The following is a 40,917-nucleotide window of genomic DNA, read 5'->3' on the forward strand; positions in this document are numbered from 1 at the left end:
GGACTTCCTGGTGGGGCGCGGCTGCGGGCGCGGTCATGTCGAGCAGGAGCAGGGCGTCGTGGTCGGGGGTGCCGGGTTCGGCGGTGTAGACGCCGATGCGCTGTCCGGGAGTGCCTTCCAGCTGCATGGACTGGGAAGTGAGGGTGAGGGTGCCGACGAGGGGGTGGTGGAAGGTCTTCTGTGCGGGTTTGCGGCCGGTGACCTCGTAGCGTTCCCACAGCCGGGCGAAGTCGGGGCTTTTGAGGAGGAGCTCGCCAACGAGGTTGGTCAGGTCCGGGGCGTCGGGGGCGGTGCCGGCGGTGGCGCGGAGGCGGGCGGCGCAGGCGGTGATCTGGCGGTCCCAGTCGGTGAACAGGGTGCGCGAGGCCGGGTGGAGGAAGAGGTAGCGGGCGAGGTTGCGGTGTTTGGCCGGCCAGTCGTCCAGGCCCGCGTACAGGGCGAGGCCGCCGGGGTTCCAGGCCAGCATGTCCATGCTGCGGCTGATGACGTAGGCGGGGTTCGGGCGTAGTGATTCCAGCAGCAGTTTCAGGTGGGGGCGCACGGTGCGGCTGGGGGCCGGGGGCGGTTCGGGGGCGTAGCGGGCGGCGCGGGCGGCGAGCTCGCGCAGGTGCTGGTGTTCCTGGTCGTCCATGTGCAGGGCGCGGGCGAGGGAGTCGAGGACGGCGGGGCTGGGGCGGGTCTCCTTGCCGCGTTCCAGGCGTACGTAGTAGTCGATGCTGATGCCGGCGAGCGTGGCCAGTTCCTCTCGGCGCAGGCCGGGGGTGCGGCGGATGCCGGCGCCGACGGTGAGGCCGACGTGTTCGGGGCTGGTCTGGGTGCGGCGGGCGCGCAGGAAGCGGCCCAGCTCGGCGCCCTCGCTGTTCGCGCTCTGGGATGCCATGAATCCAGTTTCACCCGGCGGGCGGCCGCGCTGCCGACGGGAGGGGGGCCCTGTCGTTACCCCTGAAGAGCCCGCCCTGCCACACGCGCGTGATCCGGGCGAAGGTGAATGAGGAAGGCGCCGGCTTCTTCGCTCCCGCCCTGACTTCGACGGGCACGGTCTGCCGGGCCGGGCAAGAGTCAAGGAAGACCGGGCGACACCTTGATCGGAAGAGGGCGAGATGCGGTACATCAACCTGCGTGACCTGGAGGTCTCCCGGATCGGGCTGGGGGCGATGGGCATGTCCCACGGCTACACCGGCTCGGGCACCGATGACGCGGAGTCGATCCGGGCCGTGCACCGGGCCCTGGAGCTGGGCGTCACGCTGATCGACACCGCCGAGATCTACGGCCCCTACACCAACGAGGAGCTGCTCGGGCGGGCGCTGAAGGGCCGGCGGGACAAGGTGGTGCTGGCCACCAAGTTCGGCCTGGTCTCGCACGCCGGCGACGGCGCGTGGAACCTGGACTCCGGCCCGGCGAACATCCGCACCGCGGTCGAGGGGTCCCTGAAGCGGCTGGGCACCGACCACATCGACCTGTACTACCAGCACCGCGTCGACCCGAACACGCCGATCGAGGAGACCGCCGGCGCCGTGGGCGAACTGATCGCCGAGGGCAAGGTCCGCGCCTTCGGGCTCTCCGAGGCCGGCCCCGACACCATCCGCCGGGCCCACGCCGTCCAGCCCGTCACCGCGGTTCAGTCCGAGTACTCCCTGTTCACCCGGGGAGTCGAGGACCGCGTCCTGCCCGCCCTGCGGGAGCTGAACATCGGCCTCGTGCCGTTCTCCCCGCTGGGCCGCGGCTTCCTGACCGGCACTGTGCGCTCCACGGACCAGTTCGACGAGAACGATTTCCGCCGCGACAACCCGCGCTTCACGGGCGAGAACTTCCAGCACAACCTGGCGCTGGCCGACCAGGTGAAGGCCCTGGCCGACGAAGCCGGTGCCACGCCCGGGCAGGTGGCCCTGGCCTGGTTGCTCGCCCAGGGCGACGACATCGCCCCCATCCCCGGCACCAAGCGCGTCAGCCGGGTCGAGGAGAACACCGCCGCCGACCGGGTCACGCTCACCGCCGAGCAGCTCGACCGGCTCTCCGGCCTGCCGCCCGCCGCCGGCGACACCCACACCGAAGCCCAGGCCCGGATGCTCGAACGCTGACCCCCGGCCCCCGGCACGACCCCCGTTTGGAGCAGTACCTCCGATGCGTGCAGCAGTGATGTACGGAGCCGGTGACGTCCGCGTCGAGCACCGGCCCGACCCGAAGATCGTCCAGCCCACCGACACCGTGGTGCGCGTCCTCGCCTCCTGCGTCTGCGGCAGCGACCTGTGGCCCTACGCCTCGATGCCCGCCACCGACACCGGCCGCCCCATGGGGCACGAGTTCCTCGGCGTCGTCGAGGACACCGGCGCGGCCGTGACCGGACTGAAGACCGGTGACCTGGTCGTCGCCCCGTTCACCTACAGCGACAACACCTGCGACTACTGCGCCAAGGGCCTGCACATCTCCTGCCGCAACGGCGGCCGGTACGGCTTCGACGGAGTCGACGGCGGCCAGGGCGAAGCCGTTCGCGTTCCGCATGCCGAGGGCACCCTGGTGAAGCTGCCGGTGGCGGTCGACTCCGCGTTGCTGCCCTCGCTGCTCGCGCTCTCCGACGTGATGACCACCGGCCACCACGGCGCCGTCACCGCCGGTGTCGGCCGCGGAGATGTGGTGCTGGTGGTCGGGGACGGAGCGGTCGGCCTATGCGCGGTGATCGCTGCCAAGCGGCTCGGCGCCGAGCGGATCGTGCTCGCCGGCCGCCACGAAGCCCGCACCGGCCTGGGCCGTGAGTTCGGTGCCACCGACGTGGTCGCCGAGCGCGGCGAGGAGGGTGTTGCCCGGATCCGCGAGCTGACCGGCGGCGTGGACAAGGTCATCGAAGCCGTCGGCACCCGCGAGGCCCTCGACACCGCGCTCGGCGCGGTCCTGGACGGCGGCACCATCAGCCGCCTGGGCGTCCCCCAGTACGAGCGGGGCCCGATCGGCCCGCCCGAGTTCATGCGCAACATCACCCTGACCGGCGGCGCCAGCCCCGCCCGCGCTTACGTCGAGCAGCTGCTGGCCGACGTCCTGGACGGCACCATCACCCCCGGCCTCGTCTTCGACCGGACCTTCCCCCTCGACCGGGCACCGGACGCCTACCGGGCCATGGCTGACCGCCGGGTCCTCAAGGCCCTCCTCCGCCCCTGACCACCCTCCCCCACACCGTGAAGGACACCCCGCACATGCAGACCGTCACCCTCAACAACGGCATCGAGATGCCGCTCCTCGGCTTCGGCGTCTACCAGATCCCCGCCGAGGACACCGAGCGCGCCGTCTCCGAGGCCCTGGCCACCGGCTACCGCCTGCTGGACACGGCCGCCGCCTACGGCAACGAAGAAGCCGTAGGCCGCGCCATCGCCTCCAGCGGCATCCCGCGCGAGGAACTCTTCGTCACCACCAAGCTGTGGGTCCAGAACGCCCCCGCCCAGGACAACACCCGCCGCGCGTTCGAGACGTCCCTGACCAAGCTGGGCCTGGACCACCTCGACCTGTACCTGATGCACCAGCCCTTCGGCGACGTCTACGGCCAATGGCGCGCCATGGAAGCCCTCAACCGGGAAGGCGCGGCGAAGGCGATCGGCGTCGCCAACTTCTACCCCGACCGGCTGATCGACCTGATCATCAACAACGAGATCACCCCGCAGGTCAACCAGATCGAGACCCATCCCTTCTTCCAGCGCGCCGACTACCAGGACCTCATGCGCGAACACGGCGTGCAGATCCAGTCCTGGGGCGGCTTCGCCGAAGGCAAGAACGACCTGTTCCACAACCCGCTCCTCACCGAGATCGGCAAGGCGTACGACAAGTCCGTCGCCCAGGTCGTCCTGCGCTGGCTCACCCAGCGCGGCGTCATCGCCATCCCCAAGTCCGTCCGCGCCGAGCGCATGGCCGAGAACATCGACGTCTTCGACTTCGAGCTCACCGACGAGCAGATGGCCCAGATCGCCACACTCGACACCGGCAGCTCCCTGTTCTTCGACCACCACGACCCTGAGATGGTCACCTGGCTCGCCGGACGCCGCGTGGACAGCTGAACCCCCTGCCCCTCGCCGGGGCGGACGGCCGGTTCGTTCGCCCCGGGTGAGGTCGGCTGGCCTTCGGGCCGCGGAACAATTTCACGCATCTGCTGGCGACGCAGGTCGGCGTCGGGCGGTTTCGTGAGATCGGCGGATCCTGCCCTGTCCGTGGCCGGGGACCACATCTCGCGGGATCGGCGGCACCATGCTCTGGGGCCTCACGCCGGCCGACCGGGAAGGAGTGGCCGGCGTGGACCGCTCCGGCATCGATCGTCGGGTTCAGAACGGGGCGACGGCCCGGCAGGACGGTTCCGACGCGGTCGGGGGCCTACGCCCGGGCCTCGGCGCGGCGGTTCTGCCATACCGGCGCGGCTCTCGTCGGCCGGGGCGTCCGGGGCGGACGTGCGCGGTGTGCGCCGGAACGTCCGCTGCGCGGCCTCCGGTGGGCATCGTCGCAGGTGACGTCGGTGGCGTGGGCGAGCTTCAGCAGGGCCACGCTCGCGTCAGGGCGTCGCGAAGCTCCGCCACGGTCGCGGGCCCCAGTCGGCCGGCGAGTTCCTCTTCCAGACCACGAAGAATGCCCAGGGCGACGTCACGGCGCCGACATCCGGCGTCGGTCAACCGGATGAGGGTGCTACGAGGAAATCCGGGCCCCGGCGTGCTGGTCAGGAGACCTTCGTCGATGAGCTGCGTGACCGCGCGGTGCATCGTCTGGCGGGTGACACCAGCGCGGCGGGCCAGTTCGGCGATGCTCAGGGACCCGTCGTGTCGGAGGTGCGCGAGCACGGTCGTGTGCGCCGGTGTCACAGGGGCCACTTCCGCAGCCTCCAAGCGCGACACGAGCTCATCGGAGAACCAGCGGGCACCTCGCTGCAGGAGTACGGGCAGCGGCAGGTATGTGTCAGGGCAATCCTCGGCCGTCATGGTTCGCGGGCCTCCTTGGTCGTGCGATAAAATCCCTGTGTCAGCTAAGCTTACACAGGGAGCGTCGCATGACAGACCATGACGTCGATGTCCTCGTGGCAGGGGCTGGTCCAGTCGGACTGATGGCGGCATCACGGCTGGCACGGTCGGGGGTGTCGGTCCGCCTGGTGGATGCCGCAACGGGTCCGGCGACGACCAGCCGTGCGCTGGGTTCCCACGCCCGGAGCCTGGAGATCTACGACCAGCTTGGGATTCTCGGCGAGGTAGCGCCGCACGGAACGAGGGTCAACGCGTTCATCCGCCATCAGGGCGGCCGTCCGAACCGGCTCGATTTCGATTTCGCCGGTCTGCCGACGCGCTTCCCGTACATGTTCAACGTCGACCAGGTGATCATCGAGCGCGTCCTGCGCGCGCATGCCGCGTCGGCAGGCGTCGCGGTGGAGTGGAACACGAAGCTGGAGTCGTTCCAGCAGGACGGGGCCGCCGTCACGGCCGTGCTGCGCTTCGGCGCCGGCGCCGAAGCGGCCGTGGAGACCGTGCGCGCACGGTACTTGTGGGGCTGTGACGGCGGGCACTCGGCCGTCCGCAAGACCCTCCAGCTCCCGTTGGAGGGCGAATCCGCCCACACGTGGCTGATCGCAGATGCGATCGTGCACACCGATATGGACATCGACGGCGTGCACTGGCTGTTCCCGCAGGGCGGCGCGCTGATGCTGTTCCCCTTCCCGGAACCGGGAAAGTGGCGGCTGCTGGACACGACCGGCGAAGGAGATGCCGAGCAACCCGAGCAGATCGCCCGCCAGTTCAGCGCCAAGCTGTCGCAGGCTCTGGGGCGCGCCACCGTCGTGGACACTCCCACCTGGACGTCGAAGTTCACCATCCAGCAGCGCGCGGTCCCCGCAATGCACGTCGGGCGGTGCTTCGTCTCGGGCGACGCTGCTCACGTCCACTCCCCGGCGTCCGGACAGGGCCTCAACACCGGCATCCAGGACGCGTACAACCTGGCATGGAAGCTGGCCATGGTCCTTCACGGCCACGCCGACGCCACGCTGCTCGACACCTACGACGCCGAGCGCGTCCCCATCGGCCAGGCCCTGCTCGCCTCCACCGGCGAGGTCATGAACACGGCCATGGTCGACGGCACCACCGAGCACACCGGGGACCCCCGGGAGACCGATCGCGGCTTCATGCGCCGGCTCATCCGCAACATGTCGGGGCTGGCCATCGCCTACCCCGACAGCCCGCTGACGGTACCCGGCAACGAGCCGGGTGAAGGCCCACGACCCGGCGAGCGGCTCACGCAGCTCTCGGCGGCCGACGCCCAGTCCCCCGGCTGGACGGCCCTGCGTGCGGAACTCAGGACGCCCGACTGGCACCTGCTCGTTTTCCCGGGCAGCAAGGACACCACCGGAAAGGATCACGTCACCACCGCGACCGGGTCGCTGCCGGCCTGGATGGACATCGTGACGGTCAGCCAGGAACGCCCGGACGACGACCACGGTGTGTGGGACCCCGACGGCCGGGTCCGGGACACACTGGCCGCGAACGACGGGGACTGGATCCTCGTCCGTCCCGACGGCTACCTCAGCGCCCGTGGCACCGGAGGCCTCAGTCTCCACGCTGCCCTGAACCGGCTGACGAGCCTCCACACGTCGAAGCCGGCACGCGCGTGATCGACGGACACCGCCCTCCGTGTAGCAGGGAGCACGCAGGACGGGCGGGTGCGGTAGGGCTTCGCCGCAGCAAGATGCTGCGGCGACGACAGAGCCAAGGAAGGAGACTCGGATGACCGAGAACGATCTGCCCCTCAACTGGGGACGCTGGGGTGACGCCGACGAGATCGGTGCGCTCAACCTGATCGACGACGCGGCACGGTCACGCGCCGCCGCCGAGGTGCACGACGCGACCTCCGTGAGCCTCGCACGTCCGACCACCCCCGTACCGCTCACCACCGGCCTCGCACCCGTCGGAAGTCCCGCCACGATGCCTGCGCCCGTCATGCGGGTCGTGAACTTCAATGGAGCCCGGCCCGTGGCCCTCACGGACTCCTTGCTCATCAACACGCACAACGCCGGACTCACGCACTTCGACGCGCTCTCTCACATCCCCGTTGCCGACAAGGTCTATCCAGGCGTCCCGGTTCAGGACGCCATCACGCCGACCGGGGTACGTCATGCTTCCGCCGACCACGCCGCCGGGGGCATCGTCACACGGGGCATTCTCCTGGACCTGGCCCCCGATCACGGGAGTCTCGAGGCGGACCACCGTGTCAGCGGAACAGATCTCAATGCGGCGCTCGACCGAGCAGGGACGTCGGTGCACCCAGGCGACGCGATCGTCGTCCGCGGTGGCTGGGACGTGAACCAGCCCATGACGCAGCCCGTGCCAGGGCTGGACCTCAGCGCCGTCGAGTGGCTGGACGAACACGGTGCAGCTCTCTATATCGGTGACATCAGCGACGCCCGCCCACCAAGCTTCCCGATGCCGATGCACCAGGTCGCACTGGCACGGCTCGGTCTGCCTCTGGTGGACGCCGCCAACCTCGACGACCTCGCCGACCTGTGTGCCTCCCTGCAGCGGTGGAGCTTCATGCTCGTCCTCGCGCCGCCTCGCATCACGGGCACCACGGGGCTCGCGGTCAATCCGATCGCGATCTTCTGATCGCGAACCGGGCTCAGGTCCACTGTGGATCCTCTGAGGGCTTTCGCCCCGCTGGCCGCCTGCGGCCAGTGAAAGGGAGGAGTGCCTGACCTCGGGCGCGGCAGCGACAGTCGTTTGTGTCGGCGTGATTCGTGATGTCCTGGCCTGTGACGTCGGAAGTGAGGGTTGGGTGCCGCAGGCTCGGACAGGGGCTCCGCGGCGCCCCGGTAGGTGGTAGCGAACGGGAATTCATCGCACTGTTCGAGGACGGGGCGGCGGTGGTGGGGGAGGTCGCCGCGGGCGATCCGTTCGAGTGCTTCCCGAAGGAATTCGGTGCGGTTTCCGGAGCGGTCGAGCCACGGCGACGGTCCTCCGCCCGAACCCACACCAGTTCCGCTCCGCCCGCAGAGCCGGACGTTACCCTTCTGGCTTCCGGCCAGTAGCTCCCATGGGGGAAACCGCATGCAACAGGCAAGACTTTTCCGCGCCATAGTGGGGCTCATGGCCTTGCTGGGCATGAGCCTCCTGCTGGCAGCTCCTCCAGCCCAGGCGGACACGGTGAGCCCGTCCTCGGCGCCACCGGTCAGGACCCTGACCTACAACATGTGCGGGAGCGGCGGTACCGGCGGATGCGATGTCAGCGTCGCCGGCAACGAGGACCGCTACGCGGCCCTCCTCGACGAGACGACGGGCAGCGGCTGGAACCCCGACTTCGTCTTCCTCGTCGAGGTGTGCAAGTACCAGTACACGGATCTCGAATCCTCGCTCAAGCCCAAGGGATACACGGGCAACTGGGTCCCGACGAAGAACGCGGCCGACCTCGGCCCGAACTGCAAGGACCCGGTCACCGGCGTCGTGTCGGACTACGGAATGGCGGTCTTCGTCAGGGGCCTGATCGTCGACGCCAACCACGACTTCGAGCTGCATTCGTACGCAGATATCAAGTCGCTCATGCCGAACAGCTACGTGGAGAACATCAGGACCCCTTGTATCAAGGCGTGGGTACAGAACCGGCTCACCTGGTCGTGCTCGGTGCACCTCTACTGGGGTAACCCCAACGCCGGGACCGCAGGCAACGGGTGGACGGTCATGCAACAGGAGGCCGTCAAACTCTCCAACCAGGTCAAGGCATGGGAGGCGGAAGGAATCCCCGTCATCCTCGGCGGAGACTTCAACTCGTCCCCCCAGAACGACGTCATGGACTACTTCTACGACATCGCGTCGGACGAGTCCGGATCCTCCGGAACCATGACCGAGGGCGACACACGCGAGAAGTGCGCCTCACCCTGCCGCCAGGGCGAGTACACCAAGTACAACAACCCCGCATTCGACGAGACCCCCTCCAACGACGGCACCCCGCGCGTACTCGAGAAGAAGATCGACTACACCTTCTTCAGCTCCGCCCACTTCAAGGGCGAGGTGTCCGACGTGACGGCCGAACCGCACAGGAGCCCGACCAACACGAGGTTCGTCTCGGACCACCTGCCCGTACGCGCCGCGGCGTACTGGACGGACTGCGGTACGCCCAGCAGCAACCCGGGGGCGGTCTTCCGCCGTGACGTGAACGGCAACCTCTACCGCTACGCCGGCATCCCGACCGCGAAGAGCGCCGTCCTGGCCAAACCGTGCAAGGTCGGCTCCGGCTGGCAGACGATGAAGCACGTGGCCCGCCAGGGAACGACCCTGGTGGCCATCGACAGCGCGGGCCGGCTCTGGCACTACCGGGAAGGCGCGGACGGCTCGTACTCCGGCGGGGCCGGCCGCACCCTGGCCGGATCCGGCTTCGAGAACGACGACCTGCTCGTCGCCGCGGGCGACTGGGACGCAGACGGCACCGCCGACCTGATCACCCGCAGGGCAGACAAACTGTGGCTCCACAAGGGGCTCGGCGCGGACTCCTACAAGCCGCGTGAGCTCCTCGCCGACCTGACCACCTGGGAGACCGTCAGGTCCATTGTCGCGGGCGACTTCGTCGGGACCGACTCCCCGGGCCCCGAACTGATCACGGTCGCCGAGACGGGGCGCCTCCTGCTCCGTACGCGTGACAAGGTCACCGGCGGCCTCTCGGCCCCGAAGGAGATCGGAACCGGCTGGGGGGTCTACGGCACCGCCCTCATCGGCCCTGGTTCCCTGAACAACGACGACCATCCCGACCTCGTCGGCCGCGACGACGCCGGCAAGCTCTACTACTACAAGTGCGACGGAGCGGGGGGCTACGCCGCCCGCGACGAGATCGGCACCAGTTTCCCCGCCGGCGAGATGCTCTTCTGAGCCGTCTCACCGACGCACGAACGCCCGGCGGGGAATCCCCCGCCGGGCGTTTTCGGGCGGCACGGGCAGTCGGCCGTCAGGTCGGCGACTCGGTCCTGCCGGAGGGGTGGCGGTGCGGGCGGCCCCGTACCGCCCCGGCCAGCCGGGGCACCAGCAGCTCCGTGCCCAGCACCCACACCATGCCGCCCGGCACCGGCGCCTCGAACCCGCCGCCGGCCACCGGGGAGCCGTGGACCACGCCCCGGAAGCGGGCTATCTTCCCGCCATGGAGCCGCTGACGTTCGACTACGAGAACCTGCATCTGCGCCTGGACCGGGGGGTGTTCGAACTGTTCACCATGGGCAGATCCGAGCTCCGGGTGCCGCTGCAGTGGCTCGGGGCACTGGTGCACTACAAGAAACCCGACAAGCCCGGCCAGTTGTTCATCGGCACCGTACGCGATCCGAGCGCCGTGCTCTACGGCACCGACCCGGCCGCCTTCTGGTACAGCACCTCGCCCGCGTTCCGGGTACCGCCCGGCGACGAGCCGTTGTTCCGCGCGTACTTCACCGAGGTGGCCGCACTCGCCGGCCGGAGGGTGGTCTGAGTCGGAAGCGGCCAAGCTGAAGGTCTTCCAGCCCGACCGTCTGTACATCCAGGTCGACCGGGGGTTCGTCGAGGTCTTCCGGCGCACCAACGTCATCGGGCCGTACCGCTGTTCTGTCCGGGAAGGTTGTGGACAGGCGAGCCAGGTCTCGGCTGGGGGATCTTGAATGGGTGAGGGCCTTCCGGTTCGGTGTGGATTGCGACGTCCACACCAACAGAAAGGCCCTCGTGCCCCACCGTAATGCACCCCTGGCCGAGACCGGCCGCCTGCGTCTGGCCCGCTGCGTGGTCGAGGACGGCTGGACTCTTCGCCGGGCCCCGGAACGTTTCCAGGTCTCGCCGACAACGGCCCAGCGGTGGGCCGACGGCTACCGGGCACTCGGCGAGGCGGGCATGACCGACCGCTCCAGCCGCCCGCATCACAGTCCACGGCGGACGCCGACCCGCACCGAGCGACGGACCATCAAAGTCCGCGTCCTGCGTCGCTGGGGACCGGCTCGCATCGCGGGTCTGCTTCGGCTCGTCCCCTCCACCGTGCACCGTGTACTGACCCGTTGCCGTCTGGCCCGGCTTGTCCACCTGGACCGCGCGACCGGCCAGCCGATACGCCACTATGAACGCGACAGGCCGGGCGAACTCGTCCACGTGGACATCAAGAAGCTCGGCAACATCCCCGACGGCGGCGGCCACAAGGCTCTGGGCCGTCAAGCGGGCCGCAAGACCCGCTCCGGCGTCGGCTACAGCTACCTCCACACCGACGAGAAGAAGCAGACCGCAACCGGCTTCTGGCAGCGGGCCCACACCTTCTTCGCCCAGGCCGGAATCACCGTTGAGCGGGTACTGACCGACAACGGCTCCTGCTACCGCTCACGCGACTGGCGCGACCTGCTCACCGCCGCCGGGATCAGCCACAAGCGCACCCGGCCCTACCGGCCGCAGACCAACGGCAAGGTCGAACGCTTCAACCGCACCCTGCTCGACGAATGAGCCTACGCCCGCCCCTACCGCAGCGAGCAGGAACGACGCGACGCCTTCCCCCACTGGCTACACACCGACAATCACCACCGCGGACACACCGCGCTCAAAGGCAAACCACCCGCCAGCCGCGTCCCCGACCTGCCCGAACAACACACCTAGGGCGTGTTTCGAAAGTCCCGTCTGCCCGGGGGCGCCCGGCACGCACACTCGCCGCGTTGTCGGGATCACCCCGATACATCCAGTATCGGGGCGACCCTCCGCCTTGCGATCGCACGCACCGGACACCCCCGGACCTGCCCTCCGGGCAGACCACGCCACTTTCGAAACACGCCCTAGTGGCTCGGCTCGCATCGTCGACCCGGTAATGGACCTGCGGTCCGGCGTCCGTCTTCCGAATGTCGGCCAACGTCTCGGTGAAAGCTGAAGCCCTTCTCTGGCTCCGCACACGGTTCTCTGACTAGAGTCAGAGAATGGATGCTGTGCAGATCGACTGGGTGCGGCGGTTCAACCGCACCGTCGCCGAACGCGTGGGCGTGCTCCACGACCACTACCTGGGCCGCGACCGGCCCATCGGTGAAGCCCGGCTGCTCTGGGAGATCGGCGAGGAGGGCCAGGACGTACGGCAGCTGCGCGAGCGCCTCGCGCTCGACTCCGGGTACGTCAGCCGACTGCTGCGATCCCTGGAGACCGACGGCCTGGTGACGGTGGAGCCGCAGCCCCGGGACAGACGGGTGCGCACCGTCCGGCTCACCGATGCTGGTCGCGCTGAGCGCGCCGTGCTCGACGGCCGCAGTGACGAGCTGGCCAGCTCTCTCCTGGAGCCGCTCAACTCTGCCCAGCGCGCCCGGCTGGTCGCCGCCATGACCGAGGTCGACCGGTTGCTGACCGCCGCGACGGTCACGCTGGACACGGTTGCCCCGGACCACCCCGATGCCCAGTACTGCCTGCGGTCCTACTTCACCGAGCTGCAAGAATGCTTCGAGACCGGCTTCGACCCCGCACGGAGCCTGCTGCCGGACGCGGGCGAACTCCGGCCACCGCACGGCCTGTTCCTGGTAGCCCGGCTGCACGGCGAACCCGTTGGCTGCGTCGGCCTGAAGCTGCCCCCCGGCGACCCGGCCGAGATCAAACGCATGTGGGTCGCGCCCCGCACCCGGGGCCTCGGGCTCGGCCGCCGGTTCCTGGCAGAGCTGGAGAATCGAGCTGCCCAGCAGGGCTGCGACGTACTGCACCTGGACACCAACAAGGCGCTCACCGCGGCGATCGGTCTCTACCACTCCTGTGGCTTCCAGGAGGTCGCCGCCTTCAACGACGAGCCCTATGCCCACCACTGGTTCGCAAAGCGGATCACCACACCGGCGTCGGAGTGACGGCCTCCGGCCTACTGGCGGCTCGTCAGGCGGCCTTGGCCGGGCAATCGACCCACTGCTCGTCGATCAGCGGACTGTCTCCAAGACCTGGTCTTGGAGGTGGCCGTGGGACGTAGACCGAGTGTGTTCGTCCGGCCCGTCACGGTGGACGAGGGCCGGAAGTTGCATCGGATCACCCGGACCGCGAAGAACCCAGCGAAACTCCGCCGGGCGTTCGTGGTGCTGATGTCCGCCCAAGGCCAGACGGTCAAGGACATCACCACGCTCATGCGGGTCGGCGAAGACCACGTCCGTGATGTCATCCACGCCTTCAACGAGCGGGGGTTCGACGCGCTGGACCCAAAATGGAGCGGGGGACACCCCAAGACGATCAGCGACCAGGTGCGCGAGCACATCTGTCTGATCGCCCGGACGTCCCCTGCCGGCTGGAGGATCACCGCGTTCTCCGCCTGGAGCCTGAGCAAGCTCGCCGACCACCTCATCAAGCAGAGGACGACCGCGGCCATCAGCCGGGAGACCCTGCGCCGGATCCTGCGCGAGGGCAAGGTCTCCTGGAAGACCACCACTACCTGGAAGGCGTCCACCGACCCGGAGTTCATCGCCAAGATGCACCGCATCCTGGCGCTGTACGACACTCCGCCCGCCGACGGACGGGTGATATGCGTCGATGAGTTCGGGCCGCTAAACCTGATGCCCCGCAAGGGCAAGGCGTGGGGACCGGTGAGGCGTCCGCGCCGACTGCGAGCCACCTACAACCGCACAAGCGGCGCGAGGCACATGCTCGCCGCCCTCGATCCAGCCACCGGCAAGCTGTACTACCGCATCCGCCTGCGCAAGCGCTGGCGCGAGTTCCTCGACCTCCTCAAGAGTCTGCGCTCCCGCTGGCCCGGAGAGAAGCTGTATGTGGTGGTGGACAACTTCTCCCCGCACAAGCATGCAAACGTCCGCGCCTGGGCGACCGGCCACCAGGTCGAACGGGTCTTCCTGCCGACCTACGGATCCCGGCTGAACTGGATCGAGGCCGAGTTCGCGGCCCTGCGCTACTTCGCACTCAACGGCACCGACCATCGCAGCCACGACGAACGGAACGCCGCCATCGCCGCTTACATCCGCTGGCGCAACGCCGCGCTGAACCGAAGACCAACTTCGGCCCTGACTCACCCATCCGCGCCTGGACGCATTACCCGACCAAGGCTGCGTGACGAGCCACTGGCTGGGCGACCTGGCTCCGGCCTCGTACGGCGGACGTGTGCGACCCCGGGGGCTCGGTGCCCCGGGGTCAGCGCTTGGTACGGCGGCGGAACAGGTATCCGCCCATGCCCAGGCCGACGAGGAGCGTCACCGCCAGTACCGCCCAGAGCGGCAGGGTGACCGACGGGATCCAGAGCCGGATCGCGACCGAGCCGGTGTTCGCCGCGATGAACCAGATCGCGAGGGCCGCGAGCACCACGACCCCGATGGTGCGGATGCGTACGCTCCGCCCCTTGACGGTCAGGGTCGACGGCTCCCGCGATCGGAACGTCTTCTGCGCCATGCCTCCAGTATCGAGCGGTTCGGCCGATCAGGCCCGGCGAACCGCGCTCAGGGGGTGTCACCCCGCCAGTCCCAGCGGTCGGGGTCGCTGTCCCTGGGCCCGTACTCCGCTTTGCCGCCGGGGCCGAAACGCCCGATCTCGGTGGTCAGCGCCGCGCCCTCGCGCAGTTCCCGGTCCGTCCACCCCGTCACGTCGAGCAGCAGGCCGTCGAGCGGGCCGCCCACCAGTTCCCGGTAGACATGCCCCGGCCGGGGCCCCGGATCGGGGTCGTCGTGGTCGGCGCCGTACACGCGCCGCTGCCGCATCAGCTCGTCCATGGGGGCAGGATCGCACCCGGCACTGACAATCGCAGGGGTCCGGTCGCTCCGGGACCGGCCCCCTGCCGTGCGACAGGGCGGTCACGGTCCGTCTCGCCGCGCGGCACATCGCCGGGATCCTCGTCCGGGCCGTGGGGTGGCGTCAGTCGTCGAACCAGACGACCAGCCTGACCTCGTCGTCACCGTGCAGTTCGGCGAGGGTGCGCATGACGGTCCAGACGGGTCCCCACTCTTCGTCGGGCACGGCGTCGCGGCGCCTGAGGCGTTCGACACGGAACATCCGGTCCCCATCGATCCACTGGGAGCCCTCCGGGAAGTGCTCACTGGGCCGGGCCGCGATGTGAGCCGACTGTCCGCAGAGGCCGACGAATCGGCGAGGAGCGGAACAGTGCCGCTGGAGGAACTGCCAGTCGCCTTGCGGATCACGGCAGTACTCGCGGACATAGGCATCGGGCCCGGCGGACTCCTCGTCCCAGTCGACCCGTCCGAGCTCTGCCCAGCTGATCCAGCTGGCACTTCGCCCGGCTGTCGTTCGATGGCCGTCGCGAACGCGGTTCGAAGCGTCGGCGGGCAGTCCGCGGACAGGAGCCACCGGCACGAACTGCTCGTTGTCGCAGACGCCGAAGAGGGAGCCGAAGGCGTCGTAGTTCCTCGGCACCTTCAGATGGTCCAGGTCGATGGCGGCGTGCCAGAACGAATCCGTCTCATGGCCTCGATGGTCGCGGCGGCACTCGATGAACCCCTGGATGTCCTTGCCCATGTCGTGATTATGCCGATCCAGCCTCCGCCGGCTGGAGCTTCGCCCCAGGGAAGTCCTTGACCGGCTCATGAACGTGGACTCGTGATGTCGGGTGTTGGCGGAGCTGACCGCGAAGTGCCCCGTGGCCGAGAACGGGGCCTGCTGGTGGGTCCGACGGGCCGTGCGGCTACTCTCAGCCCACCGCGGCCTCGGTCGTGGCCGCGCCAGCGCTTTGGTCTGTGAGGAGCACGTCCGATGGCTCGCACCACCCCGCCACGTCCGCTCGATGTCGAGACGCTGTTCCCGGAGGTGGCCGACTACCGGAAGACGGCCGTTCGTCTGCATCCGCGCCCCGGCAATCCGAGCGCGCGGGAGAGTTCGCTCGGTGGGCCCGTGCTCTGGCCGCTCTCGGAGCCCTGGCCCCACTGCGAGGACGACCACCCACGCACGGCATTCTCCCCTCCTGCCCAGGGACCGATCCCGCTCGTCCCGGTCCTCCAGCTGTTCGCGTCCGATGTGCCCGACCTGGCCTTCCCCAGCACCGCCGATCTGCTGCAGGTGCTCTGGTGCCCCTTCGACCATGAGGACGGTTACGTTCCCCGCCCCGAGATGTACTGGCGGCACAGCTCCCTGAGCGACCTGCGGCCGGCCGACCCGCCCTGCCCGACCGGCCCTGACAACAGTTACCTTCCGAACCCGTGCGTCCTGCACCCTGAGCCCGTTGCCGACTACCCGAACTGGGACCTCCCGGACGAGGTCGCCGACGCGCTCGAAGCCAGGTTCGAACAACTGGAGGAGGAAACCGGCTGGTCCTACTGGTACCACCTCTCCGTGTCGGACGGTGTCAAGGTCGGCGGGTACCCGACGTGGACGCAGGAGCCCAACTGGCCGACGTGCCCTGCATGCAGTGTGCGCATGGAGCATCTCCTGACGATCAACAGTTCCGAGTTCGACGGCGAGAGCTGGCGCACGTGGCTGCCCATCGAGGACACCCCGGCCACGGGGACCATCTGGGACCTTCCTTACGGACAACGCACCGAGATCCAATGCCCGCCTGGGCTCATGCTCGGCGACATGGGCGGCATCTACCTGTTCGAATGCACCAGCTGCCCGGACAGGCCCTTCGCCTACCGCTCAGACTGTTCCTGACCGCGCGGCTTCAGTCAGAGGGCCGTACCGGTGCCCGCGAGGCAGCCGTCGATCGCTTCGGGGTGGTACTGCAACATCTTGGGCTTGCGTTTCACGGCTGGGGTGGTCCGGCCGAGGTCGGGCGCGGGTGACCAGGTCGCGGACGTCGTGTCGGCCGAAGCCCTCCGGTATGCCCTTGCAGCCGCGGTACTCGCAGATCGCTTAGGTCAGCCAGGATCGCTCACCCGGCTCGTAGCAGGCCATGCCCGCCATCGGCACCCGCCCGGAGCCACGGCCCCTCACTCTCACAATTCGGGGCCTGCTCCCGTAGCGCCGATTCCCCGCGCGGGTTCCCACCCAGGCGGGCGCGGACGAGCTCGGCGACAGCGTCTCCTCCGCTCCGACCGAGCGCGTTTCCCGCCGCACCGGTCACGACCGCCGGAAATCGGCCGACGGCTGCGGCCGCCAACTCCGAAGCGTCCATGCCTCCCCCTCACACAGCAGGCTGATCGTTCGATGTACGCGCGGCGGCATCCTTTCCGGGCCCGCCTACCGGAGGACCGGTCGCCCGTGGCAATTCCGGAACGGCGCGTATCGAGCCGTCTTTGACCCGCGCTTCTCTCACCGGTGTACCGGGCTGCCTCCAGCGCCGCGCCCGCGCCGGTCCACTACGAGGCGCTGAAGGCATACCTGTTCGGTCAGGGCCGACACATCGTCCTGGACACTGCCCGGCTCACGGAACGCGCGGCGGCTCACAGCCTTCCGGCCGCGATCTCGGCAGGCCCTGGTACCCGTCGGTGGATCTTGGGCCGCTGTCAGTGAATCAGCCAGTAGTGGTCCTTCCAGCTGCCGCAGCGGAACTGGATGACCGGCGCGGCCTCGGCAGTGCTTCCGTCCTGGACCGCGAGGCAATTGCCGCTGTTGAAGTTCTTGATCTGGTAACCCTTGGTGAGAGCGTCGTAGGGCCCCTCCCGCCAGTACTGGTCGAAGTAGCCACCGCATGGGTACTGCGTCACTCTGGCGTAGTCATCCATGGATGCCCCGTCGACCGAGAGGCAGAGCCCGCTGTGCCGGTTGACGATCTTATACCAGACATTTCCGTCTTCGTCATAGAGGCCGGCCTCCCAGTACCAGAACTGGTCGGCGTAGTTGTTGCAGCTGAACTGGTTGAGATACGCGAAATCCGTCGATGTCCCAGGGACGGAGAGGCATCTACCGGAGTTCGCGTTCTTGAGGGTGAAGTCGCCCGAGTCCGCCTGGCTGTTGCCCGCCAGGCCGATGACAAGGGTGATCGAGCCGAGTAACCCTCCGACGAGATGCCGTACTGGTTTCATCGTGTTCCTCCTTGTGGATTCGCGCCGTGGCGCTCCGCCCGTTCGAAGTGGGCCCGGTCATCATCGGAGGAAATCCGGCACCGTCCTTGGCAAAGAGCGCAGGGCTATGTGGCAGAGCGTGCCGCATCCGTCGGCGCGGCCTGGACGGCGAACCTGCCGACCGGTGGCCCGGTCGCCGGCCTGGTGCGGCGGTCGTGCTCGAGCACGGCCTCGGCCCGGACCACCCGACGCGGCCGCCACCGCCACGTCACCCTCGTCAGCCCCTGGACCACCTCCAGAAATCCGCTGGGGACGCGGGTTGCGGTGGTCCCGGGATCTTCCGGGCGGATAGGGTCGAAAGGCCCTGCCGCACCGTGTCCGCGCCGACCAGTCTTGGACACGCACCGCCGGAATCTGGAGGGACACCATGACCAGCACCGACCGCCCCGTGATCGCCGCGGTCGACGGCTCGTCGCACAGCGACGAAGCACTCGACTGGGCCGCCCGTGAAGCCGCGCGCCGGGGGCTCGGGCTCACCGTCGTGCACGCCCTGACGCCGGACCATCCCGCCGAGCGGGACGCCCGGCGCCGCGAGGCTGAGGAACTGCTCGCCCGGTCCGTACGGCAGGTGGCCCGGATCGCCCCGGAGCTGAGCCCGTCGACGCTGACACCGCTGGACTACCCCTCGGCGGCGCTCTCCTCGCTCAGCCACAACGCCTCGCTGATCGTCGTCGGCTCGCGCGGGCTGGGCGGTTTCCGCTCCCTGCTGCTGGGCTCCAACAGCCTGGCGGCCGCCTCGATGGCGGACTGCCCGGTCGTCGTCGTCCACTCCGCCCGGGCCGAGGAGGAGACACCGGTGGACGAGGAAGCGCATCGCGACATCGTCGCGGGGGTGGCCGCCGACGAGAGCAGCGAGGCGGTGCTGGAGTTCGCCTTCGGGACCGCCGCGTCCCGGCCCGGCGCGCGGCTGCGGATCGTGCACGGCTGGACGATGTTCTCCTCCATGGTCTCCGGCGGCCCCGTCTTCGACCGGGACGCCGCGGCCGACGCCGCCGCGCGGACCCTCGCGGAACTCACCGCGGGCTGGCGCGAGAAGTACCCGCAGGTCGAGACCGTACGGGAGCCGGTCAGCGGTTCGGCCTCGCGCACCCTGGTCACGGCGTCGGCCACTGCGGCGCTCACCGTGATCGGGCGGCGCCGGGGAGGCGAGTCCCTCGGGCTCGGGCTCTCCCCCGTCGCGCAGACCACGCTCACGCACGCGCTCGGTCCGGTCGCCGTCGTGCCGTGCTGACCGCTGCGTCCGGTCGTCCGTGCACGCCTCTTGGCCTCTTCGGCGGGCGGGCGGACACTGACCCGATGACGCAGCGCGCGGATCTCGCCCATCTGATGGACCGGCTCGCCGTCGACGCCCTGCTCACGGGGTACGCGGCGGCGGTGGACGACGGTGAGTGGGCCGACTACCTGGCCCTGTTCACCCCCGACGGCCGGGCCGACTACCGGGGCGCGGGCGGTATCGAGGGCCCGGTGGCCGAGGTGGCCCGGTGGCTGGCGGAGACGATGCGGCTCTTCCCCGTACGCCAGCATCTGATCGTCAACCGGCGCATCGACATCGAGGCCCCGGACGGGTACCGCGGCGACGGGGCCCGGGCCCGGGCCGACTATCTCAACCCGATGCGGCTGGAGACCCCCGAGGGCGGCACGGACGGCCCGGGGACGCGGTCCACCACGCCGAACTTCGTCTCCGGCGGACGGTACGCGTTCACGCTGTCGCGCACGGCCGACGGCTGGCGTATTCGTACGGTGACCGTGCACGAGAAGTGGCGCGGCGCCGGGATGCTCCTCGCCGGGGAGTGAACAGGGAGGAGCCGCATGCGGATTCCGGCCGGCCGGGGCGAGCGGTGGGGACAGGAGCGACGGGAGCGGGTGCTGCGGTCGGCCTGGGGGCGGGGGTGTCTGGCCCTGCTCGCCGGGGCGCTGCCCGCGCTCACCTTCCCCGAGCCGGACCTGTGGTGGCTGGCCGGTGTCTGTCTGGTGCCGTGGCTGCTCCTCGTCCGGTCGGCCGGTACGGCGCGGCGGGCGGCACTGGACGGCTGGCTCGGCGGCACCGGCTACATGCTCGCGGTGCACCACTGGCTGATGCCGAGTCTCCATGTCTTCATCGTGGTCCTGGCCGCGCTGCTCGGTCTGCTGTGGGCGCCGTGGGGGCTGCTGGTCCGCCGGACCCTGGGCGGGCGGCTCTCCGCCCCGGGGGCCGCCCGCGCGGTCGTGCTGGTGCCCTGCGGCTGGCTGATGATCGAGCTGGTCCGTTCCTGGCAGGCGCTCGGCGGTCCCTGGGGGCTGCTCGGCGCCTCCCAGTGGCAGGTGGGGCCCGCTCTGCGCGTGGCGTCGGTGGGCGGCGTGTGGCTGGTGAGCCTGGTGCTGGTGGCGGTGAACACGGCCGTGGCCCTGCTGTTCCTGGCCCCGGCCGCCCGTACGGTGGCCGGGGTGTCCCTCGTGGTGTGCGGGCTGGCCGTGGGGGCGGCGGTGCGGTGGGCTCCCCGGCCCGAGGTGTCGGGGGTGGCGAGGATCGCCGTCGTGCAGCCCGGGGTGTTCGACGGGCCCCTCGGCGCGGAGCGGCGGCTGGCCGCCGGTGAGCGGCTGACCGGCGCGCTGGCCGGGCGCGGCGTCGACCTGGTGGTGTGGGGCGAGAGCAGCGCGGGGGTGGATCTCGCGCGCCGGCCGGACGTCGCCGGGCGGATCGCCGCGCTCTCACGCCGGGTGGGCGCGGACATCCTGGTCGGGGAGGACGCCCGGCAGACCGACCGGTCGGGGCGGACGGGGATCTTCAAGTCGGCGGTGCTGGTGGGTCCGGACGGGCTGACCGGGGAACGGTACGACAAGATGCGGCTGGTGCCGTTCGGCGAGTACATCCCCGCCCGGCCGGTGCTCGGCTGGGTCACGTCCCTGGGCCGCGCGGCGGGCGAGGACCGGCTGCGGGGCACCCGGCAGATCACGATGACGGTGCCCGCGGCCGGGGGCGGGCGCACCCTGCGGATCGGGCCGATGATCTGCTTCGAGTCGGCGTTCCCCGACATGAGCCGGCGGCTCGCCCGGGACGGGGCGCAGGTGCTGGTCGCCCAGTCCTCGACCTCCTCGTTCCAGCACAGCTGGGCGCCCTGGCAGCATGCCTCGCTGGGGGCGCTGCGGGCCGCCGAGACCGGCCGGCCGATGGTGCACGCCACCCTCACCGGGGTCAGTACGGCGTACGGCCCGTCGGGCGCCCGGATCGGCAAACCGCTCGGTACGGAGGTCCGCGGCTCCGCCGTGTTCGACGTGCCCCTGGCGACGGGCCGCACGCTCTATGTACGGCTGGGCGACTGGCCGCTCCAGGGGGCGGCGGCGGTGCTGGTGCTGTTCTGCGGGTACGAGGCGGTCCGCTCGCGCGCGGGGCGCGGGCGGACGGTCTCCGACCGGCCGGTCAGGGGCCGTTGACCGAGACGATGTGGCCCTGGGCGTCGACGGTGAGCGCGACCCGCTGGACCTTGTTGGTCACGGCCAGCACCAGCCAGACGGCGCCCCAGAGGAAGCAGGTGAGCACCGTCAGGAGGGCGTGCAGGAGATGGTTGAGCGGGGCTCCCCGGACCATGACGACCTGCGTCTCGGACCGGGACTCCACCCGCCAGCCGGCCGCTATCCGCTGGTTGACCGCCCAGTCGAGGATCAGGGCGCGCTGCGTCGCGTCGGGCGGGCGTCCGTCGGCCGAGTAGTAGCCGGGCGGCGGCTGGAGCGCTCCCCAGCCCTTTGGCTCGTCGTGGGGTCGCACGAGGTCACCTCCACAGGCCGGTGGGACGTCACCCCAGCCTGCATCCCGTCCGGATCCGGCGCATCCCGGGGCCGGACGGCACCGGGTCCGGCCTCAGCCGAGGCCCAGGTCGGTGAGGACGCGCTCGCAGAGTTCGTGGGTCAGCAGGGCGTCCCCGGCGTGCAGCACCGTGCCGGCGCGCACGGCGTCGAGGAAGGACAGGACGCACTGCTCGATGCCGCGCTGGCGGGCCACCGGTACCCAGTCGCCGCGCCGCCGTACGCTCGGCACCCCGTGGTGGTCGATGATCCGGGCGAGGTCGACGACCTCGCGCTTGGCGTCCTGGCCGGAGACCTCCAGCCGCTCCTCGGTCGAGCCGCCGCGCCGGTTCATCATGCCGATGGCGGTGAATCCGTCGCCGGACAGCTGGAGCACGACCTGGTGCATCAGGCCGTCGCGGACCCTGGCCCGTACGACGGTGTCCTCGACCGGCCCCGGTGCCAGGAAGCGGAGGGTGTCGACGACGTGGATGAAGTCGTCGAGCACCATGGTGCGCGGGTCCTCCGCCATGCCCACCCGGTTCTTCTGCATGAGGATCAGCTCGCGCGGATGCTCGGCGCACTCCGCGTAGCCGGGGGCCAGCCTGCGGTTGAAGCCGACGGTGAGGCTGGTGCCGCGTTCCTCGGCCAGGGCCACCAGCCGCCTGGACTCGGCGATCTCGTAGGCCAGCGGCTTGTCGACGTAGGTGGCGACGCCGGCCTCCAGCAGCCGGGCCACGATCTGCGGGTGGGCGGTCGTCGGGGCGTGGACGAACGCGGCGTCCAGCCCCTGCGCGATCAGCGCGTCCAGGTCGGCGTGGCGCTGCGCGGCCGGGATCCGGTGGGCCTCGGCGACGTCGGCCAGGGTGGCGGGCGTACGGGTCTGCAGGTGCAGCTCGACGCCGGGCAGGCTGGTCAGCACCGGCAGGTAGGCCTTGCGCGCGATGTCGCCGAGCCCGATGCAGCCGACCTTCATCAGGGTCTCCCTGTCCTCGCTGTCCGGCGTCCGCCGGCGCCGTGTCCGCCTCGCGAGGGGCAGCATACGTGGACCGGGGCGGCCGCCGACCGGCGGGGAAGGCGGGGCCCGGCGCGGGGACCGGCGTCGTCCCCGTACGCGGCTGGGCCCGTCCGCCGGTCCGTCCCGTCCGTCCGTCATGGACAGGAGTGGTGCCGCGCGCGGGATTCACCGAACTGCTGAACGGAATCCTCGGTCCCGGATGGACGCCACGCCGACCGGATGTCACACGTGCGGAGCAATCCCGGCCGCCGTACCCTCCCTGGCCCCGTCCGCACCGCAGAGTTGATCAGGTGCAACGAACCCGAATCACCGTGAGCCTCCTGGTGGGCATGGCCGCCACCACGCTGTCCGGCTGCGTGTCCGTGGGGCCGGGTCCGGACATCCCGCCCCGGCCGCACAGCAGTGGTCCCGCCCAGAGACTGTCGCCGCAGATCGTGCTGCCGCCCGTCCACGACTCGCTGGAGGCCCTGCCGGTCCCCGAGCCGTCCACTCCCCGCCCCTCGTCGGCCGCCCCGCCCCGCGCGACCAGTGCCCCGACCGCGCCCCGCCGCTCCGTGCCCCGTGCCCCGTGGCGGCAACGGCACCCCGTCACCACGCGTCCGCTCCCCCGCCCGGTCCCCGTGCCGCCCGTGGTGACCGCTCCGGTCCCCGTCCCGCCGCCACCGGCCCCCGGTACGGGCATCTGCGCCCTGGGCCGGGGCTACGGGCACTGGCCCGCGGGCAGCCCGCAGTCCAGGATCTGCGACAACACCTACGGGCACTGACTCCGCCCGGTCACACGGTCGGCGGACCGGCTCAGGGCTCGCGCAACCGCAGCTCCAGCCGGGCGATCGCCGCGCGCACCCCTTGCGCGTACCCGTCGTCGGCCCGCCCGTCCGCGAGCGTGCCGGCGGCGGCGCGCGCCCGGTCCAGGTGGAACCGCGCCGCGTCTGGACGCCTCAGCTTCAGGTAGTCCGCCACCAGGCTGAGGTGGAGCGAGGGGTAGAAGGCCCGCAGTGCGGGGGCGTCGGGATGCAGCGCCGCCCGCTCGCCGGCCGGCCCTTGGGCGGCGGTCAACGCCCTGAGGTCCCAGGCAAGTTCGTCACCGGGATCGTCCTGGGTGTCGGCCATGTAGTGGGCGAGGGTGGCCCGGTCCAGGGCGTCGCCCGCCTCACCGATCTCCGACCAGAGCGCACCGAAGCGGTTGCGGGCCTCTTCCCGGTCGCCGCCGTGCAGCAGCATGACCGCCTGGCCGATCCTGGTCATGACGGCATCCCTGGACGCCTCCCGCTGCTCCGCCACCGCGGCCTCCTCACACGCGCCGGTCCCCCGTTCGTTCCCGGTCGACGCTAGCGCCAGCGGCCGCCGATCCCGCTGAGGCTCGGGCGGGCGTCCCGGTCCGGCCGCCGAAAGCCGCAGCCGACCGGACCGGGACGCGGGCTCAGCCCAGGTCCGGGATGCGCCAGTCGATGGCGTCGTGCCCCTGCGCCGCCACCGCCTCGTTGATCTGCGTGAACGGGTGGGAGCCGAAGAACTTCTTGGCCGAGAGCGGCGAGGGGTGCGCCCCCTTCACCACCACATGGCGCTCCTCGTCGATCAGCGGGAGCTTTTTCTGGGCGTAGTTGCCCCAGAGCACGAAGACCGCCGGGTCGGGCCGCGAGGCGACGGCCCGGATCACGGCGTCGGTGAACTTCTCCCAGCCCTTGCCCTTGTGCGAGTTGGCCTCACCCGCGCGGACCGTCAGCACGGCGTTGAGCAGGAGCACGCCCTGCTCGGCCCACGGCATCAGATAGCCGTTGTCCGGGACCGGCAGGCCCAGCTCCTCCTTCATCTCCTTGTAGATGTTCCGCAGCGAGGGCGGTGTCTTCACTCCCGGCCGCACGGAGAAGCACAGCCCATGGCCCTGGCCCTCGCCGTGGTACGGGTCCTGGCCGAGGACGAGGACCTTCACCCGGTCGTAGGGCGTGGCGTCCAGGGCGGCGAACACCTGGTCGCGCGGCGGGTAGACCGGCCCCTTGGCCCGCTCCTCCTCGACGAACTCGGTGAGCTCCTTGAAGTAGGGCTTCTGGAGCTCCTCGCCGAGGACGTCTCGCCAGGACTCGGGCAGCAGGTCGGTGTCGGTCACTTCAACAACCTCCGGTAAGCAAATCAGCTGTACGTCCGAGAACCTACCGGGGGCCACTGACAACGCGTCCCGCGGTGCGGACTACCAGCTGGTCTTGCGGTAGAACTCCCACATCTGCATGACCGTCTGCGGGTCCAGGGCACGCTCGCCGCCGCCGATGTCCTCGCCCGAGGCGACGTACAGCTTTCCCTGCCACAGCGGCAGCAGCCGCACGTCCTCGACGAGGATCCGCTGGGCCCGCTCGAACTGCTTGGCGACCGCGCCCCGGTCGCTCTTCCTGCGGGTCTCCGGCAGCAGCTGCTTGGTGATCTCGTCCTTCAGGTAGGGCATCCCCGTGACGCTCTGCTTGCCCACGAACGGGGCGATGAAGTTGTCCGCGTCCGGGAAGTCCGGGAACCAGCCACGGCCGAAGACGGGGTACTCGCCCTTGGTGAAGCCTTCCTGGAAGGGCGTCCAGGTCGTGCTCCTGAGCGTGATGCGGAACAGCCCGGAGCCGTCCAGCTGGCGCTTCAGCTCGTCGAACTCGGGGGCGGTGGAGGAGCCGTACCGGTCGGTGGCGTACCAGAACGTCAGCTCGACCGGCTTGTTGATGCCCGCCTTGGACAGGATCTGCTTCGCCTTGGCCCGGTCCGGGTCGCCGTACGCGTCGAAGAAGCTGGTGGTGTGGCCCGCGATGCCCTTGGGGACCATGGAGTACAGCGGTTCGGCCGTCCCCTGGTACACCTTGGCCACCAGGGCGTCGCGGTCGACGAGCTGGGCGATGGCGCGCCGTACGGCCACGTTCCCCGCCGCCGGGTCCTCGGGGTTGAAGACCAGGAAGCGGATGTCGGCGCCGACGGTCTCGACGATGCGCGGCTGCCCGTCCTTGGACTGGTCCCGCTCCAGTCCGACGACCTCCTCGGCGGTGAGACCGCGGTAGATCGCGTCGATCTCCTTCTTCCGCAGCGCCGCGACCACCGGGGCGGACTCCTTGAAGTACCGGATGGTGACCGCGTCGTTCTTGCGGTGCGCGAAGCCCTGGTAGTCCGGGTTCTTCACCAGCTCGGCACGGGTACCCGGCTTGTACGAGTCGAGGAGGTACGGACCGGAACCCGTGACCTTTCCGTCGTTGCGTATTTTGTGCTGCGAATAGTCGCTGGGGGCCACCAGGGACATCGCGGGCGTGGCCAGAATGAACGGGAACGTGGCGTCCGGCCGGGTGAGGTGGAAGACGACGATGTCGTCCCCCTTCGTCTCCACACGGTCGAGCGAGCCGAGCATGCCGACCGGGCCGTTCTTGAAGGCGATCTCCGAGATCCGGTCGATGGAGTACTTCACCGCCGCGGCGTCGAGCTTGTCCCCGTTGGAGAATTTAAGACCCTTGCGCATCTTGCACCGGTAGGAGGTGCTGGCGTCATCGGTGAACCTGCACCATTCCGCCGCATCGGGCTCGGGCTTGGTGCTTCCGGTCGGGAAACTCACCAGGGTCTGGAAGACATTCCGCATCAGCTCCCAGGAGTTGTCCCACGCCGCTGCCGGATCGAGGGTCGAGGGTTCACTGGTGGTGCCGACGACTATTTTCTGCTCGCCCTTCGAACCACTGTCGGAAAGAAGTCCGCAGCCGGCCAGCAGAGAAAGGGAAGCAAAGGCTGCAGCGGCCTGCAGACTGGCCCGGTAGAACACGTGCACGCTCCTCGATCAGCCATGGGTCGGCAGACGATACCGCAGTGCCCCGCCGGATCAATCCGCAGGCCCGGCAGGGCACTTGAGTCAATCAGGGCCAAACCAGCTCAGGCCGTCTCAGCCCACGCCCGCGTTCAGGAAGATCCCTCCGTCGACCACCAGGGTCTGTCCGGTCATCCACTCCGACTGACTGGAGGTCAGGAACGCGGCAGTGCCGCCGATGTCCTCGGGAACTCCCAGCCGGCCCAGCGGATAAGCCGCCGCGGCCTCCGCCTCCCGGCCTTCGTACAACGCCTGGGCGAACTTCGTCTTCACCACCGCGGGCGCGATCGCATTGACCCGGACGGCCGGCGCGAACTCGTGCGCCAGTTGCAGGGTCAGATTGACCATGGCCGCTTTACTCATGCCGTACGCACCGATAAAGGGCGAGGCGGAAATACCGGCGACCGAGGCGATGTTGACGATCGCCCCGCCGTTCTCCTTCTGCCACGCCTTCCAGGTCAGCTGCGCGAAACCGAGCGCGGAGACGACATTCGTCTCGAAGACCTTGCGGGCGACGCCGAGGTCGAGCTCCGCGATCGGCCCGAAGACCGGATTCGTACCGGCGTTGTTGACCAGGAAGTCGACCCGGCCGAACGCCTCCATCGTGCGTTCGACGGCCTCGGTCCGGTGCTCCGCGTCGTGCGCCTTCCCGGCCACGCCGATCGCCCGGTCGGCGCCGAGCCGCTGGACGGCCTCCTGGAGCGCCTCCTCGCCGCGTCCGGTGATGCACACCCGGTCGCCCCGGGCCACCAGCGCCTCGGCGATCCCGTAGCCGATGCCCCGGCTCGCGCCCGTGATGAGCGCGACCTTCCCGCTGTCCTGCACTGCCATGATGTCCCAGCCCTCCGGGTTCAGTTGAGCGGTCCGCCGGCGACGTACAGGACCTGGCCGGAGACGAAGCCCGCGTCGTCGCCGGTGAAGAAGGCGATGGCGTTGGCGATGTCCTCGGGGCGGCCGACGCGCTGGACCGGGATCTGGGTGGCGGCCGCGGCCTGGAAGTCCTCGAAGCCCATGCCGATCCGGGCGGCCGTCTGGGCGGTCATCTCGGTGACGATGAAGCCGGGGGCGACGGCGTTGGCGGTGATGCCGAACTTGCCGAGCTCCTTGGCGAGGGTCTTGGTGAAGCCCTGGAGGCCCGCCTTGACGGCGGCGTAGTTGGCCTGGCCCCGGTTGCCGAGCGCCGAGGAGGAGGAGAGCGAGACGATCCGGCCGAACCCGGCGTCCACCATGTGCTTCTGGACGGCCTTGGCCATCAGGAACGCGCCCTTGAGGTGGACGTTCACCACGGTGTCCCAGTCGGACTCGCTCATCTTGAAGAGCAGGTTGTCACGGAGCACGCCCGCGTTGTTGACCAGGATCGTCGGGGCGCCGAGCTCGGCGGCGACCCGCGCGACCGCGGCTTCCACCTGGGCGCTGTCCGAGACGTCGCAGCCGACCGCGAGGGCCCTGCCCCCGGCCGCGGTGATCGTGTCGACGGTGTCCTTGCAGGCGGCCTCGTCGAGGTCGAGTACGGCGACGGCGCGGCCCTCGGCCGCCAGGCGCACCGCGGTGGCGGCGCCGATGCCCCGGGCCGCTCCGGTCACTACGGCGACGCGCTGCTCGGTGGTGGACATGCTTGGTTCTCCTCGCCCTTGGATCGCCGCCCAGCGGGTCCGGGGCGCCTCCGGCACGGGATCTCGATCTCGTGTACGGAACCTTCCCGATGCCTGAGCGACCGCTTAGTACCTTCAGCAGAGGAGACGCTAGAAGCCGCGGCATCCGGTGTCAACGGCGCGCGGCCGCCGCGGCGCATGTCACATCCGGCGCACCACCCGCGCGACGGCGGCGGGGCGGCGCGCCGGCGGACCGGTCAGCGGACCAACAGCTCCAGCAGCCGCTCGACCTCGGCCTCCGGGTCCGTCGTGAGACCGCTGTGCACGGGGCCCGGCTGGACGACCGTGGAGCGCGGCGCGATCAGCCACCGGAAGCGGCGGCCGGCGTCGTCGCGGGCGGCCTGGCCCGCCTGCGTGCCGCCGAGGCAGACGCCCTCGACGGCGTGCAGGGCTGCCCGTACGCCCGTCGTGTCGGCGGCCGGGTCCAGGGCCTTCAGCTTGGTCTCGTCGAGGTGGGTGCGGGCGGCCACGAAGCTCCGGGCACGGCAGTAGACCACCACGCCCGCGTTGAAGCACTCGCCGCGCTCCACCCGGGGCACCACGCGCAGCAGGGCGTACTCGAAGACATCGCGCTCGCTCACCGCTGGCCGTCCTTGTCGTTCTTCTTGGTGGGGTGGGGCCAGGGGGTGAGGTGGTCGGTGAGCCAGCCGGGGGCCTGCGACGGCCGGTCCGGGGTGGGGCCGTCCATGGTGATGCGTTCGTGGATGGTCGCGGCGCGCGGCAGCAGCGCCTCGACGTAGGCGCGGCGCAGCTCGTCGGTGGTGGCGAAGCCGGGCTCGTCCACCAGCCATTCGTCGGGGACGTCCGCGGCGACCTCGGTGAGCAGTTCCTCGGTGACCAGCGGGGCCAGTTCGGCGGCGGCGGCCGCGATGTCGGGGGCGAACGGGGCGAGCGCGTGGTCGGAGGCGTTGTACGGCTTGGCGGCGGAGGTCTGGGCTCCGGGCCAGTTGTGGTGCCAGATCATGGTGGCGCCGTGGTCGATGAGCCACAGGTCGCCGTGCCAGACCAGCATGTTGGGGTTGCGCCAGGACCGGTCGACGTTGTTGATCAGCGCGTCGAACCAGACGACCCGTCCGGCCTCGCGCGGGTCCACCTCGTAGGCGAGCGGGTCGAAGCCGATGGAGCCGGGCAGGAAGTCCATCCCGAGGTTGAGCCCGCCGCTGGCCTTGAGCAGCTCCTGCACCTCCTGGTCGGGCTCGGCGAGGCCGATGACCGGGTCCAGCTGCATCTGGACGAGGGTGGGGACGCGCAGCCCGAGCCGTCGGCCGAGCTGTCCGCAGATCACCTCCGCGACGAGCGTCTTGCGGCCCTGCCCGGCGCCGGTGAATTTCATGACGTACGTGCCGAGATCGTCGGCCTCGACGATCCCGGGGAGCGAGCCACCCTCACGTAGCGGCGTGATGTAGCGGGTCGCTACGACCTCTTCCAACATTTTCCCAGGTCACCCATCTCTTCAGCCTTGCAATCCACGGACGGTTTTCCGGAGCGTGGAGGCAGCGATCGCCGGTCTGCGGCGCTGGGGAGAATCCGGGGGGTCCGTTCGGCGAGCCGGCCCTCACACTCCCCCGGAGACCGCCGACGGCGCCGCGCCCCTTGCTGCCGGCTTCCGGCAAGAAGTGAGCATAGTAACCGAGGGTGACCGTCGGCGAGTGTTTATCCGAGCCGCCGAGCCGGGGTCACGGCGACCGCGGTCGCCGAACCCCGCGGCGCACAGCGCTCGGACGGGTGCGGGGGTTCGGCGACTGGGAGATCGCGGCCTCGCGGTGGTGGGGTCCGGCCGGAGCAGGCGGTGGTCCGCCTCTCCGGCCGGCCCCGGCGGCACCTTCCCGCGTCCCCGGCCCTCGTACGCCCACCCGCTACGGCACGGGCTGCTGCTGGGTGACGCAGTGGATTCCGCCGCCGCCGGTGCCGAGGCGGTCGATGTCGAGCTGTTCGACGACCCGGCCGGGGTAGAGCTGGGCCAGCGTGGCCTTGGCCGCCGCGTCGGCCCTGGTGTCGCCGAACTGGCCCGAGACGACGGCCCCGTTGCACAGGTAGTAGTTGGCGTAGGAGGCGAGGAAGTCCGCGTTGGTGGAGCGGATCTTGTTGTAGTCGGGGCCCTGGAGCCGGCTCACCGACATCGGGCCGCCGCTCGCCGTGGTGGAGGCGGACAGGATCTGGTACTGCCGGCGCGCGTCCTTCGCGTAGACGTCGGTGTCCGTCGCCAGGGGCATCTGGACGAGCGCCTGCCCCGGGGCGAGGAAGCGCGAGGTGGCATCGACGTGGTCGTCGGTGATGTCCTGCCCGGACACGCCGTCGAACCAGATCACCTTGGAGGCCCCGTACGCGGCGCACATGGCGGTTTCGAGCTGCGCCTGTGACTTGCCGGGATTGCGCTTGGTGCTGATGAGGCTGCTGCGGGTCGCCATCAGGGTGCCGGCGCCGTCCTGCTCGATCGCGCCGCCCTCCCCGACCAGGCCCGCGGAAGTGAACGGGACTCCGGCGTAGGCGGCGATCCGCTCGGCGACGAGGGCGTCCTTGGCGTGGGTCTGCTTGTTGCCCCAGCCGTTGAAGTTGAGCCCGACCGCGTCGAGGCCGCCGGCCCCGTCGGTACGGAAGACCGGGCCGCTGTCGCGCATCCAGCAGTCGTCGACCGGGATGGAGCTGATGACGGTGACCGAGGGGCCGCACTTGGACCGGGCGCCGGCCGCGCTGCCGGGGTTGGCGCACATGACGACGGGCTCGTACTTGGCGATGGTCCGCGCGATCAGCGCGATGTCGGCCTGGACCCCGCTGAGCAGACCGCGCCCCCAGATCGCGGTGCTGTCCGGCCAGGCCATCCAGGTACGGGTGTGGCGGACGTCCTCGACCGGGACGCCGAAGGAGCCCGCCGGAGCCGTCCGGACACGCGGCGACGCGGCCCAGGACCACCCCTCGGCCGCCGCGAGGGCCGCGCCCGCGGCGGTGAGCCCCGCCGCCGCGAGGAACCCTCGCCTGCCCATGCCCCCGCCCCGCGCATGGGCAACTGCGTGCTCGTTCATAGGGATCTCCTCTGTCGTCCTGACCCGCCGACGTGGCGCGGCGGGAGCCTGAAAACTAAAACTGACCGAGCGCTCGGTCAATAGTTTGGACGGTGAATCTCCCGGGTTCCCACAACACCGCAGGTGGCGGTCGGGGTGCTCGTTAGAGTGACCGCATGGCAGCATCGGCGAAGGGCCCCCAGGAACTCTCCCCTCCTCCCGCCCGACCGGGGCGGACGCGCGTGTCGGCGAAGGGGGAGCAGACCCGCGCACGACTGATCGCCGCCGCGCGGACCCTGCTGGCGGGTGAGATGAGCGAGCGCTTCACCACGCGCAACGTGGCGGCGCTGTGCGGGGTTTCGCACGGTATGTGCCACTACCACTTCCAGGATCGCACCGACCTCGTCCTGGCCGTCGTCGAGGACATCCGCCCCGAGTGGATCGTCCCGCTGGAGGCGGCCGTCGCCGCGCCCGGCACGTTCGCCGAGCGCGCCGAGCGCGTGGTCGACCTGCTCGGCCGCCCCGAGGGAACGGATCTCGCGCACCTGCACTCGGCTCTGCACTGGCATGCCCTGAACGACGACCGGGTGCGGGAATCCCTTGCAGCCGAGTACCGGCGCTGGCGCACCGCTTTCGTCGACCTCTTCAAGGTCCTGGCCGACGAGCGGGGCGGGCACCTCGATCCCCGGCCATTGGGCGAGGCCGTCGCAGCCGCCGTGGACGGCCTCGCCGCCGCGGAGTCACTGGACGCCGGGGTCGACACCGGCCCGGTCCTGCGGACCCTCGTCCGCACGCTCGCGGCCGGCGCCTGAGCCGGTCGTGGCCGGCCGCAGCGCCCGGCGGGCGGCCGAGATCGCTTCCGGGTCCCAGCCGGGGCGGGGTACGGACTCCAGGAGGAGCCGCGTGTAGGGGTGCCGGGGCGCGGCGAGCACCTCGGCCGTGGGGCCCGCCTCGACGACGGCACCGTGGCGCATGACGACGATCTCGTCGGTGACGCACCGGACCACGCCCAGGTCGTGGGTGATGAAGAGGTATCCGATCGAGGTCTGCTCCCGGATGTCGGCCAGGAGGTTGAGGATCTGCGCCTGCACCGACACGTCCAGCGCGGCAACCGCTTCGTCCAGGACGAGTACGGCGGGCTCGACGGCCAGGGCGCGGGCGATGGCCACCCGCTGGCGCTGTCCGCCGGAGAGCTGACGCGGCAGCGCCTCGGCGGCGCGGGTCCCGAGGCCCACCTGGTCGAGGAGTTCGCGTACGCGCTTCTCCGGGGCGTGCCCGGGAAAGTGGAGCCGCAGCGTCTCGCGGAGAACCGCCGCGACGCTCGTCCTCGGATCGAGGGAGAGGTAGGGATCCTGGAAGACCATCTGGACCTCGCGGGCTCGGGCCAGACGCCCGGCCCGCCCCCGCCCGGCACCACGCTCCCGCCCGGCGCGGGGCCGGCCGCGCACCAGGACCTCGCCCTCGTCGGCCCGTTCCAGGCCGACGACGATCCGGGCGGTGGTGGTCTTGCCGGAGCCGGACTCGCCCACGATGCCGAGGGATCCTCCTTCCGGCAGGGTGAAGGACACGTCGTCCACGGCGCGTACGGCGCCGTAGGTCCGTCGCAGGCCCCTGACGGCCAGTACGTTCTCAGGCATCGACGGCACTCCCTTCGAGCCGGTCGCTGTGGTGGCAGGCGGCGTGGTGTTCCGGTCCGCCCGGGGCGGGCAGCGCGCGCGGTGCGTCCCGCTCGCAGAGTTCCGTCGCGAGGGGACATCGGGCGGCGAAGGCGCAGCCGTTCAGTGCCTCGCGGAGGTCGGGGGGCCGGCCGTCGATGGCGGCGAGCCGCCCCCGGGGACCATTCATCCGGGGGGTGGAGGCGAGCAGGGCGGCCGTGTACGGGTGGCGGGGCCGCGCGAAGAGGACTTCCGCGGGGCCGCTCTCGGCGATCCGTCCCGCGTACATGACGTAGACACGGTCGCTGATCGCCGCGGCGAGGTCGAGGTCGTGGGTGACGAACAGCAGTCCAGTGCCGAAGCGTTCGCGCAGTCGGCTCAGCAGGGCAACGACCTCGGCCTGGGTGGTGACGTCCAGCGCGGTGGTGGGTTCGTCGGCGAGCAGCAGCGCCGGGTCTCCCATGAGGGCGGCGGCGATCATGACGCGCTGGAGCATGCCGCCGGACACCTGGCCGGGGTACTTGTGCAGGGCGGAGGCGTCCAGACCCACCGCCTCCAGGAGTTCACCGGCCCGGGTCGTGGCGTCCGCCCGGCTCATGGCCCCGGTCAGCCGCACGCTCTCGGTGAGGAAGTCGCCGACGCGGCGCAGCGGGTTGATGGCGGCGCGCGGGTCCTGGAAGATCATGGCGACCGTGCCGGTGCGCAGGGCGCGCAGTTGCCCGGCGTCCATGGTGAGCACGTCCCGTCCGTCGACCCGGACGGTGCCCTCGGCGACGGCGGCCGGTGGCAGCAGCCCCAGCGCGCTGCGTGAGGTGAGTGTCTTTCCGGAGCCGGACTCGCCGACGAGTGCGACCGTCTCACCGGCGTCGACGGTGAGGTCGATGCCGTCGAGGACCGGGCGGGCGGTGCCGGGCAGCGTGATCCGCAGCCCCTGGATGTCGAGTGTGTTCATCGGTCCCTCCGGGCGACGCGGTCGGCCCAGCGTTCCCCCACCACGTTGAACGCGACGACGGTCAGCACGATGAGCACGCAGGGCAGGATCGCGGACAGCGGGTAGCCGCGCTGGATGGCGGCCTGCCCGTCGAAGACCATGCGGCCCCAGTCGGGGGTGAGCGCGGGGATGCCGAGTCCGAGGAAGGAGAGGCCCGCGAGATCCATCAGGGCGTAGCCGAAGTTGACGGCGGACTGGGCGAGGACGACGGGGGCGACGTTGGGCAGGATGTGGCGCAGACAGATCTGGAGGCCGGAGTGGCCCTGGACCCGGTAGGCGCTGACGTAGGGGCGTTCGCGTTCGGCCAGGACCAGTGAGCGGGTCAGCCGGCCGACGTAGGGCAGGTAGGCGATCGCGAGTGCGATGACCGGGGCGAGCAGCCCTTCCCCGTAGATCGAGACGATGAGGATCGCCAGCAGCATCCCGGGGAAGGCGAAGACCAGTTCGGTGCTGCGCGAGAGCACGGAGTCCAGCCAGCCGCCTCTCCAGGCCGCGGCCGTTCCGACGACGACGCCCGCGACGGTGGAGAAGACGATCACCCCGAGCGGGCCCAGCAGGGAAGCGCGCGCGCCGGTCAGAAGACGGGAGAGGGTGTCCCGGCCCGCCACGTCCGCACCGAGCGGATGATCGCCGGAGGGGCCCGCGAGCGCGTTGCCCAGGTCGACGGCGTTGGGATCGTGCGGTGCCAGCACACCGGCGAGCATCGCTCCGGCGACGACGAGGACCGCGAACCCCAGACAGCAGAGATGGAGCGGTGATCCGGCCGAGCGGATCCGGGCGAGGCCGGGTCGGCGGGTGAGGACGGCGGTCATGCGGCGGACCTCCTCGATCCGAGGGCGATCCGCGGGTCGACCAGCGGCATCAGCAGGTCGACGGCGAGGTTCACGGTCATGAACAGGGCCACGATGATCAGGGAGACGGCCTGGACGGTCGGGAAGTCCTTGGTCGTGGTGGACAGTTCGAGGAGCTGCCCGATGCCGCCGACGCTGAAGGCGCTCTCCACCAGGACCGTGCAGACCAGCAGCGTCGAGACGATCAGACCGCCGGTGGTCAGTACGGTGCCCAGCGAGTTGCGGAACACATGGCGGCGGATGACCTGTCGCTCCGGCACTCCCCGGCTCCGGGCCACGGTGACGTGTTCGCCGTCGAGAGCTTCCAGCATCGCCGAGCGGGTGACCCGGGCGAGCAGGCCGATCAGGTAGAGAGCGAGCGCGATGGCGGGCAGGGTCAGATGCCAGAGCTTGTCGAGGAAGCCGTCGCCCGCTCCGCCGCTGGGGAACCAGCCGAGCTTGACGGCGAACAGCCCCTGGAGCAGCACCGCCGCGACGAAGGACGGGGTGCCGACGGCGAACGTGGTCGTGACCAGGACGGCGGAGTCGGTGGCGCCGCCGCGTACGGCCGCGAGCCGGCCGAGGACGAGACCGGTCACGACGACCACCACCAGCGCCATGGCGACCAGCAGCAGCGTGGTGGGCAGGCGGTCGGCCAGAAGCCGGGAGACGTCGGTGCGGTAGGTGATCGACCGCCCGAAGTCGCCGTGTGCCATGTCGCCCAGCCAGCGCAGGTACCGGACGAGGAAGGGGTCGTTCAGGTGGTACTGCGCGTTGATCGCGGCGAGCGCCTCCGGCGAGGCGGAGCGGCCCGAGAGCAGGAAGCTCGCGGGGCTGCCCGGCGCCAGATACATCGCGCCGAAGACCACGAACGACGCGCAGAGCAGTGTGGCGGTCATCTCCGCCAGCCGCCGTACGGCGAATCTCGTGAAGCTCACCGGGCAGCCCCCACGTCGGCCGCCCACGGGTAGTACATGTACGAGATCGTGGTGGGTGCTCCGGTGATCCTCCTGTTGAGGAAGACCGAGGTCGGCCACTCGGCGACCGGGATCCACAGCAGCCGGCCGGCGGCGTGCTTCTGGAGCCGCGCCTCGATCGCCATCCGCCGGTCCGGGTCGTAGGCGGCGGTCGCCCGGTCGACGAGGTCGTCGTACCCCTTGTCGCTGTAGCCGGCGAAGTTCATGTACGAGCCGGTCCTGAAGTTCGACAGCAGGTCCAGCGGGTCGGTGATCGAGTCGTAGTAGGTGAGCGGGAACATGTCGATGCCCTCGCGCGCCCCGGCGTCGGTGAACAGGGCGGTGAACGCGTTCGGGGCGATGGTCCTGAGTCTGATGTCCAGGCCGATCGCGGTCCCCGCTGCCTGCACGGCGGTGGCGAGCACGGAGACGTCCTGGCCGATGGAACTGGTGGCGACGGTCAGCGTCCTGCCGGTGGCGCCGGCCTGCTTGACCAGTGCCTTCGCCTTCTCGATGTCCGGGGCGGTCGGCGGCAGTCCGTCCAGCGCGGCCCTACGGGCCTGTTCGGAGGCACCGGCCCAGGCGGCACGGGTGGTGAGGGAGCTGGTGACGGTCCCCACGCCTCCGAGGGCGGACCGGACGAAACCGGTGCGGTCCAGGGCCAGGGAGAGCGCACGGCGGACACGGACGTCGCCGAGCGGTCCCTCCATGTTGGTGACGTTGACACTGACCGTGCTCAGTCCCTCGCCGAAGTACAGGGTGCCGGTGCTGCTGCCGCGCAGCCGGTCGTAGCTCTCGGTGGGGATCAGGTAGCCGCCGTCGGCCTCCCCGCTGAGGAAGGCGTTGGTGCGGGCGGAGGGGTCGGTCAGGAAGCGGAAGACGACCTTGCCGGACTTGGCCCTGGTGCCCCAGTAGCCGTCGAAGCGGTCGAGCTCGATCGACTCGCCCTTGTTCCAGGTGCCGAGCCGGAACGGGCCGGTGCAGTCGAGCCCGCCGGAAGTGCCGTAGTTCCGGCCCGCCGCCTCGACACCGGCCTTGGAGGCCACCACACCGGCGGCGGTCGCCATGTACTGGGGGAACTGGGAGTCGGGCTTCTTGAGCTCGACGGTGACCTGGAGCGGACCGGTCTTCCTGACCGAGGCGACGTTCCGGAACACCTGGGCCCACGCGGCGGCGTTGTGCGGATCCATCTGCCGGCCCAGGCTGAAGACCACGTCGTCGGCGGTCATCTCCCCGCCGTTGTGGAAGCGGACGTGCGGACGGAGCTCGTAGACCCAGGTGGTGGGGGTGGGGTTCGTCGCCTTCCGCGCCAGGCCGGGCTCGGTCCTGAGCGCCGGTGTCCAGCGCATCAGGCTCTCGCACACGTTGGAGAGGACCGTGTTCTGCGGGTAGTCGAACGCGACGGTGTAGTCGAGCGTGGGCGGCTCCGCGTAGGTGGCCCAGGTGAAGGAGTCGATCTCCCCCCTGGCCCTGGGCGTCTGCCGGGACAGGGTGACGTCGCCGGAGGCGCCCTCGCCGTTCCTGGGTGGTCCGGAGCAGGCCGTGAGCAGCGCCACGGCGGACAGGACGGCCGTCGCGGCGGCGAGCCGGACGGGCACGGCGCGACTGCGTCTGCTGGTGCGGGGTGAGGGTGTGGTCATCGTCGCGCTCTCTTTCCGTACGGATGGCCGTACGTGAACAGGGGAGGCTGCCGGACCGCCGGGACGGTCCGGCAGGAGCGGGCGGTGGGGTCGGGGGCCCGGGGTGTTTCGAAAGTGGGCGTCGTCCGCCCGGAGCACGGGCCCGGCGGCGTCCGGGGCATCCGGTACCGGGGTCGGTCCCGACAACGCGGCGAGCGCGCGCACCGGGGCATGCGAGCCCGGCAGGATCCGGACGAGGCCCTACGCGAGGGGGCGGGCGGCGGGGATCTGCTGGGTGATGCAGTGGACCCCGCCGCCGCCGAACGCGATCACCGGGGCCCGCACCCCGACGACCTTGCGGCCGGGGTACGCCGACGCGATCACCGCGAGCGCGTCCTCGTCCTGCGGCACCCCGGCGACAGGGACGACGACGCCACCGTTGGCGACGTAGTAGTTGAGGTAGGACACCTCGACCTCGGCACCGGCCACGTCGGCGAAGGCCGCCTGCGGAACGTCGATGATCTCCAGCGGCCGGCCCTGGGCGTCGGTGGTGGCCTCCAGCACGGCGCGGTTGGCGCGCATCCGCGCGTGGTCGGGGTGGCCGGGGTCCTCGGGAAGGGAGACGACGACCTTGCCGGGGGCCGCGAAGGCACAGACCCCGTCGACGTGTCCGTCCGTCTCGGTGTCGAGCAGCCCTCCGTAGGGGAGCCAGACCACCTTGCTGACACCGAGCCGGGACTTCAGCTCGGCCTCGATGCCGTCCCGGCTCATGCCCGGGTTGCGGTTGGGGTGGAGCAGGCACTGTTCGGTGGTGATCAGGGTGCCCTCGCCGTCGACGGTGACCGCTCCCCCTTCGAGGATCATGTCGGAGTGGATGCGCTCCACCCCGAGGTGCTCCAGCAGCAGGGCGCTGATCCGGTCGTCGGCGTCGTACGGGTGGTGCTTGCCGCCCCAGGCGTTGAAGCGGAAGTCCACCCCGGCGCGGTGGCCGTCGCCGTCGAGGACGAAAAGCGGGGCGGAGTCACGGAACCACGAGTCGTCCAGCGGCAGTTCCACCACGTCGACCTGCGGGCCGCACCGGGTCCGGGCGTCATCGCCGTGGCCGGGAGGGGCGACCATCGTGACCGGCTCGAAGGCGCCGATGGCCCGGGCGACGTCCGCGTACTCCTCCTTGACCTCGTTCAGCACGCCACCCCACAGATCCGGGCGGGTGGGCCATGCCATCAGGCACCCCTCGTGCTCGGACCACTCGGCAGGCATACGGAATGCAGTCATCACGTCTCATTTCTTCTTGCCAGACGTACTCGTCGGCGGCCGTCGACCGGGCACAGGGCCGGTTCGGGCCACAGGACGCATACGAGGGGTGTGGGAATCTTCCTCTCAACTGAAAATTCAGTCAAGAGATGGGTCGTCGAGAGAATCGCCGCTCGGCGATGCGGGGGCCGGGCCGCGTCACCGCTGTCCGGGGACGCGCCGGGGCCGGGGCTCAGGGTGTGCCGTCGGTCCGGCCGCCGACCGGGAGCCGCGGGGTGCGCGGCGGCTCCGCGCGGCGACGCCCGGTCGCCTCGAAGGCGGCGGCGAGCCGGAGCAGCGCGTTGTCGTCGTAGGCACGGCCCGCGAAGGTCAGCCCCACGGGCATGCCGGTGTCGGTCATGGTGCCCATCGGCACGGTCACGGTCGGGATGCCGAGGTGCCGGGGTACGAGATTGCCGTTCGCGACCCACACGCCGTTGCGCCACCCGAGGTCGGCGGACGCCTCGTTCACGTCCATGTCGGCCGGACCGACATCGGCGACCGCGGGGAACACCACGGCCTGGAGGCCCAGTCCGTCCATCCACGCCTCCAGGTCGACCCTGCGGGTCTCCTCGAGCCCGCGGAGCCCCTGCTCCAGATGAGGGATCCCGGTGAGCGAGCCGTACGGACGGTCGCGCACCAGCCCGGGGTAGTCGGCGACCGCGTCGTCGAATCCGGCGTAGCGGTCCGGCAGTTCGCCGGGGTGCTTGGGCCAGATCCGTTCGCCGTCGACGTCGGCGAGGGACGGGAGCGCGGGGTCGGCGTTGGCACGCAGGAAGTCGTCCCAGGCCCAGGCCGGCAGGTCCAGCGCCTCGCAGGTGAGGAAGTCGTGGCCGACCAGGCCCCGGGTCCGCAGGGACGGGGCTCCGGGACGGTCGGACTCGTAGTTGGTCACCACGGGGAAGTCGACCTCGACGACCTCGGCTCCGGCGGCCTCCAGGTCACGGCGGGCGGCCTGCCACAGGGCGATGACCGAGGCGCGCGTGTCGATGCGCTGCCCGGTCTGGCCGCCGATGCCGCCGCGTCCGGTCCCGGCATCGGGGTCGGCGTTGATGTACATCCCGGGCACGCCGACGCGCTTGCCGGCGAGCGCCGCGCGCGCCGCTGCCCCGTCCGCGGGGGCCAGCTCCGGATACGAGGCCGGGCGCACCCGGGAGGGCGCGGGAAGCGGCACCCAGGGCTGGGACCGCCACAGGTCACCGCGTGTTTCCGGGTCGTCGGCGACGATGACGTCGAGGAGTTCCAGGAGGTCGGCCATGGTGCGGGTGTGAGGGACCACCACGTCCATGGTCGGCACGAGCGGCCAGTTGCCGCGCACCGAGATCACGCCGCGGCTGGGGGTGTAGGCGCACAGCGCGTTGTTCGACGCGGGCGCCCGGCCCGAGGACCAGGTCTCCTCGCCGAGGCCGAACGCACCGAACGAGGCGGCGGTGGCGGTGCCCGAACCGTTGGAGGAGCCGGAGCCGTAGGCGCTGGTGAGCCAGTCGGCGCTGTACGGGCTTTCGGCGCGGCCGTAGACGCCGCGCTGCATGCCGCCGTTGGCCATCGGGGGCATGTTGGTCAGGCCGATGAGCACGGCCCCCGCGGCACGCAGCCGCTCGATGGCGAAGGCGTCGCGCTGGGCGACGAGGTGCTCGAACGCGGGCGAACCGGCGGCGGCGGTCAGCCCCTTGGCGAGGTAGCTGTCCTTGGCGGTGTAGGGGATGCCGTCGAGCGGACCGAGGGCCCGGCCCCGGGCGCGGCGGACGTCGGACGCCTCGGCGTCCGCGCGGGCGCCGGGATTCATCACGACGAGAGAGTTGAGCGCGGTGGCGGTGCCGGGCCGGTCGTAGGCCTCGATCCGGGCGAGGTAGGCGTCGAGCAGGCCGACCGCGGTGGTCTCCCCCTTCTCCAGCGCCGCGCGCAGGTCCGCGATGCCTGTCTCGACGACATCGAATGCGCGTGTCATGCGGGTGCCTCCAGGGTGATGGGTCGAACGATGCGGCGCGGGGCGTCCGGCCCCGCAGACGCGGTGCCGGGCAGGCGGGCGGGGCCGTTCCGCCACGGGCGGCAGCGGAAGAGCGGGGACGCCCTCGATCCGGGCCTCTCGGCGGCTGTGCGGTGTGGAACAGCCGGGCACGGTGGAGTCACTGTGGCATTGACTGAAAATTCAGTCAATAGATGAGAGATGAAAAGGCCGGGATCCGCGGGCGCGGGCGCCGTGGCTTTGACCGGATCCGCCGGCCCCGACGACCTGACGGGCGGCCATGTCCGACGGCACCGGCGTCCCGGTCCACCCCTCCGGGAGAGGCCAGGACATTTCGTCAGGATGAGGCAGGATCGGGCACCGGCGCACGCGAGCCGGCCCGATCCGGACACGAGGGCCTAGGTGTTCTGTCCCGGGAGGTTGTGGACGGGTGAGCGAGGTCTCGGCTGAGGGATCTTGAAGCAGGTGAGGGCCTTCCGGTTCGGTGTGGATT

At 70.8% G+C, this 40,917-nt stretch carries 39 protein-coding genes and 1 pseudogene (1 of these 40 cut by a window edge); 16 read left to right on the plus strand and 24 right to left on the minus strand.

Annotated elements, in window-relative coordinates; translation table 11 throughout:
* A protein-coding gene (locus ACIQGQ_RS27120; protein WP_402400084.1) for a helix-turn-helix transcriptional regulator crosses the window boundary here: on the minus strand, nt 1–880 show its 5' portion. Its footprint begins 17 nt before the window's first position; 880 of the gene's 897 nt are visible here — the first part of the coding sequence; the start codon lies at nt 878–880; the stop codon falls past the left edge of the window.
* 220 nt (nt 881–1,100) lie between these two features.
* Between ACIQGQ_RS27120 and ACIQGQ_RS27125 the strand changes: the two genes are divergently transcribed.
* Genes ACIQGQ_RS27125 through ACIQGQ_RS27135 form a run of 3 tightly spaced genes read left to right on the plus strand, consistent with a single transcriptional unit; the run spans nt 1,101 to nt 4,037 of the window.
* Complete coding sequence (locus tag ACIQGQ_RS27125) at nt 1,101–2,078, plus strand: aldo/keto reductase (RefSeq protein ID WP_402400087.1); 978 nt, start codon at nt 1,101–1,103, stop codon at nt 2,076–2,078.
* A 43-nt stretch (nt 2,079–2,121) separates the two neighbouring features.
* Entirely contained in the window at nt 2,122–3,150 is a 1,029-nt protein-coding gene (locus tag ACIQGQ_RS27130; RefSeq protein WP_402400090.1) for a zinc-binding dehydrogenase, read from the plus strand.
* Between the two features lie 35 nt (nt 3,151–3,185).
* Nucleotides 3,186–4,037 (plus strand): aldo/keto reductase, encoded by an 852-nt coding sequence (locus tag ACIQGQ_RS27135; RefSeq protein ID WP_402400093.1) that lies wholly within the window; start codon nt 3,186–3,188, stop codon nt 4,035–4,037.
* Between the two features lie 465 nt (nt 4,038–4,502).
* Here ACIQGQ_RS27135 and ACIQGQ_RS27140 read toward each other — a convergent pair whose 3' ends face one another.
* Entirely contained in the window at nt 4,503–4,943 is a 441-nt protein-coding gene (locus ACIQGQ_RS27140) for a MarR family winged helix-turn-helix transcriptional regulator (protein WP_402400096.1), read from the minus strand.
* A 68-nt stretch (nt 4,944–5,011) separates the two neighbouring features.
* On the opposite strand from ACIQGQ_RS27140, the gene ACIQGQ_RS27145 reads away from it, so the two are divergent.
* The 3 genes from ACIQGQ_RS27145 (at nt 5,012) to ACIQGQ_RS27155 (ending at nt 9,854) form a co-directional block, all read left to right on the plus strand.
* The gene (locus ACIQGQ_RS27145; protein WP_402400099.1) at nt 5,012–6,616 is read left to right on the plus strand and encodes an FAD-dependent monooxygenase; all 1,605 of its coding nucleotides are present in this window, start codon (nt 5,012–5,014) and stop codon (nt 6,614–6,616) included.
* A 112-nt stretch (nt 6,617–6,728) separates the two neighbouring features.
* Nucleotides 6,729–7,604, plus strand: a complete 876-nt coding sequence (locus ACIQGQ_RS27150; protein ID WP_402400102.1) for a cyclase family protein — start codon at nt 6,729–6,731, stop codon at nt 7,602–7,604.
* Nucleotides 7,605–8,084: 480 nt separating this feature from the next.
* Nucleotides 8,085–9,854: an endonuclease/exonuclease/phosphatase family protein gene (locus ACIQGQ_RS27155; RefSeq protein ID WP_402400105.1), complete on the plus strand. Its 1,770-nt coding sequence runs from the start codon at nt 8,085–8,087 to the stop codon at nt 9,852–9,854.
* A 76-nt stretch (nt 9,855–9,930) separates the two neighbouring features.
* On the opposite strand, the gene ACIQGQ_RS27160 is transcribed toward ACIQGQ_RS27155, so the two are convergent.
* Nucleotides 9,931–10,092 (minus strand): hypothetical protein, encoded by a 162-nt coding sequence (locus ACIQGQ_RS27160; protein WP_402400108.1) that lies wholly within the window; start codon nt 10,090–10,092, stop codon nt 9,931–9,933.
* A gap of 27 nt (nt 10,093–10,119) precedes the next feature.
* Between ACIQGQ_RS27160 and ACIQGQ_RS27165 the strand changes: the two genes are divergently transcribed.
* From ACIQGQ_RS27165 to ACIQGQ_RS27180, 4 genes and pseudogenes are all read left to right on the plus strand, one after another.
* Complete coding sequence (locus tag ACIQGQ_RS27165) at nt 10,120–10,440, plus strand: hypothetical protein (RefSeq protein ID WP_402400111.1); 321 nt, start codon at nt 10,120–10,122, stop codon at nt 10,438–10,440.
* Between the two features lie 227 nt (nt 10,441–10,667).
* Nucleotides 10,668–11,576, plus strand: a pseudogene (locus ACIQGQ_RS27170) (IS481 family transposase).
* Nucleotides 11,577–11,887: 311 nt separating this feature from the next.
* On the plus strand, nt 11,888–12,787 hold the full coding sequence (locus ACIQGQ_RS27175) for a GNAT family N-acetyltransferase (RefSeq protein ID WP_402400114.1): 900 nt from the start codon (nt 11,888–11,890) through the stop codon (nt 12,785–12,787).
* A gap of 105 nt (nt 12,788–12,892) precedes the next feature.
* Nucleotides 12,893–14,158, plus strand: a complete 1,266-nt coding sequence (locus ACIQGQ_RS27180; protein WP_402400117.1) for an IS630 family transposase — start codon at nt 12,893–12,895, stop codon at nt 14,156–14,158.
* Here the strand turns inward: ACIQGQ_RS27180 and ACIQGQ_RS27185 are convergent.
* The 3 genes from ACIQGQ_RS27185 to ACIQGQ_RS27195 all read right to left on the minus strand — a co-directional run bounded on the left by ACIQGQ_RS27185 (nt 14,067) and on the right by ACIQGQ_RS27195 (nt 15,398).
* Nucleotides 14,067–14,321, minus strand: a complete 255-nt coding sequence (locus ACIQGQ_RS27185) for a DUF1049 domain-containing protein (protein WP_402400119.1) — start codon at nt 14,319–14,321, stop codon at nt 14,067–14,069. The two genes, ACIQGQ_RS27180 and ACIQGQ_RS27185, sit on opposite strands and share 92 nt — an antisense overlap.
* Before the next feature lie 47 nt (nt 14,322–14,368).
* A complete protein-coding gene (locus tag ACIQGQ_RS27190) occupies nt 14,369–14,638 on the minus strand; it encodes a hypothetical protein (protein WP_402400122.1) in 270 nt (89 codons plus the stop codon).
* A 142-nt stretch (nt 14,639–14,780) separates the two neighbouring features.
* Nucleotides 14,781–15,398, minus strand: a complete 618-nt coding sequence (locus ACIQGQ_RS27195) for a hypothetical protein (protein ID WP_402400125.1) — start codon at nt 15,396–15,398, stop codon at nt 14,781–14,783.
* A gap of 234 nt (nt 15,399–15,632) precedes the next feature.
* Between ACIQGQ_RS27195 and ACIQGQ_RS27200 the strand changes: the two genes are divergently transcribed.
* Nucleotides 15,633–16,526 carry a DUF1963 domain-containing protein gene (locus ACIQGQ_RS27200; protein WP_402400128.1) on the plus strand — a complete coding sequence of 298 codons (894 nt, stop codon included), beginning with the start codon at nt 15,633–15,635 and terminating at the stop codon, nt 16,524–16,526.
* 794 nt (nt 16,527–17,320) lie between these two features.
* On the opposite strand, the gene ACIQGQ_RS27205 is transcribed toward ACIQGQ_RS27200, so the two are convergent.
* Nucleotides 17,321–17,839 carry an RICIN domain-containing protein gene (locus ACIQGQ_RS27205; RefSeq protein ID WP_402400131.1) on the minus strand — a complete coding sequence of 173 codons (519 nt, stop codon included), beginning with the start codon at nt 17,837–17,839 and terminating at the stop codon, nt 17,321–17,323.
* 406 nt (nt 17,840–18,245) lie between these two features.
* Here ACIQGQ_RS27205 and ACIQGQ_RS27210 point away from each other — a divergent pair, with 406 nt between their 5' ends.
* From ACIQGQ_RS27210 to lnt, 3 genes are all read left to right on the plus strand, one after another.
* Nucleotides 18,246–19,109 carry a universal stress protein gene (locus tag ACIQGQ_RS27210; protein WP_402400134.1) on the plus strand — a complete coding sequence of 288 codons (864 nt, stop codon included), beginning with the start codon at nt 18,246–18,248 and terminating at the stop codon, nt 19,107–19,109.
* Between the two features lie 65 nt (nt 19,110–19,174).
* Nucleotides 19,175–19,672 (plus strand): nuclear transport factor 2 family protein, encoded by a 498-nt coding sequence (locus ACIQGQ_RS27215; RefSeq protein ID WP_402400137.1) that lies wholly within the window; start codon nt 19,175–19,177, stop codon nt 19,670–19,672.
* A 15-nt stretch (nt 19,673–19,687) separates the two neighbouring features.
* Complete coding sequence (gene lnt, locus ACIQGQ_RS27220; protein ID WP_402400140.1) at nt 19,688–21,289, plus strand: apolipoprotein N-acyltransferase; 1,602 nt, start codon at nt 19,688–19,690, stop codon at nt 21,287–21,289.
* Here lnt and ACIQGQ_RS27225 read toward each other — a convergent pair.
* Both ACIQGQ_RS27225 and ACIQGQ_RS27230 read right to left on the minus strand, forming a co-directional pair.
* A complete protein-coding gene (locus ACIQGQ_RS27225) occupies nt 21,276–21,620 on the minus strand; it encodes a hypothetical protein (RefSeq protein ID WP_366300080.1) in 345 nt (114 codons plus the stop codon). The genes lnt and ACIQGQ_RS27225 overlap by 14 nt on opposite strands.
* Before the next feature lie 93 nt (nt 21,621–21,713).
* Entirely contained in the window at nt 21,714–22,613 is a 900-nt protein-coding gene (locus tag ACIQGQ_RS27230; RefSeq protein WP_402400143.1) for a Gfo/Idh/MocA family protein, read from the minus strand.
* Nucleotides 22,614–22,945: 332 nt separating this feature from the next.
* Here ACIQGQ_RS27230 and ACIQGQ_RS27235 point away from each other — a divergent pair, with 332 nt between their 5' ends.
* Entirely contained in the window at nt 22,946–23,419 is a 474-nt protein-coding gene (locus ACIQGQ_RS27235; RefSeq protein ID WP_402400146.1) for a hypothetical protein, read from the plus strand.
* Nucleotides 23,420–23,450: 31 nt separating this feature from the next.
* Here the strand turns inward: ACIQGQ_RS27235 and ACIQGQ_RS27240 are convergent, their stop codons facing one another.
* The 8 genes from ACIQGQ_RS27240 to ACIQGQ_RS27275 form a co-directional block, all read right to left on the minus strand.
* Complete coding sequence (locus ACIQGQ_RS27240) at nt 23,451–23,936, minus strand: hypothetical protein (protein WP_402400149.1); 486 nt, start codon at nt 23,934–23,936, stop codon at nt 23,451–23,453.
* A gap of 139 nt (nt 23,937–24,075) precedes the next feature.
* Nucleotides 24,076–24,759: a uracil-DNA glycosylase gene (ung, locus tag ACIQGQ_RS27245; RefSeq protein ID WP_402400152.1), complete on the minus strand. Its 684-nt coding sequence runs from the start codon at nt 24,757–24,759 to the stop codon at nt 24,076–24,078.
* 81 nt (nt 24,760–24,840) lie between these two features.
* Nucleotides 24,841–26,421: an ABC transporter substrate-binding protein gene (locus tag ACIQGQ_RS27250; RefSeq protein WP_402400155.1), complete on the minus strand. Its 1,581-nt coding sequence runs from the start codon at nt 26,419–26,421 to the stop codon at nt 24,841–24,843.
* Between the two features lie 117 nt (nt 26,422–26,538).
* Nucleotides 26,539–27,294 carry an SDR family oxidoreductase gene (locus tag ACIQGQ_RS27255; protein WP_366300074.1) on the minus strand — a complete coding sequence of 252 codons (756 nt, stop codon included), beginning with the start codon at nt 27,292–27,294 and terminating at the stop codon, nt 26,539–26,541.
* 20 nt (nt 27,295–27,314) lie between these two features.
* Complete coding sequence (gene fabG, locus ACIQGQ_RS27260; RefSeq protein WP_352274277.1) at nt 27,315–28,076, minus strand: 3-oxoacyl-ACP reductase FabG; 762 nt, start codon at nt 28,074–28,076, stop codon at nt 27,315–27,317.
* A gap of 236 nt (nt 28,077–28,312) precedes the next feature.
* The gene (locus ACIQGQ_RS27265; RefSeq protein ID WP_402400159.1) at nt 28,313–28,696 is read right to left on the minus strand and encodes a DUF3037 domain-containing protein; all 384 of its coding nucleotides are present in this window, start codon (nt 28,694–28,696) and stop codon (nt 28,313–28,315) included.
* Complete coding sequence (locus ACIQGQ_RS27270; protein WP_366300071.1) at nt 28,693–29,547, minus strand: HipA family kinase; 855 nt, start codon at nt 29,545–29,547, stop codon at nt 28,693–28,695. The genes ACIQGQ_RS27265 and ACIQGQ_RS27270 overlap by 4 nt, the downstream gene beginning before the upstream one ends.
* 424 nt (nt 29,548–29,971) lie before the next feature.
* Nucleotides 29,972–31,135, minus strand: coding sequence for an agmatine/peptidylarginine deiminase (locus ACIQGQ_RS27275; RefSeq protein WP_402400162.1), 1,164 nt, complete (start codon nt 31,133–31,135; stop codon nt 29,972–29,974).
* Between the two features lie 155 nt (nt 31,136–31,290).
* Here ACIQGQ_RS27275 and ACIQGQ_RS27280 point away from each other — a divergent pair, with 155 nt between their 5' ends.
* Nucleotides 31,291–31,926: a TetR/AcrR family transcriptional regulator gene (locus tag ACIQGQ_RS27280; protein ID WP_402400165.1), complete on the plus strand. Its 636-nt coding sequence runs from the start codon at nt 31,291–31,293 to the stop codon at nt 31,924–31,926.
* Here the strand turns inward: ACIQGQ_RS27280 and ACIQGQ_RS27285 are convergent.
* The 7 genes from ACIQGQ_RS27285 to ACIQGQ_RS27315 all read right to left on the minus strand — a co-directional run bounded on the left by ACIQGQ_RS27285 (nt 31,855) and on the right by ACIQGQ_RS27315 (nt 40,406).
* The gene (locus ACIQGQ_RS27285) at nt 31,855–32,751 is read right to left on the minus strand and encodes an ABC transporter ATP-binding protein (RefSeq protein ID WP_402400168.1); all 897 of its coding nucleotides are present in this window, start codon (nt 32,749–32,751) and stop codon (nt 31,855–31,857) included. The two genes, ACIQGQ_RS27280 and ACIQGQ_RS27285, sit on opposite strands and share 72 nt — an antisense overlap.
* Complete coding sequence (locus tag ACIQGQ_RS27290; RefSeq protein ID WP_402400171.1) at nt 32,744–33,721, minus strand: ABC transporter ATP-binding protein; 978 nt, start codon at nt 33,719–33,721, stop codon at nt 32,744–32,746. Before ACIQGQ_RS27290 ends, ACIQGQ_RS27285 begins: the two co-directional genes overlap by 8 nt.
* On the minus strand, nt 33,718–34,572 hold the full coding sequence (locus tag ACIQGQ_RS27295) for an ABC transporter permease (protein ID WP_402400174.1): 855 nt from the start codon (nt 34,570–34,572) through the stop codon (nt 33,718–33,720). Before ACIQGQ_RS27295 ends, ACIQGQ_RS27290 begins: the two co-directional genes overlap by 4 nt.
* Complete coding sequence (locus ACIQGQ_RS27300; protein ID WP_402400176.1) at nt 34,569–35,528, minus strand: ABC transporter permease; 960 nt, start codon at nt 35,526–35,528, stop codon at nt 34,569–34,571. The genes ACIQGQ_RS27295 and ACIQGQ_RS27300 overlap by 4 nt, the downstream gene beginning before the upstream one ends.
* On the minus strand, nt 35,525–37,186 hold the full coding sequence (locus ACIQGQ_RS27305; protein WP_402400179.1) for an ABC transporter substrate-binding protein: 1,662 nt from the start codon (nt 37,184–37,186) through the stop codon (nt 35,525–35,527). The genes ACIQGQ_RS27300 and ACIQGQ_RS27305 overlap by 4 nt, the downstream gene beginning before the upstream one ends.
* Before the next feature lie 240 nt (nt 37,187–37,426).
* Entirely contained in the window at nt 37,427–38,440 is a 1,014-nt protein-coding gene (locus ACIQGQ_RS27310) for an agmatine/peptidylarginine deiminase (RefSeq protein ID WP_402400181.1), read from the minus strand.
* A gap of 211 nt (nt 38,441–38,651) precedes the next feature.
* Nucleotides 38,652–40,406: an amidase gene (locus ACIQGQ_RS27315; RefSeq protein ID WP_402400184.1), complete on the minus strand. Its 1,755-nt coding sequence runs from the start codon at nt 40,404–40,406 to the stop codon at nt 38,652–38,654.
* Nucleotides 40,407–40,917: the final 511 nt, after the last annotated feature.

The sequence above is a fragment of the Streptomyces sp. NPDC092952 genome (assembly GCF_044754785.1).
Lineage (GTDB): Bacteria > Actinomycetota > Actinomycetes > Streptomycetales > Streptomycetaceae > Streptomyces.

Bases quoted from the DNA above. Each gene is read 5' to 3' on its own strand.
- ACIQGQ_RS27125 (WP_402400087.1), top strand. From the start codon at position 1,101: ATGCGGTACATCAACCTGCGTGACCTGGAGGTCTCCCGGATCGGGCTG.
- ACIQGQ_RS27130 (WP_402400090.1), top strand. From the start codon at position 2,122: ATGCGTGCAGCAGTGATGTACGGAGCCGGTGACGTCCGCGTCGAGCAC.
- ACIQGQ_RS27135 (WP_402400093.1), top strand. From the start codon at position 3,186: ATGCAGACCGTCACCCTCAACAACGGCATCGAGATGCCGCTCCTCGGC.
- ACIQGQ_RS27140 (WP_402400096.1), bottom strand. From the start codon at position 4,943: ATGACGGCCGAGGATTGCCCTGACACATACCTGCCGCTGCCCGTACTC.
- ACIQGQ_RS27145 (WP_402400099.1), top strand. From the start codon at position 5,012: ATGACAGACCATGACGTCGATGTCCTCGTGGCAGGGGCTGGTCCAGTC.
- ACIQGQ_RS27150 (WP_402400102.1), top strand. From the start codon at position 6,729: ATGACCGAGAACGATCTGCCCCTCAACTGGGGACGCTGGGGTGACGCC.
- ACIQGQ_RS27155 (WP_402400105.1), top strand. From the start codon at position 8,085: ATGGCCTTGCTGGGCATGAGCCTCCTGCTGGCAGCTCCTCCAGCCCAG.
- ACIQGQ_RS27165 (WP_402400111.1), top strand. From the start codon at position 10,120: ATGGAGCCGCTGACGTTCGACTACGAGAACCTGCATCTGCGCCTGGAC.
- ACIQGQ_RS27175 (WP_402400114.1), top strand. From the start codon at position 11,888: ATGGATGCTGTGCAGATCGACTGGGTGCGGCGGTTCAACCGCACCGTC.
- ACIQGQ_RS27185 (WP_402400119.1), bottom strand. From the start codon at position 14,321: ATGGCGCAGAAGACGTTCCGATCGCGGGAGCCGTCGACCCTGACCGTC.
- ACIQGQ_RS27190 (WP_402400122.1), bottom strand. From the start codon at position 14,638: ATGGACGAGCTGATGCGGCAGCGGCGCGTGTACGGCGCCGACCACGAC.
- ACIQGQ_RS27195 (WP_402400125.1), bottom strand. From the start codon at position 15,398: ATGGGCAAGGACATCCAGGGGTTCATCGAGTGCCGCCGCGACCATCGA.
- ACIQGQ_RS27200 (WP_402400128.1), top strand. From the start codon at position 15,633: ATGGCTCGCACCACCCCGCCACGTCCGCTCGATGTCGAGACGCTGTTC.
- ACIQGQ_RS27205 (WP_402400131.1), bottom strand. From the start codon at position 17,839: ATGAAACCAGTACGGCATCTCGTCGGAGGGTTACTCGGCTCGATCACC.
- ACIQGQ_RS27210 (WP_402400134.1), top strand. From the start codon at position 18,246: ATGACCAGCACCGACCGCCCCGTGATCGCCGCGGTCGACGGCTCGTCG.
- ACIQGQ_RS27215 (WP_402400137.1), top strand. From the start codon at position 19,175: ATGACGCAGCGCGCGGATCTCGCCCATCTGATGGACCGGCTCGCCGTC.
- lnt (WP_402400140.1), top strand. From the start codon at position 19,688: ATGCGGATTCCGGCCGGCCGGGGCGAGCGGTGGGGACAGGAGCGACGG.
- ACIQGQ_RS27230 (WP_402400143.1), bottom strand. From the start codon at position 22,613: ATGAAGGTCGGCTGCATCGGGCTCGGCGACATCGCGCGCAAGGCCTAC.
- ACIQGQ_RS27255 (WP_366300074.1), bottom strand. From the start codon at position 27,294: ATGGCAGTGCAGGACAGCGGGAAGGTCGCGCTCATCACGGGCGCGAGC.
- fabG (WP_352274277.1), bottom strand. From the start codon at position 28,076: ATGTCCACCACCGAGCAGCGCGTCGCCGTAGTGACCGGAGCGGCCCGG.
- ACIQGQ_RS27270 (WP_366300071.1), bottom strand. From the start codon at position 29,547: ATGTTGGAAGAGGTCGTAGCGACCCGCTACATCACGCCGCTACGTGAG.
- ACIQGQ_RS27275 (WP_402400162.1), bottom strand. From the start codon at position 31,135: ATGAACGAGCACGCAGTTGCCCATGCGCGGGGCGGGGGCATGGGCAGG.
- ACIQGQ_RS27280 (WP_402400165.1), top strand. From the start codon at position 31,291: ATGGCAGCATCGGCGAAGGGCCCCCAGGAACTCTCCCCTCCTCCCGCC.
- ACIQGQ_RS27285 (WP_402400168.1), bottom strand. From the start codon at position 32,751: ATGCCTGAGAACGTACTGGCCGTCAGGGGCCTGCGACGGACCTACGGC.
- ACIQGQ_RS27290 (WP_402400171.1), bottom strand. From the start codon at position 33,721: ATGAACACACTCGACATCCAGGGGCTGCGGATCACGCTGCCCGGCACC.
- ACIQGQ_RS27295 (WP_402400174.1), bottom strand. From the start codon at position 34,572: ATGACCGCCGTCCTCACCCGCCGACCCGGCCTCGCCCGGATCCGCTCG.
- ACIQGQ_RS27305 (WP_402400179.1), bottom strand. From the start codon at position 37,186: ATGACCACACCCTCACCCCGCACCAGCAGACGCAGTCGCGCCGTGCCC.
- ACIQGQ_RS27310 (WP_402400181.1), bottom strand. From the start codon at position 38,440: ATGACTGCATTCCGTATGCCTGCCGAGTGGTCCGAGCACGAGGGGTGC.
- ACIQGQ_RS27315 (WP_402400184.1), bottom strand. From the start codon at position 40,406: ATGACACGCGCATTCGATGTCGTCGAGACAGGCATCGCGGACCTGCGC.